General features: G+C 63.7%; 50 protein-coding genes and 1 tRNA gene. 19 read left to right on the forward strand and 32 right to left on the reverse strand.

The features are described from left to right. Positions 1-73: 73 nt before the first annotated feature. The 7 genes from PG887_RS05970 to PG887_RS06000 all read right to left on the reverse strand — a co-directional run bounded on the left by PG887_RS05970 (position 74) and on the right by PG887_RS06000 (position 5,888). Positions 74-493 carry an META domain-containing protein gene (locus PG887_RS05970; RefSeq protein WP_010676067.1) on the reverse strand — a complete coding sequence of 140 codons (420 nt, stop codon included), beginning with the start codon at positions 491-493 and terminating at the stop codon, positions 74-76. 178 nt (positions 494-671) lie between these two features. Further along, positions 672-2,033, reverse strand: a complete 1,362-nt coding sequence (yegD, locus tag PG887_RS05975; protein ID WP_042878606.1) for a molecular chaperone — start codon at positions 2,031-2,033, stop codon at positions 672-674. A gap of 104 nt (positions 2,034-2,137) precedes the next feature. Continuing rightward, positions 2,138-3,127 carry a 2-hydroxyacid dehydrogenase gene (locus PG887_RS05980; protein WP_042878605.1) on the reverse strand — a complete coding sequence of 330 codons (990 nt, stop codon included), beginning with the start codon at positions 3,125-3,127 and terminating at the stop codon, positions 2,138-2,140. Positions 3,128-3,204: 77 nt separating this feature from the next. Further along, the gene (locus PG887_RS05985; protein WP_045522868.1) at positions 3,205-3,684 is read right to left on the reverse strand and encodes a CreA family protein; all 480 of its coding nucleotides are present in this window, start codon (positions 3,682-3,684) and stop codon (positions 3,205-3,207) included. Between the two features lie 21 nt (positions 3,685-3,705). Further along, complete coding sequence (locus tag PG887_RS05990; RefSeq protein ID WP_042864753.1) at positions 3,706-4,152, reverse strand: Mpo1 family 2-hydroxy fatty acid dioxygenase; 447 nt, start codon at positions 4,150-4,152, stop codon at positions 3,706-3,708. A gap of 332 nt (positions 4,153-4,484) precedes the next feature. Next, positions 4,485-5,345 (reverse strand): hypothetical protein, encoded by an 861-nt coding sequence (locus PG887_RS05995; RefSeq protein WP_270821338.1) that lies wholly within the window; start codon positions 5,343-5,345, stop codon positions 4,485-4,487. 156 nt (positions 5,346-5,501) lie between these two features. After that, the gene (locus PG887_RS06000; protein ID WP_010676061.1) at positions 5,502-5,888 is read right to left on the reverse strand and encodes a TraR/DksA family transcriptional regulator; all 387 of its coding nucleotides are present in this window, start codon (positions 5,886-5,888) and stop codon (positions 5,502-5,504) included. A 462-nt stretch (positions 5,889-6,350) separates the two neighbouring features. Here PG887_RS06000 and PG887_RS06005 point away from each other — a divergent pair, with 462 nt between their 5' ends. From PG887_RS06005 to PG887_RS06045, 9 genes are all read left to right on the forward strand, one after another. Further along, positions 6,351-7,682: a glutamine synthetase family protein gene (locus tag PG887_RS06005; protein ID WP_010676060.1), complete on the forward strand. Its 1,332-nt coding sequence runs from the start codon at positions 6,351-6,353 to the stop codon at positions 7,680-7,682. 291 nt (positions 7,683-7,973) lie between these two features. Then, positions 7,974-9,335, forward strand: a complete 1,362-nt coding sequence (locus tag PG887_RS06010; protein ID WP_010676059.1) for an aspartate aminotransferase family protein — start codon at positions 7,974-7,976, stop codon at positions 9,333-9,335. A 54-nt stretch (positions 9,336-9,389) separates the two neighbouring features. Next, a complete protein-coding gene (locus tag PG887_RS06015; protein WP_039039663.1) occupies positions 9,390-10,487 on the forward strand; it encodes a polyamine ABC transporter substrate-binding protein in 1,098 nt (365 codons plus the stop codon). Between the two features lie 123 nt (positions 10,488-10,610). Next, a complete protein-coding gene (locus PG887_RS06020) occupies positions 10,611-11,690 on the forward strand; it encodes a polyamine ABC transporter substrate-binding protein (RefSeq protein ID WP_221436323.1) in 1,080 nt (359 codons plus the stop codon). 76 nt (positions 11,691-11,766) lie between these two features. Next, a complete protein-coding gene (potA, locus tag PG887_RS06025; protein ID WP_010676056.1) occupies positions 11,767-12,921 on the forward strand; it encodes a polyamine ABC transporter ATP-binding protein in 1,155 nt (384 codons plus the stop codon). Further along, positions 12,918-13,823: an ABC transporter permease subunit gene (locus PG887_RS06030; protein ID WP_010676055.1), complete on the forward strand. Its 906-nt coding sequence runs from the start codon at positions 12,918-12,920 to the stop codon at positions 13,821-13,823. Before potA ends, PG887_RS06030 begins: the two co-directional genes overlap by 4 nt. After that, on the forward strand, positions 13,820-14,662 hold the full coding sequence (locus PG887_RS06035) for an ABC transporter permease subunit (protein WP_010676054.1): 843 nt from the start codon (positions 13,820-13,822) through the stop codon (positions 14,660-14,662). The genes PG887_RS06030 and PG887_RS06035 overlap by 4 nt, the downstream gene beginning before the upstream one ends. A gap of 48 nt (positions 14,663-14,710) precedes the next feature. Then, complete coding sequence (locus PG887_RS06040) at positions 14,711-15,436, forward strand: MOSC domain-containing protein (RefSeq protein WP_069784939.1); 726 nt, start codon at positions 14,711-14,713, stop codon at positions 15,434-15,436. A gap of 140 nt (positions 15,437-15,576) precedes the next feature. After that, positions 15,577-15,653, forward strand: a tRNA-Pro gene (locus PG887_RS06045). A gap of 235 nt (positions 15,654-15,888) precedes the next feature. Here the strand turns inward: PG887_RS06045 and PG887_RS06050 are convergent. Further along, positions 15,889-16,416 (reverse strand): AbiTii domain-containing protein, encoded by a 528-nt coding sequence (locus tag PG887_RS06050; RefSeq protein ID WP_010676052.1) that lies wholly within the window; start codon positions 16,414-16,416, stop codon positions 15,889-15,891. A gap of 123 nt (positions 16,417-16,539) precedes the next feature. Beyond that, positions 16,540-17,004, reverse strand: a complete 465-nt coding sequence (locus tag PG887_RS06055; protein WP_039039661.1) for a thioesterase family protein — start codon at positions 17,002-17,004, stop codon at positions 16,540-16,542. A 131-nt stretch (positions 17,005-17,135) separates the two neighbouring features. Here PG887_RS06055 and recQ point away from each other — a divergent pair, with 131 nt between their 5' ends. Then, the gene (gene recQ, locus PG887_RS06060) at positions 17,136-18,971 is read left to right on the forward strand and encodes an ATP-dependent DNA helicase RecQ (protein WP_270821339.1); all 1,836 of its coding nucleotides are present in this window, start codon (positions 17,136-17,138) and stop codon (positions 18,969-18,971) included. A 116-nt stretch (positions 18,972-19,087) separates the two neighbouring features. On the opposite strand, the gene PG887_RS06065 is transcribed toward recQ, so the two are convergent. Then, positions 19,088-19,390: a c-type cytochrome gene (locus PG887_RS06065; RefSeq protein ID WP_128272669.1), complete on the reverse strand. Its 303-nt coding sequence runs from the start codon at positions 19,388-19,390 to the stop codon at positions 19,088-19,090. 104 nt (positions 19,391-19,494) lie between these two features. Between PG887_RS06065 and PG887_RS06070 the strand changes: the two genes are divergently transcribed. The 3 genes from PG887_RS06070 to PG887_RS06080 all read left to right on the forward strand — a co-directional run bounded on the left by PG887_RS06070 (position 19,495) and on the right by PG887_RS06080 (position 22,039). Further along, on the forward strand, positions 19,495-20,922 hold the full coding sequence (locus PG887_RS06070) for a protein adenylyltransferase SelO (RefSeq protein ID WP_270821340.1): 1,428 nt from the start codon (positions 19,495-19,497) through the stop codon (positions 20,920-20,922). Between the two features lie 10 nt (positions 20,923-20,932). After that, positions 20,933-21,220: a DUF3630 family protein gene (locus PG887_RS06075; protein WP_223915194.1), complete on the forward strand. Its 288-nt coding sequence runs from the start codon at positions 20,933-20,935 to the stop codon at positions 21,218-21,220. Positions 21,221-21,364: 144 nt separating this feature from the next. Beyond that, positions 21,365-22,039, forward strand: coding sequence for a 7-cyano-7-deazaguanine/7-aminomethyl-7-deazaguanine transporter (locus tag PG887_RS06080; protein WP_010676046.1), 675 nt, complete (start codon positions 21,365-21,367; stop codon positions 22,037-22,039). 271 nt (positions 22,040-22,310) lie between these two features. Here PG887_RS06080 and rraA read toward each other — a convergent pair whose 3' ends face one another. From rraA to PG887_RS06140, 12 genes are all read right to left on the reverse strand, one after another. Continuing rightward, on the reverse strand, positions 22,311-22,796 hold the full coding sequence (gene rraA / locus PG887_RS06085; RefSeq protein ID WP_010676045.1) for a ribonuclease E activity regulator RraA: 486 nt from the start codon (positions 22,794-22,796) through the stop codon (positions 22,311-22,313). Positions 22,797-22,950: 154 nt separating this feature from the next. Beyond that, entirely contained in the window at positions 22,951-24,375 is a 1,425-nt protein-coding gene (gene mgtE, locus PG887_RS06090) for a magnesium transporter (protein WP_010676044.1), read from the reverse strand. 132 nt (positions 24,376-24,507) lie between these two features. Next, positions 24,508-25,914, reverse strand: a complete 1,407-nt coding sequence (gene cysG, locus PG887_RS06095) for a siroheme synthase CysG (protein WP_104454954.1) — start codon at positions 25,912-25,914, stop codon at positions 24,508-24,510. Between the two features lie 12 nt (positions 25,915-25,926). Then, on the reverse strand, positions 25,927-26,739 hold the full coding sequence (gene nirC / locus PG887_RS06100; protein ID WP_103857775.1) for a nitrite transporter NirC: 813 nt from the start codon (positions 26,737-26,739) through the stop codon (positions 25,927-25,929). Positions 26,740-26,955: 216 nt separating this feature from the next. Further along, positions 26,956-27,273, reverse strand: a complete 318-nt coding sequence (gene nirD / locus PG887_RS06105) for a nitrite reductase small subunit NirD (RefSeq protein WP_042016469.1) — start codon at positions 27,271-27,273, stop codon at positions 26,956-26,958. After that, positions 27,273-29,819, reverse strand: coding sequence for a nitrite reductase large subunit NirB (gene nirB / locus PG887_RS06110; protein WP_270821341.1), 2,547 nt, complete (start codon positions 29,817-29,819; stop codon positions 27,273-27,275). The genes nirD and nirB overlap by 1 nt, the downstream gene beginning before the upstream one ends. A 296-nt stretch (positions 29,820-30,115) precedes the next feature. Continuing rightward, positions 30,116-31,204, reverse strand: coding sequence for an ABC transporter permease (locus PG887_RS06115; RefSeq protein WP_161470389.1), 1,089 nt, complete (start codon positions 31,202-31,204; stop codon positions 30,116-30,118). Between the two features lie 3 nt (positions 31,205-31,207). After that, positions 31,208-32,317 (reverse strand): ABC transporter permease, encoded by a 1,110-nt coding sequence (locus PG887_RS06120; RefSeq protein ID WP_103243899.1) that lies wholly within the window; start codon positions 32,315-32,317, stop codon positions 31,208-31,210. Then, on the reverse strand, positions 32,314-34,083 hold the full coding sequence (locus tag PG887_RS06125) for an ATP-binding cassette domain-containing protein (RefSeq protein WP_270821342.1): 1,770 nt from the start codon (positions 34,081-34,083) through the stop codon (positions 32,314-32,316). The genes PG887_RS06120 and PG887_RS06125 overlap by 4 nt, the downstream gene beginning before the upstream one ends. Next, positions 34,080-35,048, reverse strand: a complete 969-nt coding sequence (hlyD, locus tag PG887_RS06130; protein ID WP_270821343.1) for a secretion protein HlyD — start codon at positions 35,046-35,048, stop codon at positions 34,080-34,082. Before hlyD ends, PG887_RS06125 begins: the two co-directional genes overlap by 4 nt. 85 nt (positions 35,049-35,133) lie before the next feature. Continuing rightward, positions 35,134-35,775 (reverse strand): TetR/AcrR family transcriptional regulator, encoded by a 642-nt coding sequence (locus PG887_RS06135; RefSeq protein ID WP_270821344.1) that lies wholly within the window; start codon positions 35,773-35,775, stop codon positions 35,134-35,136. Positions 35,776-36,047: 272 nt separating this feature from the next. Beyond that, entirely contained in the window at positions 36,048-36,968 is a 921-nt protein-coding gene (locus PG887_RS06140) for a LysR family transcriptional regulator (RefSeq protein WP_270821345.1), read from the reverse strand. Positions 36,969-37,137: 169 nt separating this feature from the next. On the opposite strand from PG887_RS06140, the gene PG887_RS06145 reads away from it, so the two are divergent. Next, a complete protein-coding gene (locus PG887_RS06145) occupies positions 37,138-38,328 on the forward strand; it encodes an MFS transporter (RefSeq protein WP_270821346.1) in 1,191 nt (396 codons plus the stop codon). Positions 38,329-38,416: 88 nt separating this feature from the next. On the opposite strand, the gene hslU is transcribed toward PG887_RS06145, so the two are convergent. The 4 genes from hslU to argS all read right to left on the reverse strand — a co-directional run bounded on the left by hslU (position 38,417) and on the right by argS (position 43,173). Continuing rightward, positions 38,417-39,745 (reverse strand): HslU--HslV peptidase ATPase subunit, encoded by a 1,329-nt coding sequence (hslU, locus tag PG887_RS06150; protein WP_010676031.1) that lies wholly within the window; start codon positions 39,743-39,745, stop codon positions 38,417-38,419. A gap of 92 nt (positions 39,746-39,837) precedes the next feature. Beyond that, positions 39,838-40,371, reverse strand: coding sequence for an ATP-dependent protease subunit HslV (gene hslV, locus PG887_RS06155; protein ID WP_005306539.1), 534 nt, complete (start codon positions 40,369-40,371; stop codon positions 39,838-39,840). 186 nt (positions 40,372-40,557) lie between these two features. Continuing rightward, positions 40,558-41,424 carry an SPOR domain-containing protein gene (locus tag PG887_RS06160; protein WP_270821347.1) on the reverse strand — a complete coding sequence of 289 codons (867 nt, stop codon included), beginning with the start codon at positions 41,422-41,424 and terminating at the stop codon, positions 40,558-40,560. A 3-nt stretch (positions 41,425-41,427) separates the two neighbouring features. After that, positions 41,428-43,173 carry an arginine--tRNA ligase gene (gene argS, locus PG887_RS06165; protein WP_270821348.1) on the reverse strand — a complete coding sequence of 582 codons (1,746 nt, stop codon included), beginning with the start codon at positions 43,171-43,173 and terminating at the stop codon, positions 41,428-41,430. A 314-nt stretch (positions 43,174-43,487) separates the two neighbouring features. On the opposite strand from argS, the gene PG887_RS06170 reads away from it, so the two are divergent. The 3 genes from PG887_RS06170 (at position 43,488) to PG887_RS06180 (ending at position 45,406) form a co-directional block, all read left to right on the forward strand. Further along, positions 43,488-44,054: an LON peptidase substrate-binding domain-containing protein gene (locus PG887_RS06170; RefSeq protein ID WP_010676027.1), complete on the forward strand. Its 567-nt coding sequence runs from the start codon at positions 43,488-43,490 to the stop codon at positions 44,052-44,054. Positions 44,055-44,178: 124 nt separating this feature from the next. Then, positions 44,179-44,748, forward strand: coding sequence for a sigma-70 family RNA polymerase sigma factor (locus tag PG887_RS06175; RefSeq protein WP_010676026.1), 570 nt, complete (start codon positions 44,179-44,181; stop codon positions 44,746-44,748). Beyond that, the gene (locus PG887_RS06180; protein ID WP_010676025.1) at positions 44,741-45,406 is read left to right on the forward strand and encodes a ChrR family anti-sigma-E factor; all 666 of its coding nucleotides are present in this window, start codon (positions 44,741-44,743) and stop codon (positions 45,404-45,406) included. Before PG887_RS06175 ends, PG887_RS06180 begins: the two co-directional genes overlap by 8 nt. A gap of 111 nt (positions 45,407-45,517) precedes the next feature. On the opposite strand, the gene bacA is transcribed toward PG887_RS06180, so the two are convergent. The 6 genes from bacA to galE all read right to left on the reverse strand — a co-directional run bounded on the left by bacA (position 45,518) and on the right by galE (position 52,092). Beyond that, a complete protein-coding gene (gene bacA / locus PG887_RS06185) occupies positions 45,518-46,333 on the reverse strand; it encodes an undecaprenyl-diphosphate phosphatase (protein WP_010676024.1) in 816 nt (271 codons plus the stop codon). Between the two features lie 253 nt (positions 46,334-46,586). Beyond that, the gene (locus PG887_RS06190) at positions 46,587-47,582 is read right to left on the reverse strand and encodes an aldo/keto reductase (RefSeq protein WP_270821349.1); all 996 of its coding nucleotides are present in this window, start codon (positions 47,580-47,582) and stop codon (positions 46,587-46,589) included. A gap of 148 nt (positions 47,583-47,730) precedes the next feature. Continuing rightward, positions 47,731-48,798: a galactose-1-epimerase gene (locus PG887_RS06195; RefSeq protein WP_270821358.1), complete on the reverse strand. Its 1,068-nt coding sequence runs from the start codon at positions 48,796-48,798 to the stop codon at positions 47,731-47,733. Between the two features lie 27 nt (positions 48,799-48,825). After that, positions 48,826-49,974: a galactokinase gene (gene galK, locus PG887_RS06200; protein ID WP_128273415.1), complete on the reverse strand. Its 1,149-nt coding sequence runs from the start codon at positions 49,972-49,974 to the stop codon at positions 48,826-48,828. Next, positions 49,971-51,029 (reverse strand): UDP-glucose--hexose-1-phosphate uridylyltransferase, encoded by a 1,059-nt coding sequence (locus PG887_RS06205; protein ID WP_049636053.1) that lies wholly within the window; start codon positions 51,027-51,029, stop codon positions 49,971-49,973. The genes galK and PG887_RS06205 overlap by 4 nt, the downstream gene beginning before the upstream one ends. A gap of 49 nt (positions 51,030-51,078) precedes the next feature. Next, complete coding sequence (gene galE / locus PG887_RS06210; RefSeq protein WP_270821350.1) at positions 51,079-52,092, reverse strand: UDP-glucose 4-epimerase GalE; 1,014 nt, start codon at positions 52,090-52,092, stop codon at positions 51,079-51,081. A 216-nt stretch (positions 52,093-52,308) separates the two neighbouring features. On the opposite strand from galE, the gene PG887_RS06215 reads away from it, so the two are divergent. Together PG887_RS06215 and PG887_RS06220 are read left to right on the forward strand one after the other, a co-directional pair. Then, positions 52,309-53,313 (forward strand): substrate-binding domain-containing protein, encoded by a 1,005-nt coding sequence (locus tag PG887_RS06215; RefSeq protein WP_010676018.1) that lies wholly within the window; start codon positions 52,309-52,311, stop codon positions 53,311-53,313. A gap of 660 nt (positions 53,314-53,973) precedes the next feature. Next, positions 53,974-57,048: a beta-galactosidase gene (locus PG887_RS06220; RefSeq protein WP_270821351.1), complete on the forward strand. Its 3,075-nt coding sequence runs from the start codon at positions 53,974-53,976 to the stop codon at positions 57,046-57,048. Positions 57,049-57,171: the final 123 nt, after the last annotated feature.

Consider the following 57,171-nt stretch of genomic DNA (forward strand, 5'->3'; position numbering starts at 1 on the left):
CAAACTGGCTTTCTGCCTTCGCTACTTGCGCGAGTTATGTGTGGACAGAAAACCAGCATTTTGAGAACACAGCCTAGTACACCCAGTCTTGCAGCCTGTATTCCAAACGGTGCCGTTTTCCCTGGAGGATCAGGGTCTGGGTGGAACCGCTCAGTGTTGCCCCCTCCGTCAGGGTGGCGAGCACGGCCTGCTCTATCAGATCGAGTTCGGGGGGGCAGGCCATGGCGGTGCTGCCGAGGCTGGTGACCCAGAGCTTGTTCCCCTTGAGGTGACCCTGGCCGAAGTAGCGGTTGCAACCGGCGATGCCGTTGACGGTGAAGTGCTCACCGATCTCGATGTCGGGGGGATTGCTGCGGCGGCTGGCGATGGCCTGGCCATCCAGCCGATCGAGCACCCAGTGATGGTGTTGCAGGTCTTGCGAGGCAAAGCGGGGAGCACTGCTGCAGGCGCTGAGCAGAAGCAGGGCGAGCAGCAGTAGCAGGTATCTGGGCATTGAAGGGGCTCCGGTGGTGGGTATGACAAGCATACCCGTCCCCGGGCCCGGGCGGCAGGGCGAGGGGGGAGGAGCCCGACCGCTTCTGTCGCCCCGGGGGAAGAGGGGGTGTCGGCAAATGGCAACACCCGCCCCGAGCGAACCTGTCTACCGGTTGCCCATGGCTCCCCTGGCCGTCTCAGTCCGCAAACAGGCGCTCGGCATAGCGGGCGAGGCCCGAGGCCACCGAACCGAAGTCATCACCCCCCTCCAGCGGTACCTTGGGCAGTTTCTGCTGGATGAAGGCCTTGATGAGGGGGGAGCGGGCACTGCCGCCGGTGACGAAGACCCGGTCAGGCTGCACGCCTGCCGCCAGGATAGCCTCGTCCATCAGCTCGCCAATCTTCTCCAGCAAGGGGGCGGAAGCACTGGCCAGCTGGGGGCGGGTGAGTGCCGCCTCCAGCCCTTTTTCCAGCTCGTTCAGGGTCTGGTGATTGTGCTCGTGGTCGGAGAGGGCGATCTTGCCCTGCTCGGCGCGCCACACCAGTTGATGGCTCAGCTTGTGGGCCCGCAGGCTGGCAAGGCGCGGGAGCTTGCTGCCTGGCTGGCTGTCGAGCTGGAGATCCTGCAACTGACGTGCTGTATCCAGGCTGTAGAAACGGCTCTGGGCACTGACGTCATTGATGGCGGCGGCGTCCCAGAACAGGGGATGAGGCAGTGGCTTGCCGGTCTTGAGGGTCTCGTGCATGCCGAGCAGCGGCATCATGCCCTCCACGGTCAGGCGGATGTCGAAGTCGTTGCCCCCGATGCGCTGGCCGCTGTGACCGAGCAGATCGCCGCTGCGATCCAGCTGGTCACGGTGGCTCGGGCCCATGCGCAGTACGGAGCAGTCGGTGGTCCCGCCCCCGATGTCCACCACCAGCACCACCGCATCCTCGGTGAGGCGCGCTTCGAACTCGAAGCCGGCGGCCACCGGCTCATAGAGGAACTCCACCCGCTCGAACCCGGCGAGGCGTGCCGCCTCGCTCAGGATGGCGATGGCCTGGCGGTTGCTCTCTTCCCCCGCCAGTCCCTGGAAGTTGACCGGTCGGCCGATCACCGCCTGGCGGATGGTGCTGCCCGTCTGCTGCTCCGCCTCCCGGCGCACGTGCAGCATCATGGCGCAGACAATGTCCTCGAACAGGGCGATCTGGGGAGCCTTGAGGCCATAGGCCCCGAGAAAGGATTTGGGGGACTTGATGTAGTAGCCCTCGTCCGGCTCTTCCAGATAGCGCGCCAGCGCCGCACCGCCGAAGCTCAGCTCGTCGATGAGTCCCTCTTCGCGCATCTGGCGGCGCACCGCCTGTGCCCGGGTCACCACGGGACCGCGCAGCTTGAGGTATTCGCTCTGCTGGACGGGGGCCAGCCCTTCGGCCAGGAGGCCGGCGATGGCGTCCCGGTGGGGGGCGTGCAGGGTGGAGGGAAGGTAATGGGAACCGGAGAGGGTCAGCAGCCTGGGGCTGCCCTGTTCCATCACGGCGACGGCACAGTTGGAGGTACCGTAATCAAATCCGATGAACATGCTGGCCAGACTCCTGTACAAAAAAGGGCTGGTAGCCTACCCGATGCCGCCGGGTCTCACAACCCGGCGGCGGGATCAATGGCGTGGCGACAACGCCTCAGGGATCACTCCACTTCGTTGTCAGAGCGGCCCTGGCTCTCGATGGCCTGGATGTTGCTGAGGGTGGTGTCGGCGATGGCGTGCAGTGCCTCCCGGGTCAGGAAGGCCTGGTGGCCGGTGAACAGCACGTTGTGGCAGGCAGACAGGCGGCGGAAGACGTCGTCGGTGATCACCTCGTTGGACTTGTCCTCGAAGAAGAGGTCTTCCTCCTCCTCGTAGACGTCCAGCCCCAGGGCGCCGATGCGGGAGGTCTTGAGGGCCTCGATGGCGGCGTTGGAGTCGAGCAGGCCGCCCCGGCTGGTGTTGATGATCATCACCCCGTCCTTCATCTTGGCGAAGGCCTCCTTGTTCAGCAGGTGATAGTTCTCCTTGAACAGGGGGCAGTGCAGGCTGATGACATCGGACTGACGGAACAGGGTATCGAGATCCACGTACTCGGCGCCCAGATCGATGGCCGCCTGGTTCGGATAGGGATCGCTCACCAGCAGGCGCATGCCGAACCCCTTGAGGATGCGCAAGGTGGCGATGCCGATCTTGCCGGTGCCTATGATGCCGGCGGTGCGGCCATGCATGTTGAAGCCGACCAGCCCCTCCAGGGAGAAGTTGGCGTCCCGGGTGCGCTGATACGCCTTATGGATGCGGCGGTTGAGGGTCATCATCAGGCCCACCGCATGTTCGGCAACGGCCTCGGGGGAGTAGGCAGGCACCCGCACCACCTTGAGTCCCAGCTCCTTGGCGGCGGCCAGATCCACGTTGTTGTAACCGGCGCAGCGCAGGGCGATGACCCTGGTGCCGTACTGCGCCAGCTCGGTCAGCACTTCGCGGTCGGCATCATCGTTGACGAACAGGCAGACCACGGGGAAGCCGTGGGCGAGACGGGCCGTCTTGGCCTCCAGCCGCACGTCGAAGAACTCCAGATCGAAACCGTACTGGGCGTTGGCCTGGTGGAAATGTTCCTTGTCGTAGCTCTTGGTACTGAAAACGGCGACTCTCATGGTGCGCTCTCCGTAGATAATGATGTGGTTAAATTACAACAAATAGTGACCGTCATCACGGGATAAGTGGTGCTGTTTCAACCCCAGGGCATGATGGGGACGGCACTCACTGCACTCTTGTACGAACCATCCACCAACTTGGTGCTGTAAGTCAGATAGACAAGGGCATTGCGCTTCTCGTCGTAAAAACGCACCACCTTCTGCTCCTTGAACACCAGCGAGGTGCTGACGTCGAACACCTCTTCCCCCGCCTTCAGCCTGGCGGGCAGGGTGATGGGGCCGATCTGGTGGCACGAGAGGGAGGCGTGGGAGGGATCCTCCGCCAGCCCGAGTCCGCCCTTGACGCCCCCTGTCTTGGGGCGGGCCAGATAGCAGGCGACACCGGTGATTTTCGGGTCGTCGAACGCTTCCACCAGGATCTTGTGGTTGGGGCCGAGCAGCTTGAAGGCGGTGCTCACCTCGCCGACGGGATCGGCCTTGTCGGCCAGCACCGGGCCGGCCATCAGTGCCCCCAGCAGCAGGGGCAGGGTGCGAGCAAGGGTCTGAAGATGTCTCATGGTCTCTCCTGTTGGCCTCCCTCAGAAGGGGATGCCCAAACGACGATAGAGGCTGGCCAGCACCCAGGCGGGGCCTACCAGCAGAAATTGCAGGTCGGTGAGAAAGGAGGGGCGTTTCCCCTCGATATGGTGACCGACGAACTGGGCTATCCAGAACAGCACGAACCCGATGAGGGCAGGCCACAGCAGCGGCCCCTGCCAGACGTGGCAGAAGGCCAGTCCCAGGGCGGTCAGGGCCGTCATCCCCGTAAAGATCGTCAACGACAGCCGCAGGTAGAAGACCAGCACCGGGATGGCCACCAGCCCCGCCCAGTTGAGGGACGCTGGCAGGGGACCGGCGGGCAGGCACCAGAGCAGTGCCAGGATGCAGAGGTAGATGCCTGGCACCGCCACCTTGTGGATGGCCACATTGACGGGGTGTTGATGGCTCTGGCCGTAGTCGCGAAACCAGTCATCCAGTCGTTTCATGGCACCTCCCTGGTGCGCGTATTGAGGCCGGGCGACCTCGCGTTCCTGTGCGTCTGCGGCGGGCTGCGCCCACCGGATGGGATGACCCGCGGCTGATCACGCTCCCGGCGGCGGATATTCCCAATGCCGGGATACCGTGTCCGTTCATGCTCGCAGCGGTGGATATTCCCAACGTCGGAGACCGTGTCCGCTCATGCTCGCAGCGGTGGATATTCTCAACGCCAGATATCGTGTCCGTTCACGCTCGCAGCGGTGAATATTCCCAACGTCGGAGACCGTGTCTGCTCATGCTCGCAGCGGTGGATATTCTCAACGCCGGATATCGTATCCGTTTACTCCTGCGACGGTGGATATTCCCAATATTGGGCCGGAATGCTTTTGAGCAAGGGGGTCATGTCGGGATTGGGCAGGGCGATGGTAACTCTCTGCTCCAGATTCGCGCTGGCCAGGGCCTCGCGGATCTTGGGGTTCTCCCGAAAGAACGCCATGAAGCTGCCGTCGGCATAGGCACGCTCGAGGCCGGTCTGGATCGCCTTGGCCAGCTTCGGCGACTCCGGGCTGACGAAGAAGAACTCGGCGAAGGGGTAGCGGATCAGCAGGTGCTGATCGATCACCAGGTTGGGATATTGTGCCGCCAGCTCGCTGCGTTCGGCGAAGATTTCCACCAGGCCACGAGGGAAGAAATCCAGCTTGTCGCCGTCATTCATCAGGCGAAACAGGTTGCTGTAGCGCCCGGCATAGGTGGGAATGCCTGCCAGTTCCAGGATCTTGTTGTCGGCCCAGCCCACCCCCTGGGCGGCTTTCAGTTTCTTGAGGTCTGCCAGGGTGTTGATCTGGTTGAACCGCTCCTGGGCATCGGCGTGGATGAAGGAGAGGCGCAGCCCTTCCAGGCCACGAAACAGCGGGATTGGCACTGCGGTGATGGAGGATTCCAGCGCGCTGGAGGTACCTATCCAGAACACATTGATGACCTTGCCCTTGGCAAGCGCCTGCTGGAGGCTGTACTGGTTGAGATTGAGGTCGACCCGCTCCAGCTTGTAGGGCTGCCCGGCGTGGTTGAGCGCCAGTTCCAGCAGCTTGAGCTGGTATTCGTTGTCGAGATCGTTGATCGGTCGGCTGGGGACCTTGACGGTGAGCGTCTGTGCTTGTGCCAGCAATGGCAGGCACAAGCACAGCCTGATGAGCCATTTCACGCTTTGATCTCCTGTAGGATCCGGGACTTGCCCGGAGTCTAACAGAAGTTGTCACGCTCTTGCTGTGAAAGGGGCCGGGGATCACCCGGCCGCGTCATCTTCGGGCGTGGCCTGCCCTGTGCCCGCCTCGTACCGAGGCCGGGCTTGTTCGCCGCATCAGGCGACGCGACGGAACACGTGAGTGTCGTTGAATTCCTTGGTGCTCTGGCATTCAACACAGAAGCGGGACTCGGGACGGGCCTGCAGCCGCTTGAGAGAGATCTCGTCGCCACAGGATTCGCAATAGCCGAAATCCCCTTCATTGATCCGCTTCAACGCCCCTTTCAGCTTGCGCAGGTGCAACTTGTCGTGCTCGATGCGGTTCAGCTCCAGGCGACGGGCCTCCTCGACACTGGCACGGTCAATTTCATCCGCCATCTCGTTGGTATCGGTGGCGATAGCCTGGCTGGCCTGGGAGTTGAGACGTTCTTCGAGCTCAAGGATTTGTCGCTCGATCTGGCCTTTGTAGAAGGTCAGTTGGTCTTCTGTCATGAAATCACACATACGGTTTGCTACCAGTCAGTTTCCCAATGTTACCCATTGATGGGGGCTGTCTGTCGTCAGACCAAGCCCTTGTATCCTGTTTTGCACCAAATCCATGCAGGAGAGTGCAAATCAGGGCGGGCCTTGTACCAAAAAAATGCAGACATGCAAAGGAAATTGGATAAGGAGTGTGCGCCCTTGCAAAGAAATGGGCCTTCTCCGACAGGGTCTGACTGAGTATCGAACGAGATCCCGCCGCCGTTGGCATCGAGCTTGCAGTGGGCTGATCGTGACACAAAGTGTTTAGTATTTGGTGCCGCGCTGGTCATTATACAGGCCGTTGTTTATAGTTTTTTAAACACCGTTGCTTGACAAAGGCCTTTATCACGGGCTTTTATGGTGTGGTCGATTACATTTTCTTAACAAGGGTGTTCCTTATATTAGACACCCTTGACAATGGCAACCGTAAAGTCGGGGTTTAACATGGACAGTATCAAGGGCTGGATGGAGAGCAATCGCATCACGGAAGTGGAGTGCCTGTTTCCGGATTTCACCGGCAATGCCCGAGGCAAGATCATTCCAGCCAACAAGTTTCTGCGCGAGGGGGGCATGCGGCTGCCCGAGGTCATCTTCACCCAGACGGTGACCGGCGAGTACCCGGATGACGACAGCATGATAGACCCGCTGGAGCGGGACATGCAGCTCTATCCCGATCCCAACACCATTCGTTTCGTACCCTGGGCGCTGGAGCCCACCGCCCAGGTGATCCACGACTGCTTTGACGTCAACGGCAAGCTCATCGACATCGCTCCCCGCTCCGTGCTGCGCCGGGTTCTGTCATTCTACGAGAAGCAGGGCTGGAAGCCGGTGGTGGCGCCGGAGCTGGAGTTCTACCTGGTGACCCGCAACGAAGATCCCGACTATCCGTTGGTGCCGCCGGTGGGCCGCAACGGCCGCCCGGAAACGGCCCGCCAGTCGTTCAGCATCGATGCGGTGAACGAATTCGACCCCATCTTCGAGGACATGTACGACTACTGCGAGGCCCAGGAGCTGGAGGTGGACACCCTGATCCACGAATCCGGTGCCGCCCAGATGGAGATCAACTTCCTGCACGGGGATGCCATCGATCTCGCCGACCAGGTGTTTCTGTTCAAGCGCACCATGCGCGAGGCCGCCCATCGCCACGGCATCTATGCCACCTTCATGGCCAAGCCCATGAGCAACGAACCGGGTTCCGCCATGCACATCCACCAGAGCCTGGAAGACATGGATGGCAACAACCTGTTTGGTACCAGCGAAGGGGGCAACTCCGATCTGTTCATGCACTTCATCGCCGGCCTGCAGAAATACACCCCGGCAGTGACCGCCCTGCTGGCGCCGAACGTCAACTCCTACCGCCGCCTCACCTTTGGCGAGAGTGCGCCGCGCAACGTGCAGTGGGGTGTGGAAAACCGCACCTGCGGCCTGCGGGTCCCCTTCTCCGAACCGAGTGCACGCCGGGTCGAGAACCGCTTCGCCGGGGCCGATGCCAACCCGTATCTGGCCCTGGCCGCCACCCTGGCCTGCGGCTACCTCGGCATGCTGGAGAAGCTCGAACCCATGCAGGAGATGAAGGCGAGTGCCTATGACCTGCCCTACAGCCTGCCCCGCTCGCTGGAGGAATCGCTGAGCCACCTGGAGCAGTGTGAACCCATCAAGGACATGCTGGGGGAGCGCTTCATCCGCGCCTTCGTGGCCGTCAAACGCAAGGAGTACGAGACCTATTTCGGCGTGATCAGCCGCTGGGAACGGGAATTCCTGCTGCTGAACGTCTGATCTGTCCCCGGGGGAGGCGAGGCCTCTCCCCGTCATATCGCAAGCAAGGGGCCGAAGGCCCGCCTCGCGGCGGCGCCCGCGACCCGGAAGGCACCGAGTATAGGTGAGGCCCGCTCCCGCAATGGAGAGGGGCGTCACCTGCAATCAACTGGCGACGATGTTCGCCCCATGGAAAGGCATCGAGCAGGCAAGAGAGCGCCAGCCCCGTGAATGGCAGTGACCGGGCAGGCCACCCGCGCCCTCATGAATGGCGACAAGATTCGCCGAATCGAAGGAACCGAGGAGCAAGCAATGCAGCACACCACCCGTGAGTGGCAGCAACTGGAAGCCAGCCATCATCTGCATCCGTTTACCGATTTTCAGGCCCTGAACAAGAAGGGCAGTCGCATCATCACCAAGGCCGAAGGCGTCTATCTGGAAGACTCCGAAGGCAAGCGCATTCTGGACGGGATGGCGGGTCTGTGGTGCGTCAACATGGGCTACGGCCGTCAGGAGCTGGTGGATGCCGCCACTCGCCAGATGCAGCAACTGCCCTACTACAACCTCTTCTTCCAGACCAGCCACCCCCCTGCTGCCGAGCTGGCCACCCTGCTGGCCGAGATCACCCCTTCCCACCTCAACCACGTCTTCTTCACCGGCTCGGGTTCCGAGTGCAACGACACCGTGCTGCGCATGGTGCGCCACTACTGGGCCAGCAAGGGACAACCTGACAAGCAGGTGATCATCAGCCGCCACAATGCCTATCACGGCTCCACCGTGGCGGGGGCCAGTCTGGGCGGCATGAAGGGGATGCACGCCCAGGGCGGCTTGCCCATTCCGGGCATAGTACACATCGACCAGCCCTATCACTTCGGTGAGGGAGAGGGCATGAGCGCCCACGAGTTCGGTCTGGCCCGTGCCCGCCAGCTGGAAGAGAAGATCCTGGCACTGGGGGTGGACAAGGTGGCCGCCTTCATCGGCGAGCCTATCCAGGGTGCGGGGGGGGTCATCATTCCCCCCGAGAGCTACTGGCCCGAGATCCAGCGCATCTGCGACCAGTACGGCATCCTGCTTATCGCCGACGAGGTGATCTGCGGCTTTGGCCGCACCGGTCACTGGTTTGCCAGTGAAGGTTTTGGCATCAAACCCGACCTCATGTGCCTGGCCAAGGGCATTACCTCCGGCTATCTGCCGATGGGCGCCGTGATGGTGGGGGACAGGGTTGCCAGGGTGCTGGTGGAAGAGGGGGGCGAGTTCAACCATGGCTTCACCTATTCCGGCCATCCGGTCGCCTGCGCCGTGGCCATTGCCAACATCCAGCTTATGCAAAGGGAGAGCATAGTTAAGCGAGTTCATGATAGTATCGGCCCCTATTTGCAGCGCCGCTGGGCTGAGCTGGCGGACCATCCGCTGGTGGGGGAAACCCGTGGAAAAGGCCTGGTCGCCGCGCTGGAAATAGTGCAGGACAAGCAGACGAAACGTCGCTTCCCGGCCGAGCTCCATGCCGGGATGACCTGTCGGGAGTTCTGTTTTAACAATGGCTTGGTGATGAGGGCTGTCGGCGATACCATGATCATATCGCCCCCCTTGGTGATCACCGAGGAACAGGTGGATGAATTGGTCAAACTGGCCAGGCTCAGTCTGGACCTGACGGCTGCAAAGCTGCGGGAATAGGCGGGAACCGGGCAGGTTGGCTTACGCATACAATTTGCTTAGGAGACAAGGACTATGTCTTTTAAAAAGGGAATGATGGCTGCTTCCGTGGCGCTGGTCATGATGAGTACCGGGGCGATGGCCGACGAGAAGGTGCTGCACGTCTACAACTGGAGCGACTACATCGCGCCGGATACGCTGGAAAACTTCCAGAAGGAGACGGGCATCAAGGTGGTCTACGACGTGTTCGACAGCAACGAAGTGCTGGAAGCCAAGTTGCTGGCAGGCAAGTCGGGCTATGACATCGTCGTACCGTCCAACCCCTTCTTGGCCAAGCAGATCAAGGCAGGTGTCTTCCAGAAGCTGGACAAGTCCAAACTCTCCAACTGGCAGAACCTGGACGTCGACCTGCTCAAGGCGCTCGAACCGAGCGATCCGGGCAACCAATACTCCATCCCTTACCTGTGGGGCACCATCGGCTATGCCTACAACGCCGAGAAGGTGAAGGCCGTGCTGGGGGCCGATGCCCCGGTGGACTCCTGGGATCTGGTGTTCAAGCCGGAGAACATGGCCAAGCTGAAGGAGTGCGGTGTCTCCTTCCTCGACTCGCCGACCGAAATGCTGCCGGCCGCCCTGCAATACCTGGGCTTCAAGCCGGACAGCCAGAAGCCGGATGAGCTGAAGAAGGCAGAGGAGCTGTTCCTCTCCATCCGTCCCTATACCGCCTATTTCCACTCCTCCAAGTACATTTCGGATCTGGCCAACGGCAACCTGTGCGTGGCAGTGGGTTACTCCGGTGACCTGCAGCAGTCCAAGGCGCGTGCCGCCGAGGCCAAGAACGGTGTCAGCCTGACTTACACCATTCCGAAAGAGGGGGCAGGCAGCTTCTTCGACATGATCGCCATCCCGGCGGATGCCAAGAACGTCGAGGCGGCCCACACCTTCATCAATTACCTGATGAAGCCGGACGTGATCGCGAACATCACCAACGTGGTGCAGTTCCCGAACGGCAACAAGGCGGCCACGCCGCTGGTGGACGAGGCGATCCGTACCGACCCGGGTATCTACCCGACGCCGGATACCCTCAAGAAGATCTACACCTTCCCGGATCTGCCGGCCAAGGTGCAGCGTCTGATGACCCGCAGCTGGACCAAGATCAAGTCAGGCAAGTAAGAGTGACGAGTACCCCTCCCGGTCCGCAGTTCGGCCGGGAGGGTGGTGACCACCCGACAGGTTGGACGGCGCGTATGGATGCGCGACTGGCAAAATCACACAAATGAGGACTGATAAGTGCACATGACCAAGATGGCAACGCTGGCCCTGACCCTGGGGTTTGCAAATCTGACCCAGGCAGCCCCTGTGGTTCATTTTTACAACTGGTCCGATTATATCGGCGAGACCACCCTCAGTGACTTTCAGCAGAAGACCGGGATCAAGACCGTCTACGACGTGTTTGACTCCAACGAGACGCTGGAAGGCAAGCTGCTGACCGGACGCACCGGCTACGATCTGGTCGTGCCCTCCAACAATTTCCTGGCCAAGCAGATCAAGGCGGGGGCCTTCCAGAAGCTGGACCTCACCCTGCTGCCAAACCTGAGCAACCTGGACCCCTTGCTGCTCAAGCAGCTCGAGAAGGTGGATCCGGGCCATCAGTACGCCGTGCCCTACCTCTGGGGTACCAACGGCATCGGCTACAACGTCGACAAGATCAAGGAAGTGCTGGGTGTCGACAAGATTGACTCCTGGGCGACCATCTTCGAGCCGGAAAACATGAAGAAGCTCTCCCAGTGCGGCGTGGCCTTCCTCGATTCGGCGGACGAGATGATCCCGGCTGCCCTCAACTACCTTGGGCTCAACCCCAACAGCCATGAGCCGGCGGACATCAAGCGGGCCGAAGAGCAGCTGCTCAAGGTGCGCCCCTATGTGGCCTACTTCCACTCCTCCAAGTACATCGGTGACCTCGCCAACGGCAACATCTGCGTGGCGGCGGGTTTCTCCGGCGACATCCTGCAGGCGGCGTCCCGGGCCGAGGAGGCGGGCAAGGGGATCAATATTGCCTACAGCATCCCCAAGGAGGGTGGCAATCTCTGGTTCGACATGATGGCGATCCCGGCCGATGCCACCAACGTGAAAGAGGCTCACGCCCTGATCAACTACATTCTCGAACCGCAGGTCATCGCCAAGGTGAGCGACTATGTGGGTTACGCGAACCCGAACATCAAGGCGGGAGAGTTCATGGACAAGGCCGTGCGCGAGGACGAGTCAGTCTATCCCCCCCAGGCGGTGCTTGAGCGTCTGTATGTGCAGGAAGCACATCCCCGTTCGGTGCAGCGCCTGATCACCCGGAGTTGGACCAAGATCAAATCCGGAACCTAACCTTGGCGCCCATCCCGGGGCGCCAGATTGTATTGATGGATCGGCCCAGGCCGGAATCACCTTTGGGAGTTTGGTAATGGCGATAGCCTCCAGTGCCTACAAGAAAGCCCTCGAGGGCAGCCAGCAGCGTAAAGAAGTGCTGGTCAAAATAGACAGGGTAAGCAAGCAGTTCGACGAAACGCTGGCGGTCGACAACGTGTCTCTCAACATCCACAAGGGCGAGATCTTCGCCCTGCTGGGTGGGTCCGGCTCCGGCAAGTCCACCTTGCTGCGGATGCTGGCCGGGTTCGAGCGACCCACGGAAGGACGGCTGTTCCTCGACGGCGTCGACATTACCGACATGCCGCCCTATGAACGCCCCATCAACATGATGTTCCAGTCCTATGCCCTGTTCCCCCACATGACGGTGGCCCAGAACATCGCCTTCGGCCTCAAGCAGGATGGCCTGCCCAAGGCGGAGATCGATGCCCGGGTGGAAGAGATGCTCAAGCTGGTGCAGATGACCCAGTACGCCCGTCGCAAGCCGCACCAGCTCTCCGGTGGTCAGCGTCAGCGGGTGGCCCTGGCCCGTTCCCTGGCCAAGCGTCCCAAGCTGCTGCTGCTGGACGAGCCCATGGGGGCGCTGGACAAGAAGCTGCGCTCCACCATGCAGCTCGAGCTGGTCGAGATCATCGAGCGGGTGGGCGTGACCTGCGTCATGGTGACCCACGATCAGGAAGAAGCCATGACCATGGCCGAGCGGATCGCCATCATGCACCTCGGTTGCATCGAGCAGATCGGCAGCCCGATGGACATCTACGAGACCCCGGCCAGCCGGCTGGTGTGCGAGTTCATCGGCAACGTCAACCTGTTTGACGGCCTGCTGGTGGAGGATGAGCAGGACCACGCCATCATCGCCTGTGCGGATCTGGAGCAGCCCATCTATGTGGGTCACGGCATCAGCTCTCGGGCGGAGAACAAGAAGGTCACCTATGCCCTGCGTCCGGAAAAACTGCTGATGAGCCTGCAAAAGCCGGAAGAGATCGAGCATCCGGACTTCAACTGGACCAAGGGCGAGGTTTATGACATCGCCTATCTGGGCGGCCATTCCGTGTATCACATCCAGTTGCCCTCGGGCAAAATCGTTCAGGCTTTCATCGCCAATGCCGAACGCCACGGCAAACGGCCGACCTGGGATGACCAGGTGTTCCTCTACTGGGAAGATGACAGCGGCGTGGTGCTGCAATCATGAAGGCATTGAGACGACTCAAACAGGTGGGAGGGCGGCAGCTGGTCATCGGCATCCCCTTCTTCTGGCTGTTCCTCTTCTTCCTGCTGCCCTTCATCATCGTCGTGAAGATCAGCTTCGCCGAAGCGGACGTGGCCATCCCGCCCTACACGGACGTGGTGAGCTGGGCAGACAATCAGCTCACCATACTGCTCAACCTGGGCAACTACCTGCTGCTGCAGGAGGATGAGCTCTACATCGCGGCTTATCTGGGGTCCCTCAAGATAGCCCTGGTCAGCACCCTGCTCTGCCTGTTGATCGGTTATCCCATGGCTTACGCCATTTCGCGGGCCAACAAGGAGACCCAGACCGTTCTGCTGCTGCTCATCATGATGCCGACCTGGACGGCGATCCTGATCCGGGTCTACGCCTGGATGGGGATCCTCAGCAACAACGGCCTGCTCAACAGCGTCCTGCTGGGCATCGGGGTGATCGACGAACCGCTGCAGATCCTCAATACCAACCTGGCGGTCTATATCGGCATCGTTTACTCCTACCTGCCGTTCATGGTGCTGCCGCTTTATGCCAACCTGGTCAAGCACGACCAGAGCCTGCTGGAGGCGGCCTCCGATCTGGGTGCCCGCAACCTGACCCGGTTCTGGCAGATCACGGTGCCACTCTCCAAGAACGGCATCATCGCCGGTTGCATGCTGGTCTTCATCCCGGTGGTGGGCGAGTTCGTCATCCCCGAGATGCTGGGTGGCCCGGAGACCCTGATGATCGGCAAGGTGTTGTGGCAGGAGTTCTTCAACAACCGTGACTGGCCGGTGGCCTCCGCCCTGGCGGTGGTGATGCTGGCGGTTCTGATCATTCCCATCATCCTGTTCAACCGCAACCAGGCCAAAGAGCTGGAGGGCAAGGCATGAGACGTTTCGGTTTTGCCAAGCTGATGCTGTGGCTGGGGCTGCTGTTCATCTACCTGCCAATGATCATCATGGTCATCTACTCCTTCAACGCCTCCAAGCTGGTGACGGTGTGGGGGGGCTGGTCGCTCAAGTGGTACTTCGGCCTGCTCGACAACAAACAGTTGATCGGGTCCGTGTTCCGCTCCCTGGAGATCGCCTTCTACACTGCCATCGCGGCGGTGGCGCTGGGGACGGTGGCGGCCTTCGTGCTGACCCGGATCCCTCACTTCCGTGGCCGGACCCTGTTCGGCGGCATGGTGACGGCGCCGCTGGTGATGCCCGAGGTGATCACCGGTCTCTCCCTGCTGCTGCTGTTCGTGGCCATGGCCCAGCTGGTGGGTTGGCCCGCGGAGCGGGGCATGCTGACCATCTGGATAGCACATACCACCTTCTGTACCGCCTATGTGGCGATCGTGGTGTCGGCGCGGCTGCGGGAGCTGGATCTCTCCATTGAGGAGGCGGCCATGGACCTGGGTGCCAAGCCGTGGAAGGTGTTCTTCCTGATCACCATCCCGATGATCGCCCCGTCGCTGGCGGCGGGTGGCATGATGTCGTTTGCCCTGTCGCTGGATGACCTGGTGCTGGCGAGCTTCGTCTCCGGCCCGGGTTCGACCACCTTGCCGATGGAGGTGTTCTCGGCGGTGCGTCTCGGCGTGAAGCCCGAGATCAACGCCATCGCGAGTCTGATCCTGCTGTCGGTATCCCTGTTCACCTTCGGTAGCTGGTATCTGATGGCCCGGGCGGAGAAACGCCGCCGTGCCGAAATCGCCATGACCACCCAGATGCAGGCAGTTGCCTGACCTGCCCCGTGATAAGATCCGTATTCCCCCATCCGTCAGGAGAATGGAATGCGGATCTCCCTCTTCATCGGCCAGAGTGCTGAACTGAACCCAGAGCAGGCCCCTGGTCTCATCAGTGCCATCCACAAGCAGCCTGCCGACGCCCCTCTGTGGTGCGATTTCCTCGGCCTTCGCGGGGATGAGCAGAGCGACAGACGCCATCATGGCGGCCCGGATCGGGCCCTGCACCATTACCCTGTGGAGCACTACGCCTGGTGGAAAACCTGGCAAACCGCTCTGGGACTGCCTGTACCACGCACACCCTGGCAGCCTGCCGCCTTTGGCGAGAATCTCTCTGGTTCGGGGCTGACGGAGGCGCAGGCCTGCATTGGCGATGTCTATCGACTTGGGGAGGCGCTGATCCAGATAAGCCAGCCCAGATCCCCCTGTTTCAAGCTCAACCAGCGCTTTGGCTATGGCCAGCTCTCCCAGGTGATGCAGCTGAGTGGTCGCTGTGGCTGGCTGCTGCGGGTGCTGGAAGAGGGAAGGGTGGATCCGCAGGGGGAGCTGACACTGGTGGACAGACCCTACCCTGAGCTGACGGTGAAGCGCACCGCCGATATCCTGTTCAACCAGGCCCGCAATGAGGACGATCTGCAACTGCTGCTGGAGAACCCGGCGCTCTCTCCCAACTGGCGCCAGCATGCGGCCCATTGGCTTGAACATGGTGTGGTGGCGGATTGGAGCCGGCGTTTGCTGGGGCCGACCGAGTTCAGGTTGCCTCGACAGGGCTGAAGGCAGGCGGAAAGATACCTTGCGGCGTTTTTTACTGCGACTCGCTGAATTATTGAGCGTAAAGCCATTTTTTTAGAGTGAATGCAAAAAAAGGCTTGTGTCGGGTCGGGGCTTTCGGTAAATTCTCGCCCCGCAGACATCGGTGTGTAGCGCAGCTTGGTAGCGCACTTCGTTCGGGACGAAGGGGTCGGAGGTTCGAATCCTCTCACACCGACCACATTTGAAAAGGCCGCTCAATGAGCGGCCTTTTCGCATTTGGTTTGTTGAAGCAAAGCTGACATTTCCATTGTCGATTGCTTCTACTGCTCCGATCTCCCTCATTTGCCCAACTAAAAGGGCCACCGCTCGGTGGCCCCACTGGTGGAGTCTGATCCTGACTCCGGCACTCTAGATTGTGACAATCTCGTTATGGGTCTTGTCGATGGTGCCCTCCTTGCGCCCCAGGCGCTCATTCAGATATGCCAGTGTTGATGCCGCAATGCCTTGAAACCGTGTTGGGTTTGCAGGGCCGCATGCTTGGGGTACTCACTAATGAAATGTGCTATTCCCTCCATCAGTTGTGAACGCAGCGAAGACACGGGCTCATGCCAGGCTTGCAGGCAGAGATGACCAGGGATCAGCTGCTCTCGATACGCTTCCAGCAGTGATTCCGGCCAGGGCTCGATATGGGAATCGTGACGCAGTAAATAGTGGGCGGCGGGTTCACGGGCATAGATGAACTGAACTTGGGCCAGGTCGCGTTGGCTTAGCGTTTGGCTGCCGATATGGCAAGTCAGATATTTCCCCGTCTTCAGATTCAGGAAGTGACCGCGTTGCCGACAGGCAATGATGCGATACCAGGGTAGGGGTGAACAGAGAGAATACCCCTCCAGCTCCTGTTCCAACCAGTGACGGCACTCTGGGGTCTGCACTTCTTCGCGCATGGCCTCAAGTCGTGTCAGCAAGGCTCTGGATGGTTGGGTAGCCAGTATCGCGCTCATCGTCTGCAATCCTCCCTCTGCACAGAATCCCGACTTTCAGTATGGACCCTGAGCGGAGGAGGAGGTAAGAATTCTAATGATTAAAATCAGCTTAGAAGCGCACTTTTTATGCAATAAAAACCATTAGCCGACGAGGTAGGTGCCCGTGCCGAAGGCGATGTGGGTGCCCTCTTCGTTGTGCAGCTCCATGCGGGCGACCGCGACCTTGCTGCCTGCCCGGATGATGTGGGCGGTGGCGATGAACTCGTTGCCGCGACCGGGACGAAGATAGTCCACCCGCAGATCGATGGTGCCAAGCCGCGAGAAGCGCTCCTTGAGATAGCTGGGGGAGAAGTCCTCCAGCTCGTCGATGCAGGAGGCTGCGACTATCATGCCGCCCGCCACGTCGAGCAGGCTGGCGGTGACGCCGCCGTGCAGTATGTTGTGGAAAGGGTTGCCGATGAGCTTCTGTTCCATCTTGATGCGCAGCTCCACTTTATCGAAGTCGTAGTGGGTGACTTGCATGCCGATCAGCTTGTTGAAGGGCATCTTTTCGGCGAACAGGTTGGCTATGCCACTGAGCGCCATCTTCTTGAGCATCTGTTTCATTCCTTGAGTCCGCCCTGTCATCAAAGCCGAGTAAAAACTCCAGCCAGTCTGCAACAGTTCTTTAACAGTCGCAATGGCAGGTTTATTGTGGGCGGCGGCTGCTTTAGAATGGCGACCCCAAAGGAGAGCCCATGACCGCGATTGCCGAAACCCTGCCAGATCCCCAGCCAGAGAGTCCGCTTGCCCTGCTGCAGGCGGTCTTCGGCTATCAGCAGTTCCGGCCGGGTCAGTTCGAGATCATCGAGCAGATCGTCGCGGGGCGCGATGCGCTGGTGCTCAAGCCCACCGGCGGTGGCAAGTCGCTCTGCTACCAGATCCCGGCGCTGCTGCGGCCCGGGCTCGGGGTGGTGGTCTCTCCACTCATTTCGCTGATGAAGGATCAGGTTGACAGCCTGCGCGCCAACGGCGTGGCGGCGGTCTACATCAACTCGGCCCTGAGCCGGGAGGAGATGATCCAGAACTTTGCCGCCATGCGCCGAGGCGAGATCAAGCTGGTTTATGTTTCCCCCGAGCGTTTGCTGCAGCACGAGTTCATGGACCGGTTGGCGGAGCTGCCGCTCGGCCTGTTCGCCATCGACGAGGCGCACTGCGTCTCCCAGTGGGGGCACGATTTTCGGCCGGAATATGCGGCGCTGGGACGGCTCAAGCAGTGGTTCCCCCAGGTGCCCGTGGTGGCGCTCACCGCCACCGCCGACGAGGCGACCCGCAGCGACATGCTGCACCGGCTGGAACTGAACGATCCCTTCATCCACACCGCCAGCTTCGATCGGCCCAATATCCGCTACAGCCTGGTGGAAAAGTTCAAGGCGGCCGAGCAGCTGCTGCGCTACGTGCAGAGCCAGAAGGGCAACTGCGGCATCGTCTACTGCTCCAGCCGCAACCGGGTGGAGGAGGTGGCCGAGCGGCTCTCCCGCCACGGCTGCAAGGCGGCACCCTATCATGCAGGGCTGCCGCTGGAGCTGCGCCAGCAGACCCAGGAAGCCTTCCTCAAGGATGACATCGAGATCGTGGTGGCGACGGTGGCGTTCGGCATGGGCATCGACAAGCCCAACGTGCGCTTCGTGGTGCACTACGACATCCCGAAGAACATCGAATCCTACTATCAGGAAACCGGCCGAGCCGGGCGTGACGGCACTCCCGCGGAGGCGCTGCTGCTCTACGATCCCGCCGACATCGGTCGGGTGCGCCGGCTGCTCGACAACATCGAAAACCCCCAGCAGTTGCAGGTGGAGCAGTACAAGCTCAACGTGATGGCGGCCTTCGCCGAGGCGCAGACCTGCCGCCGTCAGGTGCTGCTCAACTACTTCGGCGAGTACAACGACAAGCCGTGCGGCAACTGCGACATCTGCCTCGATCCACCCCAGAGCTATGACGGCACCGAAGATGCCCGGAAGGCGCTCTCCTGCGTCTGGCGGGTGGGACAGAATTTCGGGGTGGGTTATGTGGTGGAGGTGCTGCGCGGTTCGCTCAATCAGCGCATCAAGGATCACGGTCACGACAAGCTCTCGACCTACGGCATCGGCAAGGATCAGAGCCACGAATACTGGATGAGCGTCATCCGCCAGCTGATCCACAAGGGGTTGCTGACCCAGAACATCACCCGCAATCTGGTGTTGCAGCTGACCGAAGCGGCCCGACCCGTGCTGCGTGGCGAGATGAAGCTGGAACTGGCAGTCCCCCGCCTGCAGCCCATCTCCAGTCGCAAGGAGAAGCGCAACGGCCTGCTCGACAACGCCAACTATGACAAGCGGCTGTTCAAGGAGCTGCGCGCCCTGCGCAAGCAGATCGCCGAGGATGAAGAGGTGCCGCCCTATGTGGTGTTCAACGACGCCACCCTGGTTGAGATGGCACAGCTCATGCCGATGACCGAGGAGGAAATGCTGGCGGTCAACGGTGTCGGTCACCGCAAGCTGGAGCGCTTCGGTGAGGCCTTTATGGACCTGATCATCGACTACTGCCGCCGGTAGGGTCGGCCCAGGTAGACCTTGTCATCGACCGCTGCAGGCCCAGGCCGGTAGGCTGGCACAACAAGTAGGCTGGCACAACAAACAGTGGAAAGGCGCCCGTTGGTCGGCGCCATGCATTATTTGAGGCTGGCGTAATAGGCCGCCAGATTCTCCATGTCCGCCTCGGTCAGCATCGCCATGAAGGGAACCATCAGTGGCTCGGTACGGGAACCCTCCTTGAACGCCTTCATCTGCTTGAGCAAATAGGCCTGGTTCTGGCCCGCGAGGTGGGGGTAGGTCGGGACGCTCGCCTTGCCATCCGCGCCATGACAGGCGGCACAGACCACGGATTTGGCCTTGCCTGCGTCTATGTCGGCCGCCTTGGCCTGATGGCCCCAGGCAAGCGCCAGCAGGGGCAGGGTATAGACCCACTTTTGCATCGTCTTCTCCTTGAAATGAATAATCGTGATCGCCTGTTAGCCTCGACGAGCCGACGGCGGTATAAAGAGTGACACGAGCATACGCAGGGACAACCCCCATCACCATGAAGTTGATCAACACTTTTGCCACCGAACTCCCCTGGGCTTGCGAGCCTGTTGCCCCGCAGCCGCTGCATGGCCCCAGATTGCTGCATCTGAACCGTGCGCTGCTTGGGGAGCTGGGGCTCGGGGAGGTGAGCGAGGCGCAGTGGCTCGCTTGTTGCGGCCAGGGGCAGCCCCTGCCGGGTATGCAGCCGATGGCCCAGGTCTATGCGGGCCACCAGTTCGGTGGTTACAGCCCGCGCCTCGGGGATGGCCGCGCCCTGCTGCTGGGGGAGCAGCTGGCGCCGGATGGCAGCCGCTGGGACCTGCACCTCAAAGGGGCGGGCAAGACGCCATTCTCCCGCTTCGGCGACGGCCGTGCCGTGCTGCGATCCAGCATTCGCGAGTACCTGGCTTCCGAGGCGCTGCATGCCCTCGGCATTCCCACCACCCGGGCTCTGGTGCTGCTGGGCAGTGACGAGCCTGTCTACCGGGAGCAGGTGGAGAGCGGGGCGACCGTGCTGCGCACCGCGCCGAGCCATCTGCGCTTCGGTCACTTCGAGTATTTCGCCTGGAGCGGACAGGGGGAGAAGATCCCGGCCCTCATCGACTATGCGCGGCGTTACCACTTCCCCGAGCTGACCGATGGCGCCGAGCTGTTTGCCGAAGTTGTGCGCCGCACCGCGCGGCTCATCGCCAAGTGGCAGGCGGCGGGGTTCTGTCACGGGGTGATGAACACCGACAACATGTCCCTGCTCGGGCTGACCCTGGATTACGGCCCCTACGGTTTCATCGACGCCTATGTGCCGGACTTCGTCTGCAACCACTCGGATCCGGATGGTCGCTATGCGCTGGATCAGCAGCCTGCGGTCGGATACTGGAACCTGCAGAAGCTGGCACAGGCGCTGGCCGGCCATGTGGATGGCGACGCGCTCGCGTCGGCCCTGGCCCAGTACGAGCACCAGCTGATGTTGCACTACTCCGAGCTGATGCGCGCCAAGCTGGGGCTGGCGGTGTGGGAAGAGGAGGATCCGGCGCTGTTCCGCGAGTTGTTCCGGCTGCTGGCGGCGCACAAGGTGGATTACCACCTCTTCCTGCGACGGCTGGGGGAATTGACCGCTCAGGGTGACTGGCCCGCCAGCCTGCTGGCCCTGTTGCCCGATCCTGCCGTCTGGCAGGGGTGGCTTGAGGCCTATCGGGCACGCCTCGCCCGGGAAGGGAGCGTGGATGGTGTGCGCAAGGGGCAGATGGACGCGGTCAATCCCAAGTATGTGCTGCGCAACGCTCTGGCCCAGCAGGTGATAGAGGCGGCTGAACGGGGCGACATGGCGCCGTTCGAGCGGCTGTTTGTGGCCCTGCAGCACCCCTATGATGACCAACCCGAATACGAGGATCTCGCCACCCCGCATCCGGGCTGGTATTGCGGGGGCGAGCTCTCGTGCAGCAGTTGAGGAGCCGCAGATGAACTGGCGTATCACGCAGACAGACAGGGAAGCCGGGGTGGTGATGCTGACCTGCCCGGGCCTTGACTGGGACAGCTTCCCGACTCTGGCCGAGGTCCTGTTGCAGGAGTGGGAGCTGGCGGCACTCGAGCGGGAGTGGGGGGCGGATCGCCACAGCTGGCTGCTGGAGTTTGAAGGCAGCCGCTTTCGGCTCGAGTACGAACATTACAGTGGCTGCTGGCTGGCGGCGGTGCAGCCGGACGACGCGGAGGCGCTGCTCTGGCTGGCTCGGCAGTCCCGGGAGTGAGCTTGGCGTGCGATGCGAGTCAATCCCTTGAGATAACCGCATAAAGATTGAACTATCAATTTGGGGGCGTATAATCTCGCCCCTTGATTATCGCCATGGTGGCGATATGGGTTCCCTAACCCCATTAACCAAAAAGGTCACAATATGAACCTGACTCCGGCTCAGTACCAGACGGCACTGATGCGTCTCTCATTGTTCCACATCCTGATCATTGCCAGTAGCAACTACCTGGTGCAGCTGCCGATCACCATCTTTGGCTTCCACACCACCTGGGGTGCCTTCAGCTTCCCGTTCATTTTCCTGGCCACCGATCTGACGGTGCGGATCTTCGGCGCAGGCCTGGCGCGCAAGATCATCCAGACCGTGATGCTGCCGGCATTGACCGTGTCCTACGTGCTCTCGGTGCTCTTCTTCGAAGGGAGCTTCCAGGGGGTGGGCAATCTGGCAGAGTTCAATCTCTTTGTTGCCCGGATCGCGTTAGCCAGCTTTATGGCCTATCTGGTGGGCCAGTTCATGGATGTGGTGGTGTTCAACCGCCTGCGCCTGCTGAAAGCCTGGTGGGTGGCACCGGCGGCCTCCACCCTGTTCGGCAATCTGGTGGATACCATCGCCTTCTTCAGCATCGCCTTCTGGCGCAGCACAGATCCCTTCATGGCCGAGCACTGGGTCGAGATCGCGACCGTAGATTACGTATTCAAGTTGCTGATAAGTCTGGGGTTGTTTGTGCCGCTTTACGGTGTGCTGCTGCGCTATCTCAGCCGCAAGCTGGTGGGGGAGGCCGGATTGGCTGGCCTGCAAGCTGCTACGCGACAAGCCTGACGAGATTGACCACCCCCAGGGGTGGTCAATTTTTTTGCATTTTTGGCAAATAAGAGTTGCCAAGTTAAATGAGAATGATTATTGTTACCTTGTTTTCCGGGAAAGACTTCATTTGTTCCAACGTGATGGACTTCTTGTGAAGGCACGACATTGCTCACATTGCTTCCAGTTAAGGGGCCAGTAGTTTACTGGCCCTCTTTTTTTGCGTCTTTTCCGCCATCAGCGGGCATAAAAAATGGGAGCCAGGGCTCCCATTTTCACTCAGCGCTGTTTACTCGATGTCGAGGGCATCGGGGGAGAGGATCACCCCAGTGGTATCGGCATAGAGGTGGTCATCCGGCAGGAAGGTGACGCCGCCGAAGTTGACCGGCAGATCGGTTTCCCCGATATCCTTGCTGTCGGCGCCCACCGGAATGGCCGCCAGGGCCTGAATGCCGATGTCGAGATCTTCCAGGATATCGACCTCACGGACGCAACCGTAGCAGACGATCCCTTCCCACTCATTTTCCGCCGCCGTGGTGGCGATCTCGCTGTCGATCAGGGCACGACGCATGGAGCCGCCACCGTCGATCAACAGCACGCGACCAACGCCGTTCTCCTTGACCAGTTCACGGATAAGACCGTTCGATTCGAAGCATTTGACTGTGGTGATGACGCCGCCGAAAGAGGCGCGGCCGCCGAAGGAGCAGAGCATGGGTTCGAGCACATCCACCATGTCCTGATAGATGTCGCACAGTTCTGAAGTGTTGTATTCCATTGTGTCAGATCCACCGCTGGAAACAGGTGGATCCAGTATAAGGAGTGGGGTTGGCATTTCAACGACTATTCCTTGCCCAGTGGCGGGAAATGCCGTTTTTGCGCGAAAGCGGCCCCGCGTCATGGCAGGAGCCGCAGACGGTCAGCCTCGGGCCCTAGAGCAGGAACAGGGTCGCCAGCCCCAGGAAGATGAAGAAGCCGCCGGTGTCGGTGATGGCGGTGATCATCACGCTGGCCCCCACCGCCGGGTCGCGCCCCAGCCGGCTCATGGTCATGGGGATGATGACCCCCATCAGGGCCGCCACCAGCAGGTTGAGGATCATGGCGAGCGTCATCACGCCTCCCAGCGCCGCATCCTGATAGAGCAGGAAGGTGGCGATGCCCATGATGCCGCCCCACACCAGGCCGTTGATCAGGGCCACCCCCAGCTCGCGCCACAGCAGGAAGGAGACGTTGCCGGTCTGGATATGCTGCAGCGCCAGCGCCCGCACTATCATGGTGATGGTCTGGTTGCCGGTGTTGCCGCCGATCCCCGCGACGATGGGCATCAGCGCCGCCAGAGCCACCAGCTGGGAGATGGTGTGCTCGAACAGGCCGATCACCCGCGATGCCACGAAGGCGGTGCAGAGATTGATGGCGAGCCAGGCCCAGCGGGTCTTGACCGCCTTGGAGACGGGGGCGAACACGTCCTCCTCTTCACTGATCCCCCCCATGCGGCGCAGGTCGGTGTCGCTCTCCTCATAGACCAGGTCCACCACCTCGGCGACGGTGAGCCGTCCCATCAGCTTGCCCCTGGCATCCACCACGGCGGCGGAGACCAGGTCGTCCCGCTCGAAGGTGCGGGCGGCGGCCTCGTCGTTGTCTTCCGGATCGAAGGTGACCGGATCCTTCTCCATCGCGTCGCTCACCAGGGTTTCGGGCTTGTGCAGCAGCACGGCGGTGAGGGGCAGCTCCCCCTGCAGCCGGTTGCGCCGATCGGTGACGAACAGCTTGTCGGTGTTCTCGGGGATCTGGCCGCGTAGGCGCAGATAGCGCTGGACGGTGGCCAGGGTCACGTCGGGCCGCACCGTGATGAGCTCGAAGTCCATCATGGCGCCGACCGTGTGCTTGCCGTAGCGGATCACCTCCCGCACCTTGTCCCTGTCCACCGGCGCCATGGAGGTGAGCAGCCGCCCCATCAGGTTGCGGGGCAGGTGCTGGCCCAGGTAGATCTGATCGTCGATGTCGAGGGTGCTCAGGGCGTGCAGCAGCTCTTTGTCGCTCATGCCGCTGATGAGGCTGTCCCACACCGTCTCCGACGCTTCCACCAGGATCTGGCCGTGCTTGTCTGCATCCACTTGCTGCCACAGCACGTGGCGCTCGTCCGGCGGCAGGGACTCCAGCGCATCGGCGATATCGGCGGCGGGCAGGCTGTTGACCAGCCGGGTCAGCTCGCTGGTCTGATCCCGAAGCGCTGCGTCCTGCTCCCCTTGCGGGTCGAGCAGGCTCTCGGTGAGGGCGTCATCGGCCAGCAGCAGCGTGAGGATGCGGGCTCTGTCGTGTTCACGCTGTTTGGCGCTGTTCTTGGGGGGGAGGGACATTAAGCAGAATTCCTGAATTCGGTGATCCGGCGGACAGTCCCCATAGGATACCAGACTCAAAACAAGAGGTTATGATAGTAAATGCAGAAAAAGAAACGCCACCCGAGGGTGGCGTTGGAATGGATGCAGCGATCAGGCCGAGGCCAGGGCCACGTCTGTGGCGCCTCCTTGCCCGAACCAGGCAAGCTGGTCGGCCAGGGTCACCACCGAGCCCACCATGATCAGCGCCGGACTCTCGACCCCTACCGCCAGCTCGGGCAGCTCATCAAGGGTGCCGCGAATGACCCGCTGGCAGGGCTGGGTGCCGCGCTCGATCAGCGCCACCGGGGTGTCGCCTGCCTTGCCGTGGGCCAGCAGCTGTTCACGGATGGTGGTGCAGGATGAGAGCCCCATGTAGAAGACCAGCGTTTGCCGATCTTTGGCCAGCAGCGGCCAGTCGAGATCCCGGGCACCCCCCTTGCCGTGGGCGGTGACGAAGCGCACGCTCTGGGCGTGGTCGCGGTGGGTCAGCGGAATGCCGGCGTAGGCGGCGCAGCCGCTGGCCGCCGTGATCCCCGGCACCACCTGAAAGCCGATGCCAGTGCCGACCAGTGTCTCCAGCTCCTCGCCGCCACGGCCGAAGATAAAGGGGTCGCCCCCCTTCAGCCGCACCACCCGCTGTCCCTTCTTCGCCTCCTCCAGCAACAGCTGGTTGATCCCCTCCTGCGGCACGCAGTGGTTGCCCGCCTGCTTGCCGACGAAGATGCGTTTGGCGTCGCGGCGCACCAGCGCCATCACCTCGTCGGAGACCAGCCGGTCATAGACCACCACGTCCGCCTGCTGCATCTGGCGCAGGGCGTGCAGGGTGAGCAGACCCGGATCGCCAGGGCCGGCACCGACCAGCACCACCTCGCCAGCGCTCTGGCTTTCGTCGGCAAACAGATTGTCGGCCAGCTGGTGGGCAGAGGCGCTATCCCCCCGAGCCAGCGCCTGACCGAGCCGATCCGCCCCGAGCAGCCGTTCCCAGAAGCGGCGCCGCTCGCCCATGCTGGCGAAGCGCGTCTTGACCCGCTCCCGCAGGCTGCCGGCGAAGGCCGCGACGGCACCCAGATGCTGGGGCAGCAGGGCTTCGAGTTTCTCCCGCAGCAGTCGGGCCAGCACCGGGGCCTTGCCGCCGGAGGAGATGGCCACCATCAGCGGCGAGCGGTCGATGATCGACGGCATGATGAAGCTGGAGCGTTTCGGGTCATCCACCACGTTGGCAAAGATCCGCGCCTGATTGGCGCTCTGGTAGACCAGCGCATTCACCTCGCGCCGATCTGTAGCGGCTACCACCAGCCACTTGCCCGCCAGTTGCTGCGGCGCAAATTCACCGGCCAGCCACTCGATGGTCCCGTTGGCAGCCAGTTCCGCCAGCTCGGGGTCGAGATCGGGCGCGACCACGGTGAGCTGGGCTCCGGCATCCAGCAGCAGGCGCGCCTTGCGCTCTGCTACCTCGCCGCCGCCGACCAGCAGCACGGGTTTGTTGTCGAGTCGGCAAAAGATGGGCAAGTAGTCCATGGGGCCTCCTGATCAGGCGGTTTGGGTCTGGCTGGCAGTGGTGGTGGTCTCGCTCAGCGCGACCGGGCGCTCGGCCTTGGGGGTGGCATACCAGTAGCCGAGGCCCATGAAGAGGGCGCCGGAGACGGTGTTGCCCAGGGTTACCCACAGCAGGTTGTGGCCGATGCCGCCCAGGGTGTAGGCCTCGGAGTGGGCACCGAACCAGGAGAGGGCAAACAGGGTCATGTTGGCGACCGAGTGCTCGTAGCCGGAGGCGATGAAGGCGAGCAGGCACCACCAGATGGCGATGAACTTGGCGGCACCCTCGGTGCGCAGCGCCATCCAGATGGCGAGGCAGACCAGCCAGTTGCAGAGGATCCCCTTCATAAACAGGGTCAGCGCCGGGGCCTGGGTTTTGGCCAGCGCCACCTTGTGCGCCAGACTGCCCGCATCCGGCAGCAGGCTGCCGCCGTAGGAGTAGATGAGCGCCACCACGATGGAGCCAATCAGGTTGCCCACCCAGGTCTGCGGCAGGATGCGCAGCAGGTCGGCCATGGTGATCTTGCCCGTCTTCACCCCGAAGGTGAGGAACATGGTGTGGCCGGTGAACAGCTCGGAGCCGGCGATGATCACCAGCGTCAGGGCGATGCCGAAGGTGGCCCCCATCACCAGCGGCCGGATGGCGGGATCCACCAGATTGCCGAGGGTGAAGATGAGGATGATGCCGAGGCCCACATAGGCCCCCGCCATGGCGGAGCTGAGCCAGAAGCCGAGCTTGTCGCTGCGCTCGAAGCGGTTGATGCGGGCCGCGTTGGTGGCGCACTTGTTGATGGTTTCGGTATACATCTTTGTTTCCTTCAAGAGGGCCGCCCGCGGGCAGCCCTGACTGTTTTTTAACCCCCTCCCTGCCTCCCCCTTGTCAAGGGGGAGGGGCTTTTTGCTCCCTCCCCTGTGAAGGGGAGGGCCGGGGTGGGGTCTGGTGTTAGACGGCGACCCAGACCTGCTGGTCGCGCACTTCAACGGGGTATCCCCGTACCTACATAGATCTGGGGGTTGTCGACATCAGACGGCGACCCAGACCTGCTGGTCGCGTACTTCAACGGGATAGCTCTGCACCGACATGGCGGGGTTGTCGAAACAGTGGCCATCGCTCAGGCGAAAGCGCTGCTTCTTGAGCGGGCTGGCGACCCAGAGATCGCCGTCGTGTTCGCAGATCAGGCCCCGCGACAGCACGTTGGCGGCGAAGAAGGGATCCCGGTTGTCGATGGCGAACACCTCGGCGGCCGCGCTCGGGCGGAACAGGGCAATCTGGCGACCCTCAATGAGTGCGCAGACACCGGTTCCCGGCAGGATGTCGTTGAGTTGGCAGGCAAGTTTCATCATTTGGTTTCCACCTCGATCTGGTAGACGGGGATGCGCTCGGCCGGAGTGGCGGGTCTGTGCTGGTCGCGCTCGGCGACGAACTGGACGTCCGGATCGCGCTTGTCGCTGTTGATGAAGTGGCTGAAACGCTTGAGCGCTTCCTCTTCGTTGAGGGTGCGCGACCATTCGCACTCGTAGCTGTCGATGAGGGTCTGGATATCGCGCTCTAGCGTCTCGGCCAGCCCCAGCTTGTCATCGACGATCACCTCGCGCAGATAGTCGACGCCCCCTTCCAGGTTGCCGAGCCAGACCGAGGTGCGCTGCAGTTTGTCGGCGCTGGTGACGTAAAACATCATAAAGCGGTCGATCAGCTTGATCAGGGTCTCGCGGTCGAGGTCAGACGCCAGCAGATCGGCGTGGCGCGGTTTCATGCCGCCGTTGCCGCCTACATAGAGGTTCCAGCCCGCGTCGGTGGCGATGATGCCGACATCCTTGCCCTGTGCTTCCGCACATTCACGGGTGCAGCCGGAGACGCCGAACTTCATCTTGTGGGGGGTACGAATGCCCTTGTAGCGGTTCTCGAGGAAGACCCCGAGGCCGACGCTGTCCTGCACGCCGAAGCGGCACCAGGTGCTGCCGACGCAGGTCTTGGCCATGCGCAGCGCCTTGGCGTAGGCCTGACCGGTCTCGAAGCCCGCTGCCAGCAGCTTGCGCCAGATGGCGGGCAGATCATCCTTCTGGGCCCCGAACAGGCCGATGCGCTGGGCGCCGGTGATCTTGGTGTAGAGCTTGTAGTCGCGGGCCACTTCGGCCACCGCCAGCAGCCCTTCCGGGGTCACCTCGCCACCGGCCATGCGCGGGATGACGGAGTAGGTCCCGTCCTTTTGCATGTTGCCGAGGAAGATGTCGTTGGTGTCCTGCAGAGGTGTGTTAAGCGGGCTCAACACGTAGTCGTTCCAGCAGGAGGCGAGGATGGAGCCGACCGTCGGTTTGCACACCTCGCAGCCATGGCCCTGGCCATGTTTGGCCAGCAGCTCGTCGAAGCTCTTGATCCCCTCCACCTTGACCAGGTGGAACAGCTCCTGACGGGAGTGGGGGAAGTGGGCGCAGAGGTGGTTGTTGACCTCGATGCCCTGTTTCACCAGTTCGGCGTTGAGCACCTTACTGATGAGCGGCACGCAGCCGCCGCAGCCGGTACCGGCCTTGGTCTGCTGCTTGATGGCTGCCAGGGTGGTGTGGCCCTCGGCCACCGCCTTGGCGATGTCGCCCTTGGAGACGTCGAAGCAGGAGCAGATCTGGGCGCTTTCCGGCAGGGCATCCACCCCCAGGGTCGGCTTGGCACCGGCGTAGGCGGGCAGGATCAGGGTGTCCGGGTGGCTCGGCAGGGGCAGAGCGTTGAGCATCATCTGCAGCAGGTTGCCGTAATCCTCCACGTCACCCACCAGCACGGCGCCGAGCAATCGGCTGTTGTCTTCGCTCACCACTATCTTCTTGTAGACGCCGGCCTGGTCGTCCTGGAACACATAGCTGTGGCTGCCCGGGGTGCGGCCGTGGGCATCGCCGATGGAGCCGACGGAGACGCCGAGCAGCTTGAGCTTGGCGCTCATGTCCGCCCCTTCGAAGCGGCTGTCGCCGCCCTGCAGGTGGTCGACGGTGATCTGGGCCATCTTGTAGCCCGGTGCCACCAGGCCGAAGAAGCGACCCTGCCAGGCGGCGCACTCGCCGATGGCATAGATGTCGGAATCGGAGGTGAGGCAGTGATCGTCGATGACGATGCCGCCGCGCTCGGCGATGGCGAGATCGCCGTAGCGACCGAGGGTGTCTTGCGGGCGGATGCCGGTGGAGAAGACCACCACGTCCACTTCCAGCTGGCTGCCGTCGGCGAAGGCGAGGCGGTGTTTCGCCTGCTCGCCGCCATGCATCAGGATCTCGCTGGTGCTCTTGCTGGTGTGTACCTGCACGCCCATGGATTCAATCTTGCGGCGCAGCAGCTGGCCGCCCTGACCGTCGAGCTGCTCGGCCATCAGTACCGGAGCAAACTCCACCACATGGGTCTCGAGACCCAGCGCCTTGAGGGCGCCGGCGGCTTCGAGGCCAAGCAGACCGCCCCCGATCACCACCCCGCTCTTGCCGCTCTTGGCGGCGCTGCGGATGGCTTTCAGATCCTCGATGGTGCGATAGACGAAGCACTCGTGGTGCTGACTGCCCGCAATGGGCGGCACCCAGGGGTAGGAGCCGGTGGCCAGCACCAGCTTGTCGTACTCGACCACTGTGCCCTTGTTGGAATGCACTTCGCGGTTGGCCCTGTCGATTTTTTTCACCGCTTCGCCGAGCAGCAGGCGGATGCCGTGCTTGTCGTAGAAGCCGGGTTTGACGAGGGAGAGATCTTCGCTGGTGTGATGGGTGAAGTAGGAGGAGAGATGGACGCGATCGTAGGCGGGACGGGGTTCTGCACCGAAGACGGTGATCTCGTAGCGGCCCGGATCGGCCCGCTCGATCAGCTCTTCGATGAAGCGGTGCCCCACCATGCCGTTGCCCACAACGACCAGTCTGACTTTGCTCATAGTTGCCTCAAGTTTGGAGTAATAAAACATCATTCTGGGGCTAGGCTACCCAGTCGGCAGAGGTGGGCGATTGATGCAAATCAAGTGTCTATTTATATATCTCCTTAGGGGTAATTCGAGAAAATTCAGTACTATACAAAAATAGGTATACCAGTTAATGATTTCTGCGTTAGCTCGGGGTGAGGGATGGTGGAGGGTAAGCCCGGTTTACCAACTGCCGGGGAGTGAAAACTTATGTCGGAAAAAGGCCGGTCTCGCACTGGGCGAGACCGGCATCAGCTGATCAAGGCGGCACGTCAGGCGATATGGCGGCGGAACATGGCGAGCGCCAGCGACAGGGTGACGCCGGCGATGGCGAGCAGCGGCCAGAGCAGGGGCCAGGCGGCCGACCAGTCGAACCCCTTGAGGAAGACCCCCTTGAGCAGCACGATGAAGTGGGTGAGGGGGTCGATGGCTGCCAGCCACTGGAACACCTGCGGCATGTTCTCCACCGGCGAGATGTAGCCCGAGAGGATCACCGCCGGGACGGTGAAGGAGAAGACCCCGAGAAAGGCCTGCTGCTGGGTCGAGCAGAACGAGGAGATGAAGAGCCCGATCCCGGCCAGTGCCAGCCCGTAGCAGACCATGCCCGCCATCAGCAGGCTGAGGCTGCCGGCAAAGGGGAGGTGAAAGACAAAACGGGCGGCCAGCGCGACTATGCATCCTTGCCCCACCGCCACCATGATGCCGGGCACCGCCTTGCCCGCCATGATCCAGCCCGCGGTGAGGGGCGAGACCAGCAGCTGATCAAAGGTGCCCTCTTCCCGCTCCCGCGCCACCGAGAGGGCGGTGACAATCAGACAGCCGGTGGTGGTGATGATGGCCACCAGCGCCGGCAGGATATGCCAGTGGAACTCGACGTTGGGGTTGTAGAGGTTACGTACCGCCAGCTCGGGTTGCCCCTTGCCCTCACTTTGCCAGCGGGCGATCACCTGACTGATGTAGCCCGCCGCCACCTGACCACCGTTGGAGCGGCGGCCATCGATAATCAGCTGCACCTTGGCCGGTTCGCCCCGCGCCAATCGGCGCGAAAAATCCCCCGGAATAATCAGCCCGAGCAGTGCCTGTTGCCCGGTGATGGCCGCGGTCATGCCCGCCTCGCCTTGCACCGGGATGATGGTGGTGAAGGCGGGCATATGGGTGAGGCGCTCCAGCAGCTCGCGGCTCTGGGCACCGCCATCCTGGTTGTAGATGGCCAGCGTGTTGCCGGTCACCTCCAGAGTGGCGGCGAACGGGAAGAGGGCGGTTTGCAGCAGCACCGGCATGATGAGCAGAAAGCGCCCCTGAGTATTGCCCATCAGGGCCTGCAGCTCTTTTCGGATCAGCCACCAGAGTCGGATCAGCATGGGTTACTCCAGGGTGCGCCGCGTCTTGCGGGCGGTCAGGGCTAGCCAGAAACCCGCCAGCAGCAGCAGACAGAAACCGTTGACCAGCAGGATCGAGAAGACGCTGCCCGCCTGATAGAGGGTCTGCAGGGAGCTCGCGAAGTAGCGGGCCGGAATGAGGTGGGTGATGGCCCGAAGCCAAGGCGGCATGCTGGCGATCTCGAACACGAAGCCCGACAGCATCACGGCGGGCAAAAAGGCGGCGATCAGCGCCGCCTGCGCGGCATTGAACTGGCTGCGCATCACGGTAGAGAGGAACAGCCCGAGCCCGAGGGCGCTGCCGAGAAAGACGCTGGTGACCAGAAAGAGCAGCAGCAGGGAGCCGCGCCACGGCACCGCCATCACCGCCACCGAGAAGAGCAGGCAGAGCAGCATGGCGATGATGCCAAGGCCATAGTAGGGCAGCAGCTTGGAGAGCAGCAGCTCCCCCTTGGTGACCGGGGTGGCGAGCAGCGCCTCCATGGTGCCGCGCTCCCACTCCCGCGCCACCACCAGCGAGGTGAGCAGGGCCCCAATGATGGTCATTACCACCGCAATGGAGCCCGGCACCAGAAAGTTGCGGCTCACCAGCGCCGGGTTGAACCAGGCGCGGCTCTCTATCGACACGGGCATGGCGACCCCTTCGCCCGCGAGCCACCCCTGCCAGATCCCCTGCACATAGTTGGTGACGAAGTTGGCGGTGTTGGGCTCGGAGCCGTCGGTCAGCAGCAGCGCCTGTGGCGTGCCATTACCCTGACCGGCCAGCGCGCGGGAGAAGCCGTCGTCGATTACCAGCAGGCCGCGGATCTCGCCACGGGCCAGAGTGGCGAGCAGGGACTCCTTGCTCGGGCCGCTGTGGATCTCCAGCGCGGTAGAGCCGCGCAGGGCCTGCTCCAGCCGCACCGCCGGGGCGCCGCTGTCGGTGCGCCAGATGCCGAGGCGCAGATGGTCCACATCCAGATTGATGGCGTAACCCATTACCACCAGCAGTACCACCGGCATGATGAAGGCGATGAGGATGCTGCTCGGGTCACGGACGATTTGCAGCGTCTCCTTGCGGCAGAGGGCCAGCAGTCGCCGACGGTTGATGCTCATGCTTCCTCCTCGCTGGCCCGCTCGACCAGGGTGATAAAGGCCTCTTCCATTGTTGGCAAAGAACAGGTCGGCAAGGAGCCGGTTGGCAAAGAGGTCGCCGCCTCTTTGGCGGCCAGCCCCTTGAGATCGTCCGGGGTGCCGAGGGCCAGCAGCTTGCCGCGATAGATGAGGGCAATGCGGTCGCAATACTCCGCCTCATCCATAAAGTGGGTGGTGACCAGCACGGTGACGCCGTGGTCGGCCAGCGCGTTGATGTGCGACCAGAACTCGCGCCGGGTCACCGGATCGACCCCGGAGGTGGGCTCGTCGAGGAACAGCAGCGGCGGCTCGTGCAGCAGGGCGCAGGCCAGCGATAAGCGCTGGCGCAGGCCGAGCGGCAGGGATTCCGCCTTCTGATCGAGCCAGGGGGCGAGGGCAAAGGCAGTCACCATGGCATCGATCCGCGTCTGCTGGTAGCGGCCGAACAAGCCGTAGATACCGGCGAAGAAGGAGAGGTTCTGGGCCACGGTGAGCTGCTTGTAGAGGGAGAACTTCTGCGCCATGTAGCCGAGGCGCTGGCGCGCTGCCGAGGGGCTGTGGGCCAGATCGATGCCGGTCACCAGCGCCTGCCCCTCGCTCGGGCGCAGCAGGCCGCACTCCATCTTGAAGGTGGTGGACTTGCCCGCCCCGTTGGGGCCGAGCAGGCCGAAGATCTCGCCGCGGCGCACCGCAAAGCTGACATCATCGGTGGCGGCAAAATCGCCGAAGCGCTTGGTGAGGTGGCGCGCCTCGATCACCGCCTCGGGGGAGACCCCCTGCGGCAGTTCCGCTTCCCGCATCCCCGCCGCCAGACTCGACTCCCCGCCGGGGCCGCCGCCGAGCAGGTCGATAAAGGCATCCTCCAGCCGGGGCTGGGCCGGTTGAAAGGCGCCGTTGGCAAGATGCAGCTCCGCCAGCGGCGGGGGCGTCATGCCCGGGTGCAGCAGCAGGCGAACCCGCTCCCCCGCCACCGCGCCATCCATCACCGCCGGGTGAGCCAGTGCCCGGCGCAGCAGGGCGCGCCGCTCGCGGCCATCCAGTTGCCCCGCCTCCAGCAGCCAGCAGCGGCTGGCCATGGCTCCCATCAGATCGGCCGGGGTGCCGCTGGTGCGCACCTCGCCATCCGCCATCAGCAGCACGTGGTCGCACAGCTCCGCCTCATCGAGATAGGCGGTACTCCAGAGCACCGTCATCCCCCCTTTTGCCAGCTCGCGCACCATCTGCCAGAGGGCGCGGCGGGAGATGGGATCGACCCCGACCCCGGGTTCGTCGAGCAGCAGCACATCCGGGGTGCCGAGCAGCGCGCAGGCCAGCCCGAGTTTCTGCTTCATCCCGCCAGAGAGCTTGCCCGCCGGCCTTGCGGTGAAGCGGGCGAGATCGGTGAAAGCGAGCAGCCGCGCGAAGGTGGGCGTGCGTTCGGGCTCCAGTACGCCGCGCAAGTCAGCGTAGAGGGTGAGGTTCTCCAGCACGCTGAGATCCTCGTAGAGGCCGAACTGCTGGGGCATGTAGCCGAGGCGCTGACGCAGCAGATCCCCCTCGCTCACCGGGTCCAGCCCCAGCACCCGGATGGTGCCTGCTTCCGGGATCAGCAGACCGGCCAGCAGGCGCAGCAAAGTGCTCTTGCCCGCGCCGTCGGGGCCGACCAGCCCGGTGATGCCACCGGTCGGAATGGTGGCCGAGATGGCGTTGAGGGCGACCCGATCGCCAAAGCGTTTGGTGAGCCCCTCGAGGGAGATGGCGCAGCTCATGGGGCCAGCCTGACGGTGACCGGCATCCCTTGGCGCAGGGCCGGGTCGGGATCCTGTACCACGATGCGCAGCCGGTAGACGAGGTGGGTGCGAAGATCCGGCGTTTCCACCGATTTCGGAGTGAACTCGGCGGTGGGCGAGACAAATCCCACTACTCCGTGATAGGGCTGATCCGGCCGCGAGTCGGTGGTGAGGGTCACCTTGGCGCCGCTCGGGAAGTGGCCGAGCCAGGGCTCCTCCACATAGGCGCGCACCCAGACCGGCGCGGTCAGGGAGAGGTTGAAGGCGGTCGCTCCGCTCTGCACCATGCTGCCGTTCTCGATGGCGCGGCTGATGATGATGCCGTCGCTGGGGGCGGTCAGGCTGGCATCCGCCAGCGCCAGCTCGGCACTGGCGAGCGCCGCTTTGGCCCCTTCCAGCTGGGCATCGGACTGGGCAATCTCTTCCGGGCGGTAGCCGGTTTCGAGCTGGGCGAGCTGTTCGCGGGCCGAGCGCACCTGCGCCTGGGTCTGATCCCGCTGGGAGCGGGCAGTATCGAGCTGACCGCGGGAGATAGCGCCGGTGGCGGCCAATGCGCTCTGGCGGCGCCACTGCTGGTCGGCCTCCAGCGCGGCGGCTTCGGCGGCGGCCAGTGCGGCCCGGGCCCGGTCGGTCTCTTCGCTGCGATAGCCTTTGTGGATCAAGGCGTTGGCAGCAGTGAGCGCCGCCAGATTGGCGCGGGCGCTGTCGCGGCTGTGGGTGAGGGGAACCGGATCGAGGCGGGCCAGCAGTTGACCGGTTTTTACCCTATCCCCCTCGTCTACCAGCACCTGATCGACGCGGCCACCGACCCGAAAGGCCAGATTGACGTCGCGAATATCGACGTTGCCGTAGAGGATGGAGCCGTCGGCCGGGCGCCCCTGCCACCAGAGGTAGCCACCGATAACGGTTAGCAGCAGGGCCACGATTGCAATGCGTTGTTTCATGCTGCTTCTCCTTGAGGATGGCTCTGCCACCAGAGGTAGCCACCGATAACGGTCAGCAGCAGGGCCACGATTGCAATGCGTTGCTTCATACCGCTTCTCCTTCTTTCATGTCGGTGGGGCGCAGGCCGCGCAGGGCCCATACCAGCCGCTGTCTGGCGGCCTCGGGGTTGTCTATCTGGCTGAGAAAGGGGGCGGCCTGTTCGGGCAGCCAGCCGAGCTGACGACCGCTGCCTGCGATGACCAGCGGCAGACCGACCGACCCCATGATGAAGATCATCAGCTGGAGCGGGTGACCGGCGACCAGCGACCCTTCCGCCTGTGCCATCCGTACCTGTTCGATCAGCAGCAGGGGATGGCGGCGCGGCAGGCTGAGCAGAAAGCGCTGGGCCGCCCCTTCACCCGCCAAGGCATCGCCAAACAGGTGGTTGATGAAGCCGCGCTGGCGCGCCACCAGCCCGATCAGCGCCTCCATGGTCGCCTCGAACATGGCGATGGCAGAGGAGTAGGAGCCTTTGGCTGCCACCGCCTTGAGCTCGTCATAGAGGGGGGCGTACCAGAGCTCGACCAGCTCGTCGATAAAGGCGTCGCGGTTGCCGAAGTGGTAGACGAAGGAGCCGAGGTTCACCTCTGCCGCCGCCGCCAGCTCGCGCACCGTCAGGCCGCGCAGCCCTTTCTCGGTGGCGATGGCGAGGCCGGTATCGAGCAGTTTCTGACGGGTGGGGTGCATCTGGCTGGCGCTCCTTGTGTATGCATTTTGTACGCAATTATACGACCGCATAAAAAATGCGGAAGCGGGCAGCAGGATCTTTTTGCCCGCAATGTGATCCGCCCCGCTCTGAGGGGCCGTGATCCCCGTCCGGCAGGGGGAAGGATCCACCACTTGTGCCCAAGCCACAGGCATGTCGGTGTGACGGGGTGGTGACAGGCGCTTCAGGTCCCGGGTGCGGGCGCCCGGGCCACAAGGGGCCTGTGATGGAGCCGGGAGCTGCCTGACCCGGATCAGGGGGTGTCGGTGGCCCCGGCGTGATAGGGGGGCCGGGCGCAGGTGTCCCGTATCAGGGCGCGCAGCCAGCGGTGGCCCGGATCGGCATCCTGACTGGGGTGCCAGAGCAGGGCGACCCGGATCCCTGGCAGAGCGAAGGGCAGGGGCAGGGTGACCAGATCGCCGAGCAGGCTGGCGCAGTGCAGGTGCGGCACCGTCGCCACCAGATTGCTCTCCCTGACCAGGGCCAGCGCCGTCGCAAACCCGGGGACCAGGGTGGTGATGGTGCGTCTCTTCCCCTGGCCTGCGAGGATCTCGTCGATGGGGCTGTGAGGCTGGCTCCGGCGGGAGACCAGCACGTGGCGCGCGGCGGCATAGCGCGCCACGGTCAGGGTGCCGTCGCAGAGGGGGTGGTCCGGGTGCACCACGGCGACGAAGTGGTCCTGGAACAGGGCCTGGGTGCGCAGCTCAGGGGCCGTGGTGGTGCCGATGACTCCGGTCTCGAAGTCCAGCTCGCCACGGCGCAGGGGGCCGCTCTCCTTGTCGGGTTTGGCCAGAAAGTGGAGCCGCACCCCGGGGGCCTCGACGGCGAGGCGCGCCAGCAGGGCGGGGCCCACCGCCTCCACGAAGCCGTCACTGGATCGCAGGCGGAAGGTGCGCTCCAGGCTCGCCGGGTCTACTTCCTGCTGGGGGCGCAGCACGGCCCGGGTCTCCTGAACCAGGCGGGCAACCTCATCCCGCAGGATCTGCGCCCGGGGGGTGGGGATCAGGCCGCGTCCCGCCCGCACCAGCAGCGGATCCCCCGTGGTTTCACGCAGCCTTGCCAGGGCCCGGCTCATGGCGGAAGCACTCAGGCCTAGCCGTCTGGCGGCGCCCGCCACACTGCCCTCTTCCAGCAGGGCATCCAGGGTGATCAGCAGGTTGAAATCCGGGGTCATGGTCGTCTCCTCGCAGGCGGCGCCTGACGGGCCGACCCCTTCATGATACGCGATCTGCCGTCTCTTCATATGGCGTCTGATGCAACTATAAGCTGCAATCCATGCGTCTTCCGCCTTGTCATCCCCCCCCGCTAGCCTGGGTGCATCATCACTTGCCGGAGAGACTGCCATGTCCACACCACTTCTTGTTTCCCCTCCCGTGACGCGCCGTCTTGGTCTCGCGGGGCTCGGGCTCGCCACCCTGCTGCCCATGCTGGCGGGCAGCATGGCCAACCTGGTGCTGCCTGCCCTGGGGCAGGACTTCGGCGTGCCCTTCGCCAGCCTGCAATGGGTGCTGGTGGCCTACCTGCTTGGGATCACCAGTCTGACGGTGGTGGCGGGCCGGCTTGGCGATCGTCTGGGGCGGCGTCGCGTGCTGCTCTGGGGGACCGGGGTCTTTGCGCTGGCTTCCCTGCTGTGCGCCCTGGCCCCTTCCATTGGCTGGCTCATTGCCGCTCGCACCCTGCAAGGAGCGGGTGCGGCCTGCATGCTGGTGCTCTCGCTGGCCATGGCAGGAGAGCTGGTGCCGCCAGCCCGACGGGGCTGGAGCATGGGATTGCTCGGCACCCTGTCGGCCTGCGGCACGGCGCTCGGCCCCTCCTTTGGCGGCCTGTTGATCGGCGGATTTGGCTGGCAGGCTCCCTTCCTGCTGCTGCTCCCCCTGGCGTTGCTGGGGGCGCCCAGGCAAAGAGGCGGGATCATCGCCAGTGCGCTGGTGGCCAGCGTCATGGTGGCGACGCTGCTGATCGGTCCTTTCTACCTGCACGGCGCCTTTGCCCTCGACATGGGGACGGTGGGGCTGATGATCTCCATGGGCCCGCTGCTGGCGGCGCTGTCCGGCATGCCCGCCGGCTGGCTGGTGGACAGGGTGGGGGCGACCCCTGTGGTGCGCCTCGGCCTGGGACTCATGGTGGTGGCCGCCGTCTTGCTGGCCCTGCTGGACAGGGCGCTCGGGCCCCTCGGCTACCTGCTGCCCATCCTGCTGCTCACCGCCGGTTATGCCCTGTTCCAGACCGCCAACAACAGCGCCGTGGTGGGGGAGGCGGAGGGGGCGAGCCGTGGCGCCGTGGCCGGGCTGCTGACCCTGTCGCGCAACCTGGGCCAGCTGACGGGGGCGGCGGGGCTGGGGGGCCTGTTCGCCGCCCTGGCGGGGCGGCCCGATCTCGCCCTCGCGACGGCGGACGAGCTGGCGTTTGCCACCCGGGTCACCTTCGCACTGACGGCCTTGCTGCTGATGAGTGCGCTCTGGCTGGCGGGAAGGGAGGAGCGTGCCGTGCAGGGTGATGTGGCCCGGGACGGCTGCGAGTCGGGAGAACGCTGAAAACGAAGACGCCTCCACAGGGGAGGCGTCTTGCTATGGAATTGGGCAGGATAGTAAACCGCTCAGCTCCTCGTTATCGATCAACCTGTTACAGAATGAAGCGGCTCAGATCCTCGTCTTCAATCAGCTTGCCGAGGTGGGCGTTGACGTAGTCGGTGTTGATGACGAAGGTCTCGCCGGATTTCTCGGAGGCGTCGTAGGAGATGTCTTCCATCAGCCGCTCCATCACGGTGTGCAGACGACGGGCGCCGATGTTCTCGGTGCGCTCGTTGACCTGCCAGGCCGCTTCGGCCAGACGGCGGATGCCATCCTGGGTGAACTCGATGTTGACCCCTTCGGTGGCCATCAGCGCCTTGTACTGATCGGTCAGGGAGGCGTTCGGCTCGGTCAGGATGCGCTCGAAGTCTTCGGTGGTCAGGGCGGTCAGCTCGACCCGGATCGGCAGACGGCCCTGCAGCTCGGGGATGAGGTCGGACGGCTTGGCGATCTGGAAGGCACCGGAGGCGACAAACAGGATGTGATCGGTCTTGACCATGCCGTGCTTGGTGTTGACGGTGCAGCCCTCGACCAGCGGCAGCAGGTCGCGCTGAACCCCTTCACGGGAGACATCCGGGCCCGAGCTCTCGCCGCGCTTGCAGATCTTGTCGATCTCGTCGAGGAAGACGATGCCATTGTTCTCGACGGAGGCGATGGCCTTCTGCTTCAGCTCTTCCGGGTTGACCAGGCGGGCCGCTTCCTCTTCGATCAGCGCCTTCATGGCCTCCTTGACCTTGATCTTGCGCTTCTTCTTCTGGTTCTGGCCCAGGTTCTGGAACAGCCCCTGCAGCTGGTTGGCCATCTCTTCCATGCCCGGCGGGGTCATGATTTCGACACCCATGGGGGAGGCGGCCAGATCCAGCTCGATCTCCTTGTCATCCAGCTGACCTTCCCGCAGTTTCTTGCGGAAGATCTGGCGGGTGTTGGAGTTGTCGGCTTTCTCTTCCTCGCCCCAGCTGTTGCGCGGGTTGGGCAGCAGGGCGTCGAGGATGCGCTCTTCTGCGGCTTCCTCGGCGCGGTATTTCATCTTCTCCATCTCGGTCTCGCGCACCAGCTTGATGGCGACATCGGTCAGATCGCGGATGATGCTGTCCACTTCCTTGCCCACATAGCCCACTTCGGTGAACTTGGTCGCTTCCACCTTGATGAAGGGGGCGTTGGCCAGCTTGGCCAGGCGACGGGCGATCTCGGTCTTGCCGACGCCGGTCGGGCCGATCATCAGAATGTTCTTCGGGGTCACCTCGTGGCGCATCTCCTCGGAGAGCTGCATCCGGCGCCAGCGGTTGCGCAGGGCGACGGCGACCGCGCGCTTGGCGTCGGCCTGACCAATGATGTGTCTGTCCAGCTCGTGGACGATTTCTCTCGGGGTCATCTCGGACATGATGGCGTTCCTGTATCCGGGGCGGGCAGGGCCCACCCCTTGGAAAATGGGGTTTGGCTGGCAGCCTTATTTGGCGGCCCTATTTCGCCGACTTATTTAGCTGAATAATCCAGCACTTCGATGGTGTGGTTGCCGTTGGTGAACACACAGATGTCGCCGGCGATCTTGAGGGACTTCTCGACAATGCTCTTGGCGTCGAGCTCGGTGTTCTCCAGCAGGGCGATGGCGGCGGACTGGGCAAAGTTGCCGCCGCTGCCGATGGCGATGAGATCGTGCTCCGGCTGCACCACGTCACCGTTGCCGGTGATGATGAAGGATTTGTGCTCGTCGGCGACGGCCAGCAGCGCCTCGAGGCGGCGCAGGGCGCGATCGGTGCGCCAGTCCTTGGCCAGCGCCACGGCGGCGCGCTCCAGGTTGCCCTGATGGGCCTGCAGTTTGGCTTCGAAGCGCTCGAGCAGGGTGAAGGCGTCGGCGGTGCCGCCGGCGAAACCAGCCAGTACCTTGCCGTTGTAGAGGCGATGAACCTTGCGGGCGTTGCCCTTCATGACGGTGTTGCCAAGAGAAACCTGGCCATCGCCACCGATGACGACCTGACCGTTGCGGCGAACTGAAACTATGGTAGTCACTTTACTTACCTCGCTTGAGCCGAATGACGGCCTGACTGTGCACGGAGGAAAAGATGGGGATGGCAAAACGGCTTTTCAAGCCTGTGCCGAGCACGGATCGCGGAGGAGGGATCGGGTGGGCGCGGGATGGCGCCAAAAGAAACAGGGCCGGGTGTTGCCACCCGGCCCTGTGCATGAACGCGGCGATCACCCCTTCTTGGGGATGCAGCCGCTGATGCCCGAGCCCTGCAGCTTGCGGTTGGCCGCATCGGCCGCCGCCTTGCCGTTGAAGGGGCCCACCATCACCTTGTAGACGGCGCCACCGGCCCCGTTCACTACCTGCAGGCTGGAGGAGAGCCCGGCGGTGAAGGCGATGCGCGCCTTGAGGGATTCTGCGGAATCCTGGGAGCGCAGGGCGGCACACTGCATCATGTAGCGACCGCCGTCGGCGGCTGCGGTCTGTGCAGTCTGGGTCGCCGCCTTGGCCTTGGCGGCCTCGGCACGCTCCCGCTCCAGTTCGGCGCGGATCTCCCGCTCCATCCGCTCACGCTCGGCCTTCTGGTCGATCACCTGCTCCCGGGCGCTGGCGACCGGGGCGCCGGTGGTAGGCTTGGCCGGTTGCACCGGTTGCACCGGTTGCACCGGTTGCGGCTGATAGGGCTTCACCTGACCGATGGGGGTTCCCGGCTGGGGAATGTCGGTCGCGACCGGCTTGGGCAGCTTCTCCGGTTGCAGGGTCATGGTCTCGGCAGGCGGGGGCGGCAGCACGCCCGGCTGGGGCGGCGGCTCTATGATGTCCACCTGCTTGTTCTCCAGCCGCTCGATGTAGCTCCACTTCTCCTGGGGCAGGGTATTGCCCTGTGCCTTGGGTTTGTTGGCCTTCACCTGCTCTTCGATGGTGGGGGCATCGGCGCCCTTGCCGTTGATGAGGTAGAGGAAGGCGCCGAAACCGACGACCAGGGCCCCGGCCAGCAGTGCCGGGATAACAGGAAAGCGGCGAGGGGCCGCTTTCTTGATGTTACGGCCACCCGCCCGTCGTCTCGGGCTGTTGCCGACGTAATCCCGGGTCGCCATCTATTACATGCGCTCCAGGGTGTGGATGCCCAGCACGCCCAGGCCCAGCTTGAGCACCTTGGCGGTGGCGGCGCACAGCAGCAGACGGCTCTGGCGGGTCGCCTCGTCCACGCCGTCCTTGTTGATCGGGCAGGCTTCGTAGAAGGTCATGAAGTTGCCGGAGAGCTCATACAGATAGGTACAGAGCAGGTGCGGCATCCCCTTGTCCGCCACGCCGTTGACCGCGTCGGAGAACTGGATCAGCTTCTGGGCCAGGGTCTCTTCGGCATCTTCGCTCAGGACCACCTTGCCGCTCAGGGTATCGGCATCGACGCCGGCCTTGCGGAAGATGGACTGGATACGGGTGTAGGCGTATTGCAGGTAGGGGGCGGTGTTGCCTTCAAACGACAGCATCAGATCCCAGTCGAAGATGTAGTCGGTGGTGCGGTTCTTGGAGAGATCCGCATACTTGACCGCGCCCATGGCGATGGCGTGCACCACCTGGGCCTTCTCTTCGGCAGAGAGGTCGCTGTTGCGGCTCTCCAGCAGGGCGCTGGCGCGCTCTTCCGCTTCGTTCAGCAGATCAACCAGCTTGACGGTGCCGCCGGAGCGGGTCTTGTAGGGACGGCCGTCCTTGCCCAGCATCATGCCGAAGGCGTGGTGCTCGAGGGGCACGGATTCCGGCACATAGCCCGCCTTGCGGGTGATGGTCCAGGCCTGCATCAGGTGCTGGTGCTGACGGGAGTCGATGAAGTACATGACCCGGTCGGCGCCCAGGTTCTCGTAACGGTATTTGGCGCAGGCGATGTCGGTGGTGGTGTAGAGGAAACCGCCGTCGCTCTTCTGGATGATGACGCCCATGGGCTCGCCATCCTTGTTCTTGAACTCGTCCAGGAAGACCACGGTGGCCCCTTCGCTCTCGACTGCCAGCCCCTTGGCTTTCAGGTCGGCAACGATCTGCGGCAGCATGTCGTTGTACATGGACTCGCCCATGATGTCCTTGTTGGACAGGGAGATGTTCAGACGGTCGTAGTTGCGCTGGTTCTGCTCCATGGTCATGTCGACCAGCTTCTTCCACATGGTGCGGCAGTACTCATCGCCACCTTGCAGTTTCACCACGTAGTTGCGGGCGCGCTCGGCGAAGGCTTCGTCTTCGTCGTAGTGACGCTTGGCCTGGGTGTAGAAGGCTTCCAGGTCCTTGAGCTCCATGTCGGAGGCGTGCTCGTTGGCCATCTTCTCCAGATAGGCGATCAGCATGCCGAACTGGGTGCCCCAGTCGCCGATGTGGTTGGCACGCACCACCTTGTGGCCCAGGAATTCGAGGGCGCGGGCGGCCACGTCACCAAGCACGGTGGAGCGGATGTGGTGCACCGCCATCTCCTTGGCCACGTTGGGGGCGGAGTAGTCCACCACCACGGTCTGCGGCGCCGGCAGCTTCACGTTGGCGTTGTCGGAGGTCACCATGGCTTCCACCTGACCGGCCAGCCAGCACGGGTCGAAGAAGAAGTTGATGAAGCCGGGGCCGGCGATCTCGACCTTGGCGATCAGATCGGAGGCGGGCAGGTGTTCGATGATGGCAGCGGCCAGCTCGCGGGGATTCTTGCGGGCCGGTTTGGCCAGCAGCATGGCCAGGTTGGTGGCCAGGTCGCCGTGAGCCTTCTCCTTGCATCGGTCTACTTGCACCCGGGCTTCCAGGTCGGCCGGCAAGACGCCTGCGGACTTGAGATTGGCTACCGTTTGTTCAAGTAGATGATGAATATGCTCTTTCATAACTGACCACCGAGGTTGCGCGTCGAAAAGTGACTGACTGGATAAGGGCGTGAATTTTACCCGCATCGGGCCGAGAAAACTATAGGAACGGCCTGCACCCGTGGGCGTGGCGGATATTTCACTGCGTTTTCCACCACATTGCAGGATATTGATTTGGGTAAGTGGTGGTTATCCATTTCTACTGCATAACGAAACGGCTTGTCCAGGCTATTTTCCCCTGATTATGACAGGGTTATTTATACCGATTCGATCTGAATGATCCCGCTTCCCGTGGCGGTCGTATCCTTTGAGGACGCCGTTGGAGGATGATTCCCATGACACTGGTACTGTTTCCACTCTCCGCTCACCTGCTGCCGGGCGGCATCATGCCGCTGCGCATCTTCGAGCCCAGATACCAGCGCATGATCGCCGAGTCCCGGGAGCGGGAGTTCGCGCTCTGCATGCTGGACCCCCGCCAGCCCGACGCGCTGCGCAACATGTACCCCATCGCCACCCGGGTGCGCATCATCGATTTCGATCTGCTGCCCGATGGTCTGCTCGGCATCACGGTGCTCGGGGTGGAGCGGGTGCGCATCACGGATCTCTGGCAGGAAGAGGACGGTCTGCGGGTCGGCGAGGTGGAGCCCCTTCCCCCCTGGCAGAGCGGCAGGCTCCAGGCGGATCAGCACTCCCTGGCCAAGGCGTTGCAGGATGTGTTCAACGACTATCCGGAGTACGCGGCCCTCTATCCGGAGCCGGACTGGGAGGATGCGAGCTGGGTCGCCCAGCGCTGGCTGGAGGTGCTGCCCATCCCGGTGGAGCAAAAACAGTGGCTGGTGGCGGCCAAGGACAACCAGCCCACCCTCTCCCTGCTGAGCGGTCTGCTGGTCGCGAGCCATTGAATTCCCCTTCCCGGTGATCCTTTTTCCTCGCTCACCGTATTGGGGGTGAACACCACACGCGAGGGATGGCGCAATGGCATATACTGGCCAACCACAATCGGCTCCACGCAGGACATCGCCCCCCATGGACAACCCAGACGGCGACCTCACATCTTTGCTGGTCCGGGTGGCCGAGCGTGCCGACAAGGCTGCCTTCGCCACCCTGTTCCACCACTTCGCGCCGCGCATCCGCAGCTACGGGCTGCGCCACCTCGGCAGCGAAGCCAACGCCATGGAACTGGTGCAGGAGACCATGCTGCTGGTCTGGCAGAAGGCACGGCTCTATCACCCCGACAAGGGCGCCGCCACCACCTGGATCTACACAGTGATGCGCAACCAGAGCTTTGACATGCTGCGTCGCCGCCGCGCCAGCAAGGAGGAGCTCTGCGCCGAGGAGATCTGGCCGCTGCTGGAGTTCCGGGCCGAAGAGGAGCACCTGAGCGGCGGTGAAGACGCGGTGCTGACCCGCCAGATGGCCCACTATGTCGCCACGCTGCCGGAGCCGCAGCAGCAGGTGGTGCGCGGCATCTACCTGCAGGAGCTCTCCCAGCAGGAGCTGGCCGACCGGCTCGGCGTGCCCCTTGGCACCATCAAGTCCCGGCTGCGGCTGGCACTACAGAAACTGAAGGAACAAGTGGAGCAAGGCCATGATTAAGACCCATCCGACTGAACCCATGCTGCGCGCCTTCGCCGCCGACGAGCTGCCTCTGCCGCTGGCCGTCGGTGTCTCCGCCCATTGCGAGTTCTGCCCCGAGTGCGCCGCCCGGGTGAAGGAATTTGAAGAGGCGCTGGCGTGCCAGCATCTCGCCCCTGACGCGCCGGACGAGGCGCTGCCCGCCGGATTCGATGCCATGCTGGCGGGCATACTGCAACAGCCGGTGGCGACGGAGGCGGCGCTCGCCCTTCCCGAGAGCCCGAGGCCAGAGCTCAGGGTGGCGGGTCACAGTTACCGGCTGCCGCGGGCATTGGCACGGCATCATGCCCCCAGGTGGCGTCATCTCGGGGCCATCCGTCAGGTCAGCCTGCCCCTGGACGAGATGGGGGCGCGGGCCAACCTGCTCCACATCGAGGCGGGGGGGCGGATCCCGGAGCACACCCACAAGGGATATGAGCTGACCCTGCTGCTGGCGGGCACCATCGAGGATGGCGACACCCGCTATCAGGCGGGGGATTTCATCTGGCGTGACGCCAGCCACGCCCACAGCCCCCGTACCCCGGACGGCTGCCTCTGTTACACGGTGCAGGATGCCCCCGTGCAGTTCACCAAGGGGTTGTCACGGCTGCTCAACGGCATCAGCCAGCACCTCTATTGAGTTGGGTCACGGCTGCCCGGTGATCGCGGGCTGCCGCGCGACTGAGGCGGTATAACGGCATGAAAAAAGGGACCCTCGGGTCCCTTTTGTGTTGCTTGGGGGCGAAGCCCATCAGGCCACGAAGACCAGGTAGACGACGAAGGCCAGCAGGAAGCGGTAGATGGCGAACGGGATGAAGTCGAGACGACGGATCAGCGCCAGGAAGGTCTTGATGGCGACCATGGCCACCACGAAGGCGGTGACGAAGCCCACCGCAAACATGGGGAAGTCCGCCATGGAGAGGAAATCGCGGCTCTTGTAGAGATCCAGGCCGCTGGCCGCGATCATCATGGGTACCGCCATGATGAAGGAGAATTCCGCTGCCGCGTGGCGGCTGATGCCCATCAGCATGCCGCCGCTGATGGTGGCGCCGGAGCGGGAGAAACCGGGCCAGAGTGCCAGGCACTGGAACAGGCCGATGCCGAAGGCCTGCTTGTAGCTGATGTCGTCCAGGGTCTCCGCGGTCACGGCGGGGCGGAACTTTTCGGCGATGATGAGCAGGATGCCACCAGCCACCAGGGCATACATCACGGTTTCCGGCCCGAACAGATTGGCCTTGATCCAGCTGTGGATAGCCAGCCCGACGACCACGGCAGGCAGCATGCCGAGGATGACGTGCACCAGGGAGAGGGTCGCGTGGCCCGGGGTCGGTTTCTGACCGAAGTGAATGCCGATGAGCCCGAACAGGCGGCGCCAGAACATGACGACCACTGCCAGGATGGAGCCGAGCTGGATCACCACCTCGAAGGTGGCGGCCTTGGGTCCTTCAAACCCGAGGAGGTGGCCGACGATGATCATGTGGCCAGTGGAGGAGACGGGGAGGAACTCGGTCAGGCCTTCCACTATGCCCAGCACAAAGGCGACGAACAGGGCGTAGGATTCGGTCATGGTGCAGATCTCTTGGTTATGGGGTCTGGATAAAATCACCCCGAACGGGTCGGGGCGGCCAATGATGGCGGAAAATCGCGCGGGCAACCAGTGAATATTGGGGATTTCAGCGCCCTGTTCCGGCCGGAAAAGGGCGCTGGCGGACCATGCAGGGCGCGGCTTGCCACATGCTGTCAGAAGCCATGACGGCCCCGTCACGTTCTGACAGGTCAGTCACGCCAGTTGACCTCTGTTTTATGATCTCTTTGTGCTGTCAGGCCAGTATGGACAGGATTTTCTGTTGAAGATCATCGTCCAGGGGGGGCTGCCCCAGGGCGTCGACGGCGCTCGTTATCTGTTGGGGATGGCTGGCGCCGATCAGGGCGCAGCTCACCACGGGGTCGCGCAGCACCCATTGCAGTGCGAGTTGCGACAGGGACTGACCCCGTTGCAGGGCCAGTGCATGCAGGGCGCGGACGGTGGCGAGCTTCTCCTCGGTGATCTGGTCCGCCGTGAGGAAGGGGCTGGTACTGGCGGCGCGGGAATCCGCGGGAATGCCCGCCAGGTAGCGATCGCTCAGCAGCCCCCCCGCCAGGGGCGAGAAGGCGACCACCCCCATGCCGTGCTCCCGGCAGGCCGGCAGGGTGTCGGGCTCAATATCGCGTTGGAACAGGGAGTATTTGAGCTGGTTGACCAGGCAGGGGGTGCCGAGCTCCGCCAGCCGGGCGGCAGCCTTGGCCGCGAGCGGGGCCGGGTAGTTGGAGAGGCCGATGTAGAGCGCCTTGCCCTGGCGCACCATCAGGGCCAGGGCCTGGCAGGTCTCCTCGAGCGGGGTGCGGGGATCCGGCCTGTGGTGATAGAAGATGTCCACGTAGTCGAGGCCCAGACGGCGCAGGCTCTGGTGCAGGCTGGCGAAGAGGTACTTGGCGCTGCCGCCATCGCCGTAGGGGTCGTCCCACATCACGTAGCCCGCCTTGCTGGCGATGATGAGCTCGTCCCGATAGGGAGCCAGGCTCCTCTTGAGCAGCGTGCCGAAGGTCATTTCGGCAGATCCCGGCGGCGGCCCGTAGTTGTTGGCGAGATCGAAGTGGGTGATCCCCAGATCGAAAGCCTGGTGCACCATGGCCTTCGCGGTGGCGGGATCGCTCCCGGCGCCGAAGTTGTGCCAAAGGCCCAGACCGATGCCGGGCAGGCGCAGGCCGTGGCGGCCCGCCGGTCGGTAGGGCTGGCGCTGGTAGCGGTCTGGGGCGGCGAGGTAGTTGTCATCCATCACGGTGCGGTTCCTTGGCTGATGTGCAATGAGGAGCGACGGACCTTGCGGCGGGCCTCACTCCGGCTGATTCGGTGGTGCCATCGGGGCCGGGGCCGCCATGACGTGGCGGCGCGCCCGGGCCCCTTCGTCTGCTCGAGCGGGGCTGTCAGGAGGCAGGAATAAAGCGATAGCGGGTCTGGTGGCGATAACGCTGCCCCGGCAGCAACCAGGGATCGCCGAGGGCGGGCCGGTTCGGGCTGTCGGGCAATTGCTGGGCCTCCAGGCAGAAGCCGTCGTAATCCCGGTAGGGTCGGCCCTGACGATCCGGTGTGCCGGTCAGCCAGTTGCCGCTGTAGAACTGCAGTGAGGGCTGGTTGGTGTAGACCGCCATCGCCAGCTTGCCATCCCCCGAGATCACCCGGGCGGCCCATGGCTGGCTGGACCCACCAAACGGCTCATCAGCAGGCACAAAAACGCTGTTGTTGAGCAGAAATGCGTGATCGTACCCCTTGGCCAACTGCTGCTGGGGGTGGTCCAGCCACGCCTGGCCGATGGGGCGGGGGGCGCGCAGATCGAAGGGGCCTTCCACCGGGGCGATGGCCAGCGGCAGGCTCTGGTCATCCGTGGGCAGGTAGCGGTCGGCGTCTAGGCTGATGGTGTGGTGGCGGATGTCGCCACCGCCATCCAGGTTGAAGTAGGCGTGGCTGGTGAGGCTGACCGGGCTGGGGGCGTCCGTGCTGGCGCAGAAGTCGACCACCAGATCGCACTGCTCCAGCCGATACTCCAGGCTCACCCTCAGATTGCCGGGAAAGCCCTGATCCCCCGCCCGGGAGAGGAGCGCCAGCTTGACCCTGTCCGCCTCCTGCTCCTTGATCTGCCAGGTGCGGCGATGGAACCCGTCGCGCCCGCCGTGCAGGCAGTTGGCCCCCTGGTTGGCGTCCAGCGTCCAGCACTGGCCTTCCCGCTCAAGGCGGGCGCCGCCGATGCGGTTGGCAAAGCGCCCCGCCACGGCCCCCAGCCATACCTGCTGGGTGAGGTAGGCCTCGTCGGCGCAGCCCAGCAGCACCTCCCGCCGCTCTCCCGCCACCGGCAGGGTGAGGGAGGTGAGGGTGGCCCCGTATGCGAGACCGCGCAGCCGCAGTCCCTCCTCGTTTTCCAGCTCGAATCTCATCATGGTTTGCGGTTCCCCGTCGTGATCCCGTCGCCCCCTGTCGGCCTCGTGAGTGCCGGGCAGGGGGCGTCACCCGTTGTCAGGCGTGCGTTACAGTCTGCCGGCCCCTGCGCTGGCACGGCAGACGTAGCAGTCCGCCTTGAGGCCGAAACGGGCCGGGTATTCCGCCTCCACCACGGCGATCACCTCGGCCACCTTCTCGGGGCGCAGCAGGGCGACCACGCAGCCGCCAAAACCGCCGCCGGTCATGCGCACACCGCCTTCGCTGCCGATCCGGGCCTTGATGATCTCCACCAGGCCGTCGATGGGGGGCACGGTGATCTCGAAGTCATCCCGCATGGCGGCGTGGGACTGGCCCATCAGCTCGCCGAGGCGCACCAGATCGCCCTGTGCCAGCGCATCGGCCGCCGCCAGAGTGCGGGCGTTCTCGCCGACCACGTGGCGGGCACGGCGATAGCAGGCCTCGTCCAGACCGGCCTTGCCCGCTTCCAGCGTGGCCAGGTCAAGATCCCGCAGGGCTTTGACCCCGTAGTGACGGGCGGCGGTTTCGCACTGCTGGCGACGGGTGTTGTATTCGCTGTCCACCAGGCCGCGGCGCACGTTGGAGTTGACGATGAGCACCGCCAGATCGGTGGGCATGGGGATGAGCCGGGTCTCCAGGGAGCGGCAATCGAGCAGCAGGGCGTGATCCTGCTTGCCGCTCGCGGAGATCATCTGATCCATGATGCCGCAGTTGCAGCCGACGAACTGGTTCTCCGCCTGCTGGCCGTTGAGGGCGATTTCCGCCTGGCTGATGGCCAGCCCCTGGGCCTCCTTGAAGGCCTGGCCGATGGCCACCTCCAGGGAAGCGGAGGAGGAGAGACCCGTACCCTGGGGCACGTTGCCGGAGACCACCAGATTGAGGCCGCGCAGGGCGTGGCCCCGTGCCTGCAGGTGTTTCACCACGCCGCGGATGTAGTCGCTCCAGCGCTGGCTGGGGTGGTGCTCGATGGGGTGATCGAGACTGAACCGGTCGCGCTGGTTGTCGTAGTCGGCGGCGATCACTTCGACCAGGTTGTCGCCGCGCAGGCCGATGGCGACGCAGGTCTCGTAGTCGATGGCGCAGGGCAGCACGAAGCCGTCGTTGTAGTCGGTGTGCTCGCCGATGAGGTTGACGCGGCCTGGAGCCCGTACCAGCAGGTCGGGTTGTTGCTCAAACTGCTCGGCAAACACGGCGCTGACGCGCTGGCTCGGGGTCATAGGGCCTCCTCGTTGGACTGGTTCTGGTCGTTGTAGTGGATGGGACTGAGGGCGCGCAGCCGTTCCGCCGCCTGTTCCGGGGTGAGATCGCGCTGGGTTTCGGCCAGCATCTCGAAGCCCACCATGAATTTGCGCACCGTGGCGGAGCGCAGCAGGGGCGGATAGAAGTGGGCGTGCAGTTGCCACGCCTCGGGGCAGTCGGAACGGGGCGGGGCGAAGTGCCAGCCCATGGAGTAGGGGAAGCTGCACTGGAACAGGTTGTCGTAGCGGCTGGTGAGCTCCTTGAGCGCGATGGCCAGGTCCTGTTGCTGTTCCCGGGTGAGATCCAGCATGGAGGGGACATGGGCCTTGGGCAGCAGCAGGGTCTCGAACGGCCAGGCCGCCCAGAAGGGCACCACCGCCAGCCAGTGGGCGGTCTCCACCACGATGCGGGAGCGATCCGCCAGCTCCCGCTCCACATAGTCCAGCAGCAGGGGGCGGCCGTGTTCGGCCAGCCAGGCGCGCTGGTGCGCCTCTTCCCGGGCAATCTCGTTGGGCAGGAAGTCGCTGCCCCAGAGCTGGCCGTGAGGGTGCGGGTTGGAGCAGCCCATGACGGCGCCCTTGTTTTCAAAGACTTGCACCCATTCCCACTGGTTAGAGAGCTCGGCCACCTGGTCCATCCAGGTGGTGATCACCTGCTCGATGGCAGGCAGGGGCAGCTCGGGCAGGGTCTTGCCGTGATCCGGCGAGAAGCAGATGACCCGGCTGGTGCCCCGGGCGGCTTCCAGCTTCAGCAGGGGATCCGGCGCCGCGTCAGCGGCCGGGGTGTCCTGCATCAGGGCGGCGAAGTCGTTGGTAAAGACGAAGGTGCCCTGATAGTCGGGGTTGATATCGCCGGTCACCCGGGTGTTGCCCGCACAGAGGAAGCAGTCGGGATCATGGGCCTGGCTCGGCGCCAGGCTCACCTTCTCGACCTGGCCTTGCCAGGGGCGCTTGGCCCTGTGAGGGGAGACCAGCACATACTGGCCGGTGAGCGGGTTGAAGCGGCGGTGGGGGTGATCAACGGGGTTGAACATCATCACTCCAGTCTGTGAGTTGAATACATCCGAAGGCGCAGGCCAGGGCCTACGCCTCGTAACCATTGGGGTTGGCGGACTGCCAGTGCCAGCTGTCGGCGCACATGGCGGCGAGATCCCGGCTGGCGTGCCAGTTCAGTTCCCGAGCGGCCTTGGCGGGATCGGCCCAGCACTCGGCGATGTCGCCGGGGCGCCGTGGCTCGATCCGGTAGGGAAGGGGCCGACCGCAGGCGGCCTCGAACGCCGCGACCATCTGCAACACGCTCTGGCCCTGGCCCGTGCCCAGGTTGTAGGCGTGGACACCGCCCCGTCCGGCGCAGTGTTCCAGAGCCTTGACGTGCCCTTCAGCGAGATCCATCACATGGATGTAGTCGCGCACCCCGGTGCCGTCGATGGTTGGGTAATCGTTACCAAAGACCGAGAGGCAGTCGCGCCGGCCGATGGCGACCTGGGTCAAAAACGGCATCAGATTGTTGGGGATGCACTGGGGATCCTCCCCCAGAGTGCCGGACTCGTGGGCGCCGACGGGGTTGAAATAGCGCAGCAGGGTCATGCTCCAGTGGGGCTCGGCCCGCTGCAGATCCTCGAGGATCTCCTCGATGATCAGCTTGGATCGGCCGTAGGGGTTGGTGGCGCTGCGGGGGAAATCTTCCCGGATCGGGGTGCTGGCGGGATCGCCGTAGACGGTGGCCGACGAGCTGAACACCAGATTGCGTACCCCGGCCAGTTTCATCGCCTGCAGCAATACCAGGGTGCCGCTCAGGTTGTTCTCGTAGTAGTCCAGCGGGATGCGGGTCGACTCGCCGACCGCCTTGAGGGCGGCGAAGTGGATCACGGCGTCGATGTGCTGCTCGCTGAAGATGCGATCCAGCAGGGCCGGGTCACGGATGTCCCCCTCGTAGAAGCGGGGCTCGCGCCCGCTGATGGCGGCGACACGGGTCAGGACGCCCGCCTTGCTGTTGCAGAGGTTGTCCACCACCACGGGCTCCATGCCTGCGGCCTGCAAGGCCAGACAGGTGTGGCTGCCGATGTAGCCGCAACCGCCGGTGACCAGTACTTTCATCCGTTGTTCCACCCTCAACTCCTCGCATCAGGAAAGCCTGAGCAGGAGTCTAGCCGAGGGGCTGACGGGCAAACTGTGAGCTGCTTAACAAATATGTGTAAACGATTACACTTGTTTTCATCGACCAATGTGGCAAGTTCTGATTTTTCCCCCTGTTATCAGTGACATTGAACGGTATAATGCGGCCAGTCGCAGCGTGAAATAAGTGAAAACAGTATGAGCACCATCAAGGATGTCGCCCGTTTGGCCAATGTGTCAGTGGCAACGGTTTCACGGGTGATGAACAACTCACCCAAGGCCAGTGCCGCCTCCCGCGAGGTGGTGCTGAAGGCCATGGCCGAGCTGGGCTATACCCCCAACGCCAACGCGCGGGCCCTGGTCAGCCAGACCTGTGACACCATGGGAGTGGTGGTGGGTGACGTGGCGGATCCTTTCTTCGGCGCCCTGGTCAAAGGGGTCGCGGCAGTGGCGGTGGAGCAGGGCTTGCACCTGTTGATGGGTAATGGTTTTCACCGCGCCCAGCAGGAGCGGGAGGCCATCGAGCTGCTCATCGGCAAACGCTGCGAGGCACTGGTGGTGCACAGCAAGGCGCTCGGCGACGAGGAGCTGGTCGACTACGCCCTGCGTGCCCCCGGCATGGTGCTGATCAACCGCGACATTCCGAGTCTGAGGGGGCGCTGCATCGCTCTCAACAACCGCCAGGGTGCGGCGACAGCCACCCGTCATCTGCTGGATCTCGGCCACCGCCATATCGCCTTCCTGAGCTCGGATCACGCCATCGAGGATGCGCTGTTGCGCCACCAGGGCTATCAGGATGCCCTGGCGGAGGCGGAGGTCTTCGCCGATCCCGAGCTGGTGGAGAGCGGCATGCCCAATGAAGAGGGGGGCGAGCGCGCCATGCTCAACCTGCTGGCCAAGGGGTTGCCCATCACGGCGGTGGTGGCCTACAACGACGCCATGGCGGCAGGGGCCATCTCTGTGCTGGCGGACAACGGCCTCAAGGTGCCGGAAGAGGTGTCGGTGGTGGGCTTCGATGACATCATCTACGCCAGATACCTGAGACCCAAGCTCTCCACCATGCGCTATCCCATCGAGCTGATGGCGGCCCAGGCGGCCAAGCTGGCGCTGCAACTCGCCGCAGGGGAGAGCGAATCGGTGCAGAGCCGCATCTATACCCCCACCCTGATCAACCGCCATTCGGTCGCTCCCGTCAGGTCCTGATCGCAGCGCTTGCGCCCCGTCGGCGCAAGCGCTGCACCTGGCGAACCCGTACTGCAGCATATAAAGCGCCCCCATAGCTCAGACGATAGATAGCTCAGACCATGGATAGCTGAAAGCATGGCTAGCGCAGACCATAAAGGACTGTCTGAGGAGTGACAACCGTCCCCTCACGCTCCCTGCCTGCCGAACTCGCCAGTCCTTCCCGCTCGTCTGTCACGAGCCCCTCTCCCCCGGCCTGCCGAGCCTCACTTCTTGCCAGATCCTGCCAGACGCTCGCCATGGCTTTTCTCTGCGCCGGGCAGGGGCTCTCGTGGCCTCTGCACACTCCTTCGAGAGACCGGGCTGCGTGCCCGGAACCGGGTTGAGGCGCTCCAGCACCTGATGGAGCGGGGGGGGCGTGATGTCGGGTCTTTGCCATGGCTTGCTCAGCTGGTTCGGCCATTGCCTCCCGGTTTCACACTCCCGGGCATCTTTTGCCCTTCCTAAGGTCCGCTTTTTCCCCCATGGGGTCATTTACCCGGATTTATTCGATTTTTACTCCGTTTTACTTAACAAAATGAGTGTAATCGTTTACATCTGTGTGAGCGGGATCGCCGATCACCGGGCAAAACTCTCCTACACTGCAGTGGTTTTCAGCGTGAATGCAGGGAGAAGTGAAGCATGCTCAGGGAGATAGTGGCCCGTCAGGATTGGCAGACCCAGGGGATCACCGCCGTGAACCGGTTGCCAGCCCATACCCCCTTGTCCAGTTGGCGCAGTGAAGGGGAAGCCAGGATGGGGGGGTTGTCACCTTCCCGCCTGCTGCTGGACGGCGAGTGGCAGTTCTCCTGGTTCGAGGCCCCGGAGCGGGTGCCGGAGCAGTGGCTGCTGGAGGATCTGCCGGATGCCTGCCCCATCAAGGTGCCGGGCAACTGGCAACTGGCTGCGGCCTACCCGGGGGCGCGGCCCGTCACGGATGTGCCCATCTACACCAACATCAAGTACCCCTTTCCCTGCGACCCGCCCCGGGTGCCTGCCGAGAACCCCACCGGTTGCTACTCCCGCGAGTTCACCGTTGCTGCGAACTGGCTGGCCGAGGGGCAGACCCGGATCATTTTCGACGGGGTGGACAGCGCGTTTCACCTCTTCTGCAACGGCCGCTGGGTCGGTTACTCCCAAGACAGCCGGCTGCCGGCGGAATTCGATCTGACCCCCTTCCTTCAGGCCGGGGCCAACCGGCTCGCCGTCCTGGTGCTGCGCTGGTCTGACGGCTCCTATCTGGAAGATCAGGACATGTGGCGCATGAGCGGCATCTTCCGCTCCGTCAGCCTGCTGCACAAACCGGCCCGTCATCTGATGGATATCCGGGTGACGCCCGAGCTCGACGCCTGCTACTGGGATGCCCGCCTCAAGGTTGAATTGCAGGCGGCCAACGGAGCCGGTCTGTCGGTGGAGGCCAACCTCTATGATGGCGACGAGCGGGTTGCGACCCTGCGCCAGCAGATTGGCACCCTGGCCATCGACGAGAAAGGGGTGTATGACGATCGCGCCGAGCTGTGGCTGACGGTAACGGCGCCACACAAGTGGAGCGCCGAGACCCCGTACCTCTATCGCCTGACCCTGACCCTGCTGGACGAGCAGGGAAACGTCCTCGAAAGCGAGGCCCATGACGTGGGCTTTCGGGCGGTGGAGATCCGTGGCGGCCTGCTGCGGGTCAACGGCCAACCCCTGCTCATTCGTGGCGCCAATCGCCATGAACACCATCCCGCCACGGGTCACGTGGTGACCCCGGCCGACATGGAGCAGGATCTGCTGCTGATGAAGCGGCACAACTTCAACGCGGTGCGCTGCTCCCACTATCCCAATCACCCCGAGCTCTATCGCCTGTGCGACCGGCTCGGCCTCTATGTGGTGGACGAGGCGAACCTGGAGACCCACGGCATGACCCCCATGGGGCGGCTGGCGCGGGATCCCGCCTGGAGCAACGCCTTCCTGGAGCGTGTTACCCGCATGGTGGCCCGGGACTTCAACCACCCCTGCATCATCATCTGGTCCCTGGGGAACGAATCCGGTTATGGTCCGGCCCACGACGCCATGTATCGCTGGGTGAAGGGGGCGGATCCCAGCCGCCCGGTGCAGTACGAAGGGGGCGGGGCCGACACCCCGGCCACCGACATCATCTGCCCCATGTATGCCCGTACCCACCAGGATCAACCTTTCCCGGCGGTGCCCAAGTGGGCGCTGGCCAAGTGGATCGGCCTGCCGGAAGAGACCCGGCCGCTGATCCTGTGCGAATACGCCCACGCCATGGGCAACAGCCTGGGGGGCTATGCCCATTACTGGCAGGCATTTCGCGATCATCCGCGGCTGCAGGGTGGGTTTGTCTGGGATTGGGTCGATCAGGGGCTGGACAAGCAGACCGACGATGGCCGCCATTTCTGGGCCTATGGTGGCGATTTCGGCGACACTCCCAACGATCGCCAGTTCTGCTGCAACGGCCTGCTGTTCCCCGATCGCACCCCCCATCCCTCCCTGTTTGAAGCCCGGCGTGCCCAGCAGCCCTTTGTTCTGACCCTGCAGGGTCGCCAGCCGCTGACGGTGGAGATCCGCAGCGAATACCTGTTCCGCGAGACGGACAACGAACGCCTGCAGTGGCGTCTGTGTGAAGACGGCGTGGTGGTGAGCCAGGGTGAATGCCCGCTCGAGCTGGCCCCCCGGGGGAGCGTGACGCTGACCCTGCTGGAGCAACTGCCGGCCTTTGCGCCGGGGGCGCTCGCCTGGCTGGATCTCGCCATCGTGCAGCCCATCGCCACGGCCTGGGCCGGAGCGGGTCACGAGGTGGCTCGCCAGCAATGCCTGTTGCCCGCGCCCCTGGCGCTGCCGTCGGCCTGCCCGGCGGTCAGCCTGACCGAGCAGCGCGATCACTGGGTGCTTGGCGCCGCAGATTCCCTGTGGCAGCTCGACAAGGCCAGTGGTCGCATCGTCAGCTGGCAGAAGCAGGGCCGCGAGCGGCTGCGCGACGCCATCGCCGATCACTTCTATCGGGCGCCGCTCGACAACGATATCGGCACCAGCGAGGCGGATCACGCCGATCCCAACGCCTGGATTGCCCGCTGGCAGGAGGCCGGACTCAATGATCTGCAGCACCGCTGTCTCGGCCTGGAGGCGAGTCCGGAGCTGGGTCTCATCACGGCGCACCACGGCTACTTCGTGGGTGACGAACCGAAGATCCTGACCCGCTGGCATCACAGGGTGAACGGGGAGGGCGCCATGCACCTCGCCATCGAGGTGGAGGTGGCCGCCGATATGCCCTCCCTGCCGCGCATCGGTGCCCGGCTCTGGCTGGCCGATGAACCGGCCGAAGGTGCCCCGGTGAGCTGGCTGGGGCTTGGCCCCCACGAGAATTACCCGGATCGCCGGCTCGCCGCCGATCTCGGTCGCTGGCAATTGCCCATCGAGGCGTTGCACACCCCTTATGTCTTCCCCACCGACAACGGGCTGCGCTGCGATACCCGCGCACTGCAACTGGGGGATCTGGTGGTGGAGGGGCGCTTCCACTTCAGTGTCAGCCGCTACAGTCAGCAGCAGCTGACCGAAGCCCGTCACCAGACCGATCTGGTGGCTCTGGGGGGCACGCACCTGTGCCTCGATGGCTTCCACATGGGGGTGGGAGGCGACGACTCCTGGAGCCAGAGCGTGCGGCCCGAGTTCTGGCTGTTGCCGGGTTGTTATCAGTGGCACTGCCGTCTGAGCTAGCCGGACCCGCCGTCGCGAGATGGCGAGACCCAAAGGCAGTTTCTCACGTAACTATTTAATTTTTAACAATATTACGGCTATGTAACAGAGTGTAAACGTTTTCATTTTGTTGCTAGGATCACA

The organism is Aeromonas sp. QDB14 (genome assembly GCF_027707845.1).
In the GTDB taxonomy this organism is placed as follows: domain Bacteria; phylum Pseudomonadota; class Gammaproteobacteria; order Enterobacterales; family Aeromonadaceae; genus Aeromonas; species Aeromonas caviae.

Bases quoted from the DNA above. Each gene is read 5' to 3' on its own strand.
- PG887_RS06145 (WP_270821346.1), top strand. From the start codon at position 37,138: ATGTCCACACCACTTCTTGTTTCCCCTCCCGTGACGCGCCGTCTTGGT.
- PG887_RS06075 (WP_223915194.1), top strand. From the start codon at position 20,933: ATGAACTGGCGTATCACGCAGACAGACAGGGAAGCCGGGGTGGTGATG.
- PG887_RS06050 (WP_010676052.1), bottom strand. From the start codon at position 16,416: ATGAGCGCGATACTGGCTACCCAACCATCCAGAGCCTTGCTGACACGA.
- PG887_RS06190 (WP_270821349.1), bottom strand. From the start codon at position 47,582: ATGGATGACAACTACCTCGCCGCCCCAGACCGCTACCAGCGCCAGCCC.
- potA (WP_010676056.1), top strand. From the start codon at position 11,767: ATGGCGATAGCCTCCAGTGCCTACAAGAAAGCCCTCGAGGGCAGCCAG.
- argS (WP_270821348.1), bottom strand. From the start codon at position 43,173: ATGAAAGAGCATATTCATCATCTACTTGAACAAACGGTAGCCAATCTC.
- PG887_RS05990 (WP_042864753.1), bottom strand. From the start codon at position 4,152: ATGAAACGACTGGATGACTGGTTTCGCGACTACGGCCAGAGCCATCAA.
- hslU (WP_010676031.1), bottom strand. From the start codon at position 39,745: ATGTCCGAGATGACCCCGAGAGAAATCGTCCACGAGCTGGACAGACAC.
- PG887_RS05970 (WP_010676067.1), bottom strand. From the start codon at position 493: ATGCCCAGATACCTGCTACTGCTGCTCGCCCTGCTTCTGCTCAGCGCC.
- PG887_RS06035 (WP_010676054.1), top strand. From the start codon at position 13,820: ATGAGACGTTTCGGTTTTGCCAAGCTGATGCTGTGGCTGGGGCTGCTG.
- PG887_RS06040 (WP_069784939.1), top strand. From the start codon at position 14,711: ATGCGGATCTCCCTCTTCATCGGCCAGAGTGCTGAACTGAACCCAGAG.
- PG887_RS06220 (WP_270821351.1), top strand. From the start codon at position 53,974: ATGCTCAGGGAGATAGTGGCCCGTCAGGATTGGCAGACCCAGGGGATC.
- PG887_RS06170 (WP_010676027.1), top strand. From the start codon at position 43,488: ATGACACTGGTACTGTTTCCACTCTCCGCTCACCTGCTGCCGGGCGGC.
- PG887_RS06080 (WP_010676046.1), top strand. From the start codon at position 21,365: ATGAACCTGACTCCGGCTCAGTACCAGACGGCACTGATGCGTCTCTCA.
- PG887_RS06030 (WP_010676055.1), top strand. From the start codon at position 12,918: ATGAAGGCATTGAGACGACTCAAACAGGTGGGAGGGCGGCAGCTGGTC.
- PG887_RS06065 (WP_128272669.1), bottom strand. From the start codon at position 19,390: ATGCAAAAGTGGGTCTATACCCTGCCCCTGCTGGCGCTTGCCTGGGGC.
- PG887_RS06115 (WP_161470389.1), bottom strand. From the start codon at position 31,204: ATGCTGATCCGACTCTGGTGGCTGATCCGAAAAGAGCTGCAGGCCCTG.
- PG887_RS06160 (WP_270821347.1), bottom strand. From the start codon at position 41,424: ATGGCGACCCGGGATTACGTCGGCAACAGCCCGAGACGACGGGCGGGT.
- PG887_RS06205 (WP_049636053.1), bottom strand. From the start codon at position 51,029: ATGTTCAACCCCGTTGATCACCCCCACCGCCGCTTCAACCCGCTCACC.
- nirB (WP_270821341.1), bottom strand. From the start codon at position 29,819: ATGAGCAAAGTCAGACTGGTCGTTGTGGGCAACGGCATGGTGGGGCAC.
- nirC (WP_103857775.1), bottom strand. From the start codon at position 26,739: ATGTATACCGAAACCATCAACAAGTGCGCCACCAACGCGGCCCGCATC.
- nirD (WP_042016469.1), bottom strand. From the start codon at position 27,273: ATGAAACTTGCCTGCCAACTCAACGACATCCTGCCGGGAACCGGTGTC.
- PG887_RS06000 (WP_010676061.1), bottom strand. From the start codon at position 5,888: ATGTGTGATTTCATGACAGAAGACCAACTGACCTTCTACAAAGGCCAG.
- PG887_RS06005 (WP_010676060.1), top strand. From the start codon at position 6,351: ATGGACAGTATCAAGGGCTGGATGGAGAGCAATCGCATCACGGAAGTG.
- PG887_RS06055 (WP_039039661.1), bottom strand. From the start codon at position 17,004: ATGAAACAGATGCTCAAGAAGATGGCGCTCAGTGGCATAGCCAACCTG.
- PG887_RS06015 (WP_039039663.1), top strand. From the start codon at position 9,390: ATGTCTTTTAAAAAGGGAATGATGGCTGCTTCCGTGGCGCTGGTCATG.
- hlyD (WP_270821343.1), bottom strand. From the start codon at position 35,048: ATGAAACAACGCATTGCAATCGTGGCCCTGCTGCTAACCGTTATCGGT.
- PG887_RS05980 (WP_042878605.1), bottom strand. From the start codon at position 3,127: ATGAGAGTCGCCGTTTTCAGTACCAAGAGCTACGACAAGGAACATTTC.
- PG887_RS06140 (WP_270821345.1), bottom strand. From the start codon at position 36,968: ATGACCCCGGATTTCAACCTGCTGATCACCCTGGATGCCCTGCTGGAA.
- PG887_RS06120 (WP_103243899.1), bottom strand. From the start codon at position 32,317: ATGAGCATCAACCGTCGGCGACTGCTGGCCCTCTGCCGCAAGGAGACG.
- PG887_RS06020 (WP_221436323.1), top strand. From the start codon at position 10,611: ATGACCAAGATGGCAACGCTGGCCCTGACCCTGGGGTTTGCAAATCTG.
- PG887_RS06215 (WP_010676018.1), top strand. From the start codon at position 52,309: ATGAGCACCATCAAGGATGTCGCCCGTTTGGCCAATGTGTCAGTGGCA.
- yegD (WP_042878606.1), bottom strand. From the start codon at position 2,033: ATGTTCATCGGATTTGATTACGGTACCTCCAACTGTGCCGTCGCCGTG.
- PG887_RS06175 (WP_010676026.1), top strand. From the start codon at position 44,179: ATGGACAACCCAGACGGCGACCTCACATCTTTGCTGGTCCGGGTGGCC.
- rraA (WP_010676045.1), bottom strand. From the start codon at position 22,796: ATGGAATACAACACTTCAGAACTGTGCGACATCTATCAGGACATGGTG.
- PG887_RS06125 (WP_270821342.1), bottom strand. From the start codon at position 34,083: ATGAGCTGCGCCATCTCCCTCGAGGGGCTCACCAAACGCTTTGGCGAT.
- cysG (WP_104454954.1), bottom strand. From the start codon at position 25,914: ATGGACTACTTGCCCATCTTTTGCCGACTCGACAACAAACCCGTGCTG.
- bacA (WP_010676024.1), bottom strand. From the start codon at position 46,333: ATGACCGAATCCTACGCCCTGTTCGTCGCCTTTGTGCTGGGCATAGTG.
- galE (WP_270821350.1), bottom strand. From the start codon at position 52,092: ATGAAAGTACTGGTCACCGGCGGTTGCGGCTACATCGGCAGCCACACC.
- PG887_RS06135 (WP_270821344.1), bottom strand. From the start codon at position 35,775: ATGCACCCCACCCGTCAGAAACTGCTCGATACCGGCCTCGCCATCGCC.
- recQ (WP_270821339.1), top strand. From the start codon at position 17,136: ATGACCGCGATTGCCGAAACCCTGCCAGATCCCCAGCCAGAGAGTCCG.
- PG887_RS06010 (WP_010676059.1), top strand. From the start codon at position 7,974: ATGCAGCACACCACCCGTGAGTGGCAGCAACTGGAAGCCAGCCATCAT.
- PG887_RS06180 (WP_010676025.1), top strand. From the start codon at position 44,741: ATGATTAAGACCCATCCGACTGAACCCATGCTGCGCGCCTTCGCCGCC.
- mgtE (WP_010676044.1), bottom strand. From the start codon at position 24,375: ATGTCCCTCCCCCCCAAGAACAGCGCCAAACAGCGTGAACACGACAGA.
- PG887_RS06070 (WP_270821340.1), top strand. From the start codon at position 19,495: ATGAAGTTGATCAACACTTTTGCCACCGAACTCCCCTGGGCTTGCGAG.
- PG887_RS05985 (WP_045522868.1), bottom strand. From the start codon at position 3,684: ATGAGACATCTTCAGACCCTTGCTCGCACCCTGCCCCTGCTGCTGGGG.
- galK (WP_128273415.1), bottom strand. From the start codon at position 49,974: ATGACCCCGAGCCAGCGCGTCAGCGCCGTGTTTGCCGAGCAGTTTGAG.